This is a genomic window from Ancylobacter sonchi (genome assembly GCF_018390695.1).
Classification (GTDB): domain Bacteria; phylum Pseudomonadota; class Alphaproteobacteria; order Rhizobiales; family Xanthobacteraceae; genus Ancylobacter; species Ancylobacter sonchi.
In genome coordinates this window covers 613,251-670,715 of sequence record NZ_JAHBGF010000036.1, presented here as the reverse complement: position 1 = coordinate 670,715, position 57,465 = coordinate 613,251, and the positions used below count along the sequence as shown (strand labels likewise).

The window sequence follows — 57,465 nt, the reverse complement described above, 5'->3', positions numbered from 1 at the left end:
TGTGGAGGCGCATGGCACAGCCACACCCCTCGGCGACCCGATCGAATTTTCGGGCCTCACAAAGGCGTTCCGCGCCACCACGGATCGCCGCGGTTACTGCGCCCTTGGCTCGGCCAAGGCGAATGTCGGCCATCTCGATGCCGCCGCCGGCGTTACGGGACTGATTAAGACAGCATTGGTGCTGCGGAAGGAGGAAATTCCACCCTTGCTGCATTTCGAGCGGCCCAATCCCGAAATCGATCTGGGCTCCAGCCCGTTTGTCGTCGATCGGGAGCCGAGGAGCTGGCCAGCGGGAAAGACGCCGCGCCGCACCGGCACCAGCGCCTTCGGTGTGGGCGGCACCAATGTGCATATTGTGATGGAAGAGGCGCCACGGCTTCGAGCCCGTTCTGACGCCATCGAGGGCAAAACCTTCGTCTTTCCGCTCTCGGCGCGTAGTGATCTGGCGGTGACACAGGCGGGGGCGGCGCTGGCCGATCACATCGAGCGCATGCCGGCATTGCGGCTCGATGATGTCGCCTACACCCTGCAGGCGGGGCGCCGCGCCTTCGGGCGTCGCTGGGCCGTCGTGGCCAGCTCTCGCGACGAACTGGTCAAGAAGCTGCGTGGCGACGCCACCATTGGCACGGCTGCCGAGAAGCGGCCGATCGTCTTCATGTTTCCGGGGCAAGGCTCGCAGGCCTGGAACATGGGACGGGGCCTGTATGAGACCGAGCCGCTGTTCCGTGAGTTGGTCGATCGCGGAGCCGCCTGCGTACAGGAGATCACCGGTACCGATATCCGCGACCTGCTGTTCGCGGAAGTTGAACCGGGCGATCCGAACCCGCTCAATGCCACGATCAACACCCAGCCAGCGCTGTTCCTCATCCAGTATGCGACCGCACGGCTGCTGATGAGTTGGGGCATCAAGCCCGACGCGATGGTCGGCCATAGCCTCGGCGAACTGGTGAGTGCTGTGCTTGCCGGCGTCTATGAGTTCGAGGATGCAGCGCGCGCCATCGCGGAACGCGGACGCCTCACCTACGCTCAGCCGCCCGGCGCCATGCTGTCGGTCCGACTGCCAGTTGAGGAGCTCGAGCCGCTGCTTCCCGTGGGCGCATCGATCGCGGCTGCGAATGGGCCGCGGCAGAGCGTAGCCTCCGGTCGCTCCGAGGCAATGGATGCATTGCAAGCGACGCTGGAGGGACGCGGTATCGCCTTCCAGCGGCTGAGGACGACCCACGCCTTCCATTCGCCGATGATGGAGCCAGTGATGGAGGCGCTGGTGCGACGGTTCAGCGCCATGTCGGCTCGCACTCCCGAGATCCCCTACGTTTCCTGCGTCACGGGTACATGGGTCGACACAGACCGTCCGGTCGCCGCCGAATATTGGGGGCGCCAGTGCCGTGCGCCGGTGATGTTCGCCCGCGCGTTGGAGACGGTCGCCGAGCTCGACCGACCTGTCCTGATCGAAATCGGTCCCGGGCGTACGCTGACGACTTTCGCGCGTCAGACGCTCGATAAGGAGCGCTATGGCGCCCTGCTCACCACCTTCGGTGCCGCCGGTGAAGAGGCGGTCTCGCTTCGCGACGTCGTCGCAATTCTGTGGAGCCGTGGCGTGGAGCCGAACTGGGAGGCTGTGACGGGGCCGGATTGCCGCCGGGTCTCCCTGCCGACCTATCGTTTCCAGCGCGAAAGGTACTGGGTCGATCCTCCCATGTCTGCCGCCTCCACGACGCAGCCGACGCCACACGGATCGCACCAGAGCGATGCCGTGTCATCCCAACATGTCGATGATCCTCACAATGGAAACCTCCCCATGGCCGATGCAGCCGAGCCGCTCCGTTCCGCTATGAGCCGAGCAACCGAGGTGGAGAGCGAGCTTGTCGCCGTTCTTGAGGATCTGTCCGGGGAAAAGATCCCTGCTTCGGAGCGCCATGCCTCCTTCCTGGAGTTGGGCTTCGATTCGCTGTTTCTCGCCCAGGTGGCAACTCGGGTGCAGCAAACCTTCAAGGTACCGATAACGTTCCGGCAGCTGCTTGCCGATATTCCGACCGTCGCTGATCTGGCGCGTCATCTTGCGTCCAGCATGCCGGCTGCGCCCCCGGCATGTGCGCCAGCAAAGGCGATGGCGGTACCCGCCGCCGCACCGCAACCGTCGCCCATCGTGGCCGCCTCCCCGCCGGCCACGATGGCGTCGCCGGCGCCTCAGGCGCCGGGTGTTGGTGTGGCGGCGGGAGTGGGCGGCATGACCGATCTTTTCCGCCAGCAACTCGATGCCATGCAGCAGGTCATCAACCAGCAGATCACCGCGCTGCAAGGGGCTCCCATGAGCGTCGCGGGAGCTGCGACCGCTTCCGCGGCCGCAATCGCTGCTCCTACTGCTCTCGTGGAGCCGGTGCCTGCCGCTCTCGCGCCGGCATCCACGGCGCCGGAGACTTTGGAGGAGCAGCCCATGCGCTTCCAGGTGTATCGCGCGGCGAAGCCGGCACCGGCGGCACTTACCGCCAAGCAGAAGGACTTCATTGCGGAACTTTCGGATCGCTTCAGCAAGCGTGCTGCAGGCTCCAAGGCCTATACCCAACAGCATCGCGAGGGGCTCGCGGATCCGCGAGCGGCGGCCGGCTTTCGGGCCGAATGGAAGGAGACGGTTTTCCCCATCGTCTGCGCCCGTTCGAAGGGCCCGCGTATCTGGGATGTCGACGGCAACGGCTATGTCGACCTCGTCAACGGCTATGGGCAGACGGCTTTTGGTCATGCCCCGGATTTCGTGCTGGAGGCGGTCGCCAGGCAGATGGCGGATGGCTTCGCCATTGGGCCGCAATCACCGCTTGCCGGCGAGGTGGCCGACCTCGTGCGTGAGCTCACCAACAACGAGCGCGTGACCTTCTGCAACACCGGTTCGGAGGCCGTGATGGCCGCGATGCGCGTCGCGCGCACCGTCACCAGACGCAACCGGGTCGTGCTCTTCAGCGGCGGCTATCACGGGCAATTCGACGAGGTCCTCATCAAGGGCGGCAGCCTCACTGCCCCGCCGCGCGCGCTGCCCGTCGCACCGGGCATCCCGACCGGCTCGGTCGGCAATATGGTGGTGCTGCCCTATGCTTCACCTGATAGCGTGTCCTGGATCAGGGCGAATGCCGACCAGATAGCGGCAGTGATCACGGAGCCGGTGCAGAGCCGGCATCCCGGGCTGGTGCCGGTCGACTTCCTGCGCGAGTTGCGCGAGATCACCGAAAAATCGGGTGCGGCCTTCGTGCTCGACGAGGTGGTGACCGGCTTTCGTACCCATCCCGGCGGCATGCAGGCGGTGCTCGGCATCCGCGCCGACATGGTGACCTATGGCAAAGTGATCGGCGGCGGCCTGCCTATCGGTGTGCTGGCGGGATCGGCGCGGTTCATGGACGCGCTCGACGGAGGCCAATGGCGCTATGGCGACGAGTCTGTTCCCGAGACGGCCCCGACGTTCTTCGCCGGCACCTTCGTGCGCCATCCCCTGGCGTTGGCTGCGGCTCGAGCGGTGCTGTTGCATCTACGCGAGGCTGGGCCGGCCCTGCAGGAAGGGCTTACACAGCGAACCGCGGCGCTGGCGGGGCGCATCAACGCCGATCTCGAGCGGCGCGGGATCGCGACGCGGGCGGAAACCTACAGCAGTTGGTTCTATCTGAACTTCCATGAGGAGGACCGGTTCGGCGCGCTCTTCTTCCCCTATGCCCGCTCGATCGGCCTGCACATCCAGGACGGTTTCCCGAAGTTCCTCACCACCACTCACGGCCAAGCAGAGATCGAGGAAATCGAGCGCATCTTCTCGACCAGCCTTGATGCGCTGCAATCAGTTGGCATTCTCGCCGGCAAGGGTAGGCCGGACGATGCGGTTCGTCCGGCTGCCACCGCGCCGGTCGCTCCTGCCGCACCGGCGCCCGAGCCGATGCCCGACCAGATCACGCCGACCGAGCCGCAGCGCGAGATCTGGCTCGCCGCGCAGGCCGGCGATGCCGCGTCCTGCGCCTTCAATGAATCGGTGAGCCTGCGCTTCGACGGCGTGCTCGACGCCGACCGCCTCGAGCGCGCCTTGCAGGCAGTCATGGCGCGCCATGACGCCCTGCGGGGGCGTTTCGAGGCGAGCGGCGAGCATTTCATCGTCGACGACGTACTGACAGTGCAACTCCAGCGGATTGATGTGAGCACGGCTGCTAACCCGGAGGCCGAGCTGGCTTCCGTCCTCGCCGACGATGCTGCGACGCCGTTCGATCTTGTCGCCGGTCCATTGCTGCGGGGCAGGGTGCTTACGCTCGCACCGGAGACGCATGTTCTGGTGCTGACCGCGCATCACATCGTCTGCGATGGCTGGTCGATGAACATCATTCTCGACGAACTCGCCCGCCACTACACACATGACGGTCGTCCAGGTGTGATCGACCTGCCAGCACCGATGGCGTTCCGGCACTATGCCGCGCGGCAGGCCAAGCCCAGCCGCCGCCGCGAGGACAACGAAGCATACTGGCTTCGCCGGTTCGACACGTTGCCGCCGGACGCGGAGCTGCCGTCCGACCGCCCGCGCGCCGCAATGAAGAGCTTCAAAGGCAGCACGCATCGTACGGCCATTGATGCGGATCTCTACCGCGCGGTGAAGAAGGCCGGCGCTCGGCAGGGAGCAACATTGTTCACCACCCTTGCCAGCGCTTTTCAGATCGTCATGTGGCGTCTGACCGGGGAGGCGGATCAGGTGGTTGCCATCCCCACCGCAGGCCAGAGCCTGGTGGAAGGTGGCTCACTCGTGGGGCACTGTGTGAACTTTCTCCCGCTGCGCACGGCGGTCGATGGCAAGACGGTCGCAGGCGACCTCTTGAAGTCGGTGCAGAAGGAGATGTTGGAGCTGAACGAGCACCAAGACTTCACCTTCGGCACGCTGGTGCGAGAATTGCGCCTGCCGCGGAACCCCTCACGGCTTCCATTGACCCAGGTGCAGTTCAACCTGGAGCGGTTAGGAGACGCACTGGACTTCGGAGGGCTGGCCGCCCGCGTTGTTCCCAATGCCAAGGCCTTCACCAATTTCGACATCTTCCTGAACGTCATCGAGGGGCCGGAAGGTCTGCGTCTCGATTGTGACTACAATACCGATCTGTTCGATGAGGCGACCATCGCCCGTTGGCTGTCGCATTTCGAGCAGATGTTGCGCTCGCTGGCGGAGGATGCTGCGCGGCCGGTAAGCGAGCTGCCGATCCTCGACCCGGCCAGCCTGCATTGGCTCACCGCAACGCTAAATGCCACTCGGCGGGACGATATCGATCTGCGCCCGCTGCCTGATCTGTTCCGGGCGCAGGTGGCACGCACACCCGACATCACCGCGGTGCGCTGGCACGAGCGTGCTTTGTCCTATGCGGAGCTCGATCGCGCCTCCGACGTCCTGGCGGAGCGGCTGCAACGGCTCGTGCCGCAGGCCGGCGGTCGAATTGGTTTGCTGGTGAAGCGCTCGCCCGATCTCATTGCCGGCCTGCTCGCCATCATGAAGGCTGGCCATGCGTTTGTGCCACTCGATCCAGAGCACCCGGAAGCACGGCTCCGGCTCGTCGCCGACAAGGCCGAACTCGATGCACTACTCAGCGATGATGCACGGGCGGCCGAGTTGGTCTCCGGTTTGCCGCTGATCGACCTGTCGGTCGCTGTCCCGGTCGAAGAGGCGGAGGTCGGCCTGTTCCCGGTGATCTGGCCGCAGGACAGCGCCTACGTGATTTTCACCTCCGGCTCGACCGGAACACCCAAGGGGGTGGAGGTCAGTCACGAAGCGCTGGCCAACGTGCTGTGGTCCTTTGTCCAGCGTCCCGGCTTTTCCGCTGGGCAGACGCTGCTGGCAGTGACCACCGTATCTTTCGACATCGCTATTCTCGAACTGTTCCTGCCCTTGATTGCGGGGGGAACTGTACTGATCGCCGACCGGGAACAGGTGCGGGGCGGCTTTGGCTTGAAGGAACTGATCGATATTGAGCGGCCTTCCCACATCCAGGCGACGCCATCGCTCTGGCGCATGTTGCTGGAGGCGGGTTTCCGTCCCTATGACGGTCTGACCATGCTCTGCGGTGGCGAGCCGCTGCCGCGCGACCTCGCCGAACAGCTGGGGGGTGGTGCCGGCGCATTGTGGAACGTCTACGGGCCCACCGAAACCACGATCTGGTCCAGCGCCGGTAAAGTGGCGCCGGGCGAGGGGCCTATCACCATCGGCGAACCTCTGCTCAACACGCAGTTGCATGTCGTCGATGTCAGTGGCCGTATCGCGCCGATCGGTGTCGCGGGTGAACTGATAATCGGCGGCAAAGGGCTGGCGAAGGGATATTTCGGCCAGTCCGAACTGACCGCCGGGGCTTTCCGTTCGGAGCACTCGGCGGGTGGTGTACCGGCGACCTTCTATCACACCGGCGATTTGGCCCGCAGGCTCCCGGATGGGCGCATCCAGCATCTCGGTCGGCGCGACCTGCAGATCAAGCTGAGGGGCTTCCGCATCGAGCTCGAGGATATCGAGAGTGCGGCTCGCTGCTGCCAGGGCGTCGCGGCAGCGGCGGTCGCCCTTGTCGGAGAAGGCGTGAGCGCGCGGCTGGTCGGCTACTATGTCGAGCAGCCCGGCGAGACCCTGCAGTCCACCGACCTGCAGTCGCAGGTAAGCCAGCTGCTGCCGGACTATATGCGGCCCGCCTCCTGGATGCGGCTCGATGCCCTGCCGCTCACGCCAAATGGCAAGCTCGACCGCAAGGCGCTGCCGAAGCCAGATGTGGGTGGGCCGGCGAAAGAGCGTTTCGTACTGCGGCCCCGTAACGCGACCGAGCAGATGTTGGCCGAGATCTGGGCTGAGGTGCTGCAAATGCAGGACATCGGTGTAGAGGACAATGTCTTCACTTTGGGTGCGGACTCCATCCAGGTGTTCCGCATCGCCGCCCGCATGCTGGGGCGCGGCCTCGGTCTGGAAGCTCGGCATCTCATGCTGCATCCCACCATCGCGGAGCTCGCGCAGGTCGCCGAAGATCTCGCGCACCGCGGCCCGGTATCGGCTGCCCCTCCGAAGTTGAGCAGCTTCCGTCGTACCGCCGCGCATGCGGCACCCGAGATCGTCTGAGCGGCATCGTGGAGACGAGTATCATGGAGCAGGTTGCAATGATTATGGAGAGCGGGTCGGAGCCGCTCCGCTTTCCATGTTCCTCGTCGCAGCAACGCTGTTGGTTCATCGACTCGCTGGACCCTGGAAGCGCGGCGCTGAACGTGGCTCTTCGCTGGGAGTTGACCGGAATTGTTACCGACGAGACGGTCGAAAGAGCATTCAATACGATCGTCGAGCGTCACGAGGTCCTGAGAACCCGTTTCGTCGAGATAGACGGCGAGCCTATCCAGGAGGTGGCACCGGAATTGCGCCTGAAGCTGTCCGTCATCGATCTACGGCATCTGCCGGAAGAGCGGAGGGAGGGCGAGGCCCGCAGATTAGCCGAGGGCGAGGCCCAGAAGCCTTTCGACATTCACGACCTTCCGTTGATCCGCATTACCTTGCTGCGACTGGCCGATGAGCGGGCAAGCCTCCTGCTGACCGTGCATCAGATCGTATTCGACGGCTGGTCCATCCGGGTAATTGCTAGTGAGTTCGGCGAGATCGCGGCAGCTTATGATGCGGGACGGGCGCATCCGCTCCCGGAACTGCCTCTGCAGTATGGCGACTATGCCCGATGGCAGAAGGAGTATCTCGCGGTCGAAGCGGCGAAGCATGAGCTCTATTGGCACGAACAGCTCGTGCGAGCGCCCTATCTGGAGGTCCCAGGCGATTTCGAGAAGCCGGCCCGCGCGACGCATCACGGCGTCATCCTCGCGGAGATGCTTTCGCGGGAAGCCAGCGACCGGATGGAGGAAGTGGCCCGACAACTCGGTGTCACGCCGTTTGCGCTGGGATGTGCGGTGACCGTCGCGCTGCTCAAGAGGCTAACCGGCCATACCGACATCGTCCTCGGCACTCAGATCGCCGGGCGTGATGAGACCGACCTCGAACCGCTGATCGGCGTCTTCATCAACAATCTGGTGCTGCGGGTCGATACACGCCATGCCCGCAGCTTCTCGGATCTGCTGGCGCGGACCAATGAGACCGTCCGCGAGGCCTTAATGCATCAGGCGATGCCATTTCATCGGCTGGTCGAACTCCTCAATCCACCACGCGATCCAGCCCGTACGCCACTGATCTCCGTCAATTTCACCATGCTGAAGGAGGTTCTTCAGTATCGGCAATACGGCCGGTTCCGATTGCAGGGCGTGCCGTCGCTGTCGGCAGGATCGCTTTACGATCTGAATTTCTTCGTGGTGAAGTGGCGAGATGGCTGGCGAATGGCCATGGAGTACAATCCCGACATTTTCCGCGAGGACACGGCCCGGGCTTTCGTGGCGCTCTGGCGTACCGCCTTCGAGCGGGCCATTGCGGAGCCCGATTTCTCGCTGGACGCGCTGGTCCCGCCGGAACGCAGCACACCGGCACTCGTGGTCTCCAAGATGCAGGCTGTCGAGGGGGGGCCTTCCTCTCCAGCTGCCGATCCCGTGATCGAGGCCGCCTTGGCGGAGATATGGGAGGAGTTGCTGCAGAGTGGTCCACTCTCGTCCGAAGCCGATTTCTTTGCGCTCGGAGGTCATTCATTGCTTGCTGTCCGGATGCTCGCGCGGGTGCGCGAGCGGTTTGGGCAGCGTATCGACCCGCTTGTTCTGTTCGATGCGCCAACCCTCGGCCAGATGGCGCGCCGCCTGAGCACCACCGTCACGCCAAAAGCCGTAGCGCCGTCCGTCGACGGAGGACTCAAGCCGTGGAACATCGTGTCGATCCAACCTCACGGGAGTGAGGTTCCGATCATCGCCATCAACAACACATTGGCCTACTACAATGTTGCGCGCGCGATTGGCACCGATCATCCCTTCATCGGCATTCAGCTGTTCGACCCAAATACGCCCCAAGAGTTGGAAGAGAGATCCTTGGTCGACGTGGCGCGCGACTATGTAAGGGTGATCCGCGCGGCTCGTCCGACAGGACCCTATGTGTTATTCGGGCTCTGCGTTGCGGGTGCGATCGCCTATGAAGCAGCCCGTCAACTCGAAGCGGAGGGAGAGGTTGTTCCTCTCGTGATCCTAGCCGACACTTGGCGGCCGGGCTATCTCAACGAGTTGCCGGCCCGCCAGCGCGCTACCTTCCAGCGCGCCTATCGATGGCATGTGCTGAAGCATCATTACGCCCAATGGTCCGCCGGGCAGGCGGAACTGGCGGATGTGCTCGCCAGCTATCCTAAGATTCGCCGGACTGGAATTCTAAAAGCAGCGGTGCGGTTGGGATTGATCGAAGATCGTTTGTTCAATCAGGAGGATTGGGGAAATCGCTGGTTCCTTCCCGTCCTCGAGCGCGCCAGGGACACTTATAGGCCGGAAGCTTTCGGTGGCCGCATGGTGCTGCTGCGCAGCGAAGAAATGATCAGCGGCGGCCTTGGCGACGACATGGGTTGGAACACGGTGCTCCCGAGGCATCCGGACTTCCATTCCATTCCTGGTTGGCACGCGGAAATGTTCCAGGGAGAGGGGGCGCAGGTCATTGCCCGGTATGTGCGGCCTCGGCTCAGGGAGATCTCGATGACGCTACTGTCGCCTTCGCGGCAGGCGGCCGAGTGACAATCCCGTGCCGGGCCATCCACGAGATCCGGTACGAGGCCAGATACGAGCCTCACATTGGAGATGGTCGGGCGCCGCGCTGGCGTTGTTCGTCACCATGGCTGCAGCGTGGCCTATGGTGGATGAGGAGATGAGTAGATCAGTCGGCGGCCGGATCGCAACTATGGCGTCGTCTCTCACCTCTCAGCTGCGCCGGAGCATGGCGGCGCCGGAGCGCGGCATCGTCCATCAAACGCTGCTTCTTCCGGATGGAGCAGGGGGTAGTGTTGCTGATCGGATCACCATAGACATATGGCGTCCTCTGGCTGTGCACGGCCATTCTTCCGATAGCGGAGAGGGTAAAGTAGCATTGCTGCTCTATACCCCGGGCTCAGGAAAGCTGCGGACGGACAATGCGACGACGGCGGCCGCACTCGCTGGGCTCGGCTATGTGGTCGTCGCGCTTGACGACATTGAGCGGGCGCCAGAGCTGGCCGCGGCCGGCGTGAAGCCGCTGCTTTTCGATTTCACATCCGAGACCGCCTATAACGTCACCCTGGATAGTGGGGACGAGAAAGTTCACCAGCAGGCGCTACGGCTCATCGAGGTTCTCGATCGGCTAGCAAAGCTCCGGCGGCGTCCGGACGGGCCATCGTGGCTCGATACGGTGGTGCTTGATCGTGTCGGGGCATTTGGGTGGTCATTGGGCGGTTCGACCGCGGCCGAGGCGAGCGTGCTGGATTCCCGCATCGTTGCCGTCGCCAACCTTGATGGCTGGCTTTTCGGGCGAGCCGCCCATGGGGCGGTGAGCGCCCCCTATCTCCTCATGCTGAGCGATTTTCCATTTCCAAGCGATGTTGAGTTGGATCACGCTACTCCGGCACTCCGCTACGAGGCTCGCCTTACCCATCGAGATCTAACGGAGGAGTTCCGGCTCGTTCAACGTCCTGGAAGTCTCGGAATCCGTCTGGTGGGAGCGGTTCACGAAAATCTATCCGACTTCGCGTTGGGATTAAGCTTCTGGCGGACCTGGCTGCGCGCGGATCCCGTCCGGACTAAGGCGGTAATTGAAGCCTGTCTGGCGGTGTTCTTTGACCATTATTTACGCGGGAAGATCCCGGCGGGGTGCCTCGAAGAGGGCTATACCGCCGACGGCGTCCAGCGGTTCAGGACCAGTGAGTGGCCACGTCCGTAAGCTGCGAGGGCTCCCATGTAGCCGGCCGCAGGAATGAAATGGAAAAGCTCCCAGATCGCCGAAGTTTCGGACCTGCCGGCCAGCCGTAAGAGGCGAGGCTCGCGACTAAACTCTGGAGTGATGTCATATATGTCAGGTGGTTGGGCCAATCCCAGGCCGAGCACCTTGATCACAGCCTCCTTACGCGTCCAACACCGATAAAAATGCGTTGGCGACTCGTGCTGTCCGCAACTGGCAAGTTCAGCGCACTCGGAGGGGGAGAGGGCCACCTCCGCCAAGGCGAACTCCACCGGCGCGATCTTTTCAACATCGATACCCACGGGAAAGCCATTCGCTACTGCTAGAACGCCGAGGCCATCGGAGTGACTCAGGTTGAACTCCAGGCTCTCGTGCCGCTCAAGCGAGGGTTTGCCATGCGCGTTCCGAACGAAGGCCAACGTTTCCGGACGCTCGCCGGTCATCTTGCCGAGAATGTGGCGCATTATGCCATGTGCGGTGGTAAATCGGTCACGATCCTGCGTGCGTAACAGGCGCGCGCATCTCTGGGCTTCGTCGCCGGAAAGCCAAGAGTTGAATGCCGTAAGATCTCCCGCTGTACGATCCAGTTCGAAGATCCAGACGGTGATCTGACTGTTCATGTCGCTTCCTCATTAGCATGGAAAGCCAAGCACACCGATCGTGCGGAGCGGTGGTTACGGCAGGCTCCGTTTCTCCACCCGCAATCTAACGCTAGGGAATAATCATAAATGTCGAATTGAATTTATCAATTCGGATTGTTCTATATCAAAAATTGGTATGCGCGGATAAGTACACGATGTAATTTTTATAACCATAACAACGCTGTTCGGTATATAATGCGTGCATGAATAAAAATCAAAATAAATATAAATAATTATATCCATTTATTTGGATGTTCTATATATAGGTATTTTTACATATTAACAACATCCAAGGCATCTGATCGAAATGAAATTAAATCGCGATTTTCCGTGTCTTTTCCATATGTTGGAGGAGGTATTTTTTTGTCCTGGTTCTTTGTTCCTAACTTGTCGGCGGGGCGTGCACTGCGGTGATTGTTGGGAGGTGCTATGAGGTGGCACTTGAGGGGCGCGGGAGATTTGCCGTCACGGCTTAGTTCGTTTGTTTGCAATCTAGATCTAATTTCGGATAAGATGCGCATCCGAGGGTTGCTATATATCCTATGAAGGGTTGTGGTGGGTTGCGGGTTTTGATTGTTGCGGGTTGAGTGCGCCGCTTGTTGGGGCATGGAGTCTAATGGGTGTGATGGTACGCATGGAATAGATTTATGCGCAGTCAGGGAAGTGAATCATGGAAAAGGGAAGCTTCGATGCTTCGCTAGCGAAAGTGTCCAGATATTTAGAAGTGCACCCGAGGCCTTTGGTTGGGTGCGATATAGATGATGGGGTGTCGTTCGATGGGGAAGGGGCGCCTGCCTGTCGAGAAAAAAATGTCGTCGCTCTGATCGAATCAAGAAAACTCCTTGGTCAATGCCTGTCTCTTGCTCTTTATTCTGTAGATAGGACGACGGAATTTAAAGTATATGGGAGTATTTCGGATTGGAGGATTTCAGAGGATGCTTCGTCGACTTCTCTGATAATAATATCTGTTCCTGATAAATCAGATGATATTGGAGATGTTCTAGACATAAAGAAAGAGCTCGCGGAATTAAATCTGCATAAGCCTTCGGTGAGATTTGCGATCCTTTCGGATCGGGAGGCGCCTAAGCATGTGTTGAGCGCGATGCAAAGCGGTGCTCAGGGTTATATTCCGACCAGCATTTCAATTGAAGTTATTGCACAAATATTACATCTGCTCAGATTTGGCGGCACGTTTGTTCCTGCAAATAGTTTGATGATCATGGCTGGAACGCCGTCGGCAGTTGAGTCTTCTCAGTCGGGCGATGGTCAGATATTTACCTCGCAGCGACAATTAATGGTTGCCAGGGCCTTGCGTAAGGGGGCCCCGAATAAGGTTATAGCCTATCAATTGAATATGTGCGAAAGTACTGTTAAAGTACATGTAAGGAATATAATGAAGAAATTAAAAGCAAAAAATAGAACTGAAGTTGCTCTACTTGCAAGTCAGATGTTCCCTGATGATTAATTTTGGTAATTATTTAAAATTTTAGAGATTTTTGGTCGGAGATTTTTGTCGTGGCCTCATGGGTGGTGGTGCGGGTCTCGGCACCTTTTCCCGGTGGGCGATCGAAACGGAGATCAGAGAGGGTGGCTTGGGTGCCGTGTCTCTCCGAGAATGAGCCGAGCCCGTCGGGCGGGCATCGGATGAATGAAATGCCGGCTTCTCCGTGGTCGTTGTTTAATCCCGGAGTGTGATGGCTCATCATTCTCGCCATCAGCAATGCCGCACTCTGGGCTAGGTTCTGCGCGGATAGGTGTGGAGGCCTTGGGCGTTGACTGGGCCGTCGAAGGCGCAAGGAGCGCCATTGGCCCTTTCAGGACGAAGCCGCGCAGGCGCTGGCCCTGGCTGCCAGCCGCGCAGAGGGGCACGTCAGTCTTGGTCCAGGCCTCATCGATAAACACCAGGCGGATCGGATCGAGACGGCTTTGCCACGCGCACCGGCGCTGGTGGCGCCGAGCGACGCTGTTCCACGCCGGCTCAGGCGCGTATGGCACTTGTTGAAGCGTAGCCCGTTGTGCCGGAGGAGCAGCCCGCGGCAGGGTGCGAGAGGACGATGCCGCGCGCTGCCGGCTCATCCTGCATCTCGTGCAGCGTCAAGGTTGGGCGCCTGGGTCATTTGTTCGACGGGAAGGCGCGGTGGGGCTCCAGCACGGCTTGCGATGTCCGTCCATCTTGCCGGCTGTTGTCGCTGCCGGCTCAATTCTCCCCAGAAGTGCCGTTTGAATCTTCCCCAGTTGAGGCGTTGAACCGGTCTTCCGGGGCGCACGCAGGAAGACCGGTTGCGCGCTGTCGTTGACCCTCCTCCCATGGGCGAGAGGAGGCATCGGTGATCAAACTCGGGAATTAATGATGATCCTGGATTTGCACCGGCAAGGCCTGTCGGTGTGGTGATCGCGTGGTAGACCGGCGTCGATCGCAAGAGTGTCCGCAAATACATTGAGCGCGGCATCGAGGCGCCGACCCATGGGCCTTGCATACCACGCCAGAGCGTGATCGAGCCATTCGCCGTACATCTGAGCGAGTGCGTGGCTGCCTATCCCGGTCTGACCATGCAGCGCCGGTTCCGGGGGCTGAAGGATCGCGGTTACTAAGGTGGCCATACCGCCGTCACGAACTTCCTGCGGGAGGTTCGGACGGCACCGACGTCCCGGGTACGAAGTTCGGTTCGAGACGAAGCCCGGCGAGCAGGCCTAGGTCCATTTCGCCCGGTTTCACTTGTCTTCGCTCACGAGCCGACGACGCCATCGATCGTCTGGCTGTTCTCCATGGTGCTCGGCTATAGCCGGCTGATCTGGCACGGTTCGTCCTGCACCAAGACCTGCCGACGATGCTGCGTTGCCATTGCGTCGCTTTTGATGCGATTGGCGGCGTGCCACGCAAGATTCTCTACGATCGGATGACGGCTGTCGTCACCGGCGAGGGGCGCGCCGAGGGTATCGTCTACAATCGCAGCCTCATCGACCTCGCTCGCCACTTCGGATTTCATCCGACGGCCTGCCGGCCGTATCGCGCGAAGACGAAGGGCAAGGTAGACAGGCCGTATCTGCGCGCTCTGCCGATGGCGCCGTTCTGTGCCGTGCTACGCTTGGCGCGTCCTATCTCCCGGGAGAGCATGGTCAGCGTCGATGGCAAGGCCTCCAGTGTGCCCGACGCCATCCGGCGACGCGTGGTGAAGATCCACTCCCTCGCTAACGAGATCCAGATCTTTGAGGGCGGCCATCTCATCGCCGTTCATCCGGTGCTCGAAGGACGGAGCCGGCGGCGTATCGAGGCATGTCATCGTCGCCACGCCGAGCACGCGCGGTCGCGACCGACAGCGCCGGGCACGATCCTGCTGCATAGTCGCGGCGACAAGGTCGCTCAGCGCTCGCTCGCCTTTTATGACGCCGTCGGCCGGACCCTCGCCTAGGAAGGACGGTCATGAATGCGCCGTTCGGGTGCAGGTACGGCATCCACCGTCGACCGCATTCGGCACGATTTCGTCGGTCACAGAACGCCGCGCAGCCCTTGAGGCGCTCGACCATTTGGTCTGCGGCCTCGAACAGGGCGAACTCTCCGCCCTCGGGGCGATCGACATCCTCCCGTCCGAGGAACTCACGCTGCCGCTCGTGCCGAGCGCGAAGGGCGCCTGCAGGAACGGATCAGCCTCTGCTGCCGGCCCAGTCTCCTGCTTGTCGACGAGATCGGCTACTGGTCATCGTCGGCGGGGCCATCCGCCCCTCCAGCTCGTCAACACCCGCTACGAGCGTGGCGCCATGATCCCGGCCTTTAGCCGTGGTTTCGTTCAGCGGGGCAACGTCTTGGGGGACCCGGTCGTCGCTACCGCGTTGCTCGATCGCCTACTGCACCATGCTGCCGTTGTTCAGATCGAGGATCTAGCTATTGCCTGCGCCAGCACGCCGAACTCATGCCTGAGCATGTTGGCTCAAAGGTCAACATCGCGCGGCCCGGCATCGCACCGGTTCCCAGGTCGCGTGGCGGGCCACCGAGAATTCCCGACCTCTCCACGGTGCCCTGGGTGACCGAACTGGAGAATTTTACTTCGGCGCTTTTGGGGGAGATTTCGCGCGGCATTGACAGCTGTCACCGATCCGGTCGCGCGATGGCGCTGTCACCCCTTCGCCGCCGATGACACGGGAGCGTTGACCCGCGCGTGGCCAACCAGCTGCTTTCTTCGGCGAGGTCGAGATGAGCGCGACCTCACTCCAGCCGCTTGGATCCCGCTGCCATCTCTTCGCGAGGGAGGCACGAGCATCCGCCTCGGGAGCGGTCGGGCAAGCTCCCCACATTTTGCGAAGGAGGGCTGTAAAACATGGCCATAATCTTTTCCTGACCGCCACCGGACTGGATCGTTACCAGAGGAGCTCCTGGGTCGTTTTTTTTTGATTCTTCATCCACCATGAGCCCTTGATAACGGCCGCTATCGTATCGGTGGGCCGGTCGCAATTCCATCAGCCGAAATTTCAACAATATATTGGCCTGAATAGTAGATAATAATTTGATATGAATATCGTTGTATTTTATTAATCTATTTATTATTCATCTGTATTGGTTATTATTGCGCCAAGAATATTATAATTTAGAGATTTTAGCCAATATATGCTATCTTCAAGATCTTTCTTTGTCGTTGTTTCGAATTCTACATCTATAATTATGCCATCCAATAGTAAATATGAGGAAATATTTCCATGGTATTGAGTAATTGGTGGCAAATCAAATATTACGACATCGTAGTTTTTTAATATATTTCCGATTGTGACTCTTAATTTGGCTGTATCGTCTTGGCGGAAAATGGCAGGAAGCGCTGTTGTGTCTCCTATATTTATGATATCGACCGATGAGTCGTGCTGTGTCACGATAATTTGTTCGAGAGAGGTGAAGCCGAGCGCGGCCTCAATAAGGCCCAGGCGAGGGGGTGTTTCTAGAATATCATTCGCCATGGGGTTCTGCTGATTGGCATCAACAAGTAAGATACGGCGGCCATTAAGTGAAAATATGCCAGACATATTTTTTGCCAGAACTGATTTTCTTTTTCCTGCGCAATGGGATGTGATGCCAAAGCTAAATCGTTCGGCTGGGCGCATGCAGATTTCTATGCGCTCTCTGATCGCAACCATGGCGTTGCGTGCCGGGGGCGCGAATAGGGCGGGCGTCGTGGCGAGGTGCCTGGGGTTTGATTGACGGTGATACCGCACTGTTTCTTGCGAAGATGGTTGTGGCGCCACCTGCGATGAGTGCCCTTTGCGGAGGTGAAGTTTCTTCCGAAATTTTATGACGGGCAGAGCGCCGAGACACTCGATGCCAAGTTCCGTGCGAACTTGGCGCGCGGAGCGGATAGTATGGTCGAGTTGGTGTCGGAGTAGCGCGATGCCTCCCCCAGCGAGGCCACTTACGAGCAATCCCAGCATCAGGGTCATTGCCCCGCGTGGCTGCGTCTTTGAGAAAGGGGCTGTCGCTGATGTCAACACATGGGCGTCGGCGACGGGGAATGACTGGCGTTGCACCGCCTCGGTGAACCCTTGAAGAAAGCTTTCGTAGACGCGCTGATAGATTTGAGCCGTCGTCTCTAGTTCTTCTAGTGTATTGGCGGGTGCTTTGGCGGCGGGCTCGGTCTCGCCTGCTACATCCGAAGTCCCGTTAGGTCGGCCGTCGCCAGTGCGCGCGATCCGATAATCCCTGCGGGCCTTGAACTCTTGGACGGCTCTCGTGGCAGCGCTCATCTGGTTACGCAACTCGAGCGTGCGAGCTTCGAGCCAGTCGCCGCCCACGCGTGCCGTCTCCGAGCGAGCGGCGAGCTGATAGCGGATGTAGGCCTCTGCCGTGGCGTTGGCCACTTGCGCAGCACGATCTGGGCTGGGGGAACTGAAAGTGATATCAATAGCATAGGACATACCGGAGCGGCGGACGTCGAGATTACCGGCGAAGGCTTCCATGATGAATCGGGATCTTGCCGCTGATGACATCTCGACCTCGGGGGGCGACCAGATCGGTGCGAGAAGGCGGCGGATGAGGGATGGCTGCGGTTGAAAGTCTTGCGCATCTGCCAAGTGGAGATCGGCGATGACGCTCTTCGCGATGCGTTCCGATCGCAATACGGCTATTTGGCTTTCGACTTGTGCGGTATCGAGGGCGAGGACGGCGTTTCCCGTCTGTCCGTTCCATTGCTCCTGCACGCGCGGGTCAATGATGATCTGCGCGCGAGCTGCGAATATCGGAGTGGCAATCTTCAGATAAATAACGCAGGAGCCAAATGTAATTACCATTGGTAATGTAATGCTTATCCAATACCTTCTGATGAACGACGTGATGTCTCTCAAACTGAAATAGTCACGCGACGATGGATCGGCTGGCCAGACGCCGCCGGTGGATTGGTTCTTCTTGAATGAAGTGGAGGATGAAATGAACATTTAATGCTACCCGCAATCGCGTCATCGCCCCGCGAAGCGCGGTGGGCGGTTTTTTGACGAATATAAGTGAATGAAATCGGGAAAATTCAAACGAATCTCCAATGCGGAGAGGTATCCATAAGAGGGCTGGTTGAACCTTATGGGTAGCGAGTTGGGTAAAATTGATAGGTTCGCGACAGTCGCGTAATAAATTTTGCCTTTATTGCCTCTCATTGCGACTTGGGAAGTGACGCGGCTCTCCATTAAGTTTCACGGATATCGAGAGAAGTTGGGTAAGTTTTCGTTTTGGAGTGTGCCGATAAATGTCTAAAATTCTCAAATATGCTTTGTGTTTCGTTTTAATATTTGGAATTTCCGTTTTATCGTTGTTGCCGGCCCAAGCTATGTGGCGTATCGGGATAGCAAAGGAAGGAGAACATTTTGCGGCCTATTTCGGAGCAGTATTACTGATAGGCGCCGCGTTCCGCGTTGGATGGCGCCAAGGATTTTTGATGGCTGTGGGGTTTGTCACTCTGGCTGGTTTGCTTGAATTTCTACAAACCTTTTCACCAGGGAGAGCGCCGCATTTCCGCGAGTTCCTGGCAAGCGCGGCCGGCGCTGTTTCTGGCGCTATTGTGATTCAATTTATGTCGATGCGCATGTTTAAGATATTGAGGCGAAATAATATAAGTATTTACAATGATGCATTTAAATAATAAATTTTCATCTTAGTTCCAAATATCTCGCGATGTTATATGGTATTTTCCAGGCGAATAATGAAATTTGGAGAAGAATATGAACTCCATTAATCAGTCAATTTTCGTTGAGAGTTCTCATGTCGACGGCGACCATTTCGGTCGGTCCGATAAAATAGTTCCCGTTGTCATGTGTGGCGGCGCCGGCACGCGATTGTGGCCGGTGTCGCGCGATACGATGCCCAAGCAATTTGTTCCCCTGTTGGGGATAAAGTCGACCTTTCAGAGCGCGATGGAGTTGATTTCGGATCCAGATATTTTTTCTGAAGCAATTGTGATTACCAATGTCGAATATCGATTCATCGTAGCTGAACAACTCGCCGCGATCGGCGTCAAGGCGCAGATCATCCTCGAACCTTGCCGTCGGGATTCGTCTGCCGCCGTTGCAGTTGCTACCCAGTTTGTGCTGTCGCATATCGGCCCCCGTGTTGTCGGTGTCTTCGCTGCGGACCATGTCGTGCAGGATGGAGGCGCGTTCCTAGCGGCATGTCGGCATGGCGCAGCCGTCGCGGCGGAGGGGCGGATTGTCACGATTGGCATTTCGCCAACGCGCCCCGAGACGGGATTCGGGTATATTCGAGCCGGTGAAGAAGTGGGCGCTGAAGCTTATCGAGTAGAGAAGTTTGTCGAGAAGCCCAATGCTGAACGCGCTGCGCAATATGTAGAAGATAATTATTTGTGGAACTCCGGAAATTTCATCTTTGACGCAGCCACTATGCGTTCCGAATTTCGGACGTTCGAGCCGACGGTTTGGGACGTTGCCGCGACGGCGCTGGCACAGGCCACTTCCGATCTTGGTTGTCTGCTGCTGGATCCCCAGAGTTTCGAAAAGGCCAAGAAGATCTCCATCGACTATTCGGTGATGGAGCGCACCCACAAGGCGGCCGTCGTTGTCGGCGCCTTCCGATGGTCGGATGTGGGGGGGTGGCCTGCAGTGTGGGAAATGTCGCCAAAAGATGAAAACGGTAATGCCATCACGGGGCGCGGATATGTCTTGGATGGTGGTCGCAATTTTGTTGCGGCCGGCGAATCTGTCGTTGCTGTGATCGGGTTGGATGATGTCGCCGTCATTGCGACGCGCGATGCTGTCCTTGTAACCGCAAAGTCCAGGGCCGGGCAGGTCAAGGAAATGGTTAGCCTGATTTCGGCGAAGGGGGATACGGAGGCGACCACCCATCAGGAGGTTCATAGGCCGTGGGGCCAGTACCTTTCCATCGATCGCGGCGTCCGTCATCAGGTCAAGCGAATTACGGTGAAACCTGGCGGAGTGCTGTCGTTACAGAAGCATCATCACCGCGCCGAGCATTGGGTCGTGGTGCGCGGAACCGCCGAGGTCACCCGAAACGACGAGATCGTTCTCATCCACGAGAATGAAAGTATCTATTTGCCCATTGGATGTGTGCACCGCATGTCCAATCCCGGAAAGATCCCATTGGAGATCATTGAGGTGCAGGTGGGATCCTATCTCGGAGAGGACGATATCGTGCGTCTCCAGGATGCGTATCGGCGGGTCTGATGTCGAGCAGTCTGAAATTTGGAACATCCGGTTTACGAGGTCTCGTGGTGGATCTGGTCGGCCTGCCGGCCTACAGCTTCACGCGCGCCTTTTGCGCGATGATTGCGGAGGACGGAGCCGAAGGGGGTGGGCGTGAGGTTTTGATCGGGCGAGATCTGCGCGCATCAAGCCCCGAGATCGCCGACCAATGTGCGTGCGCCGTCGCCGATGCGGGCCTTTATCCGATCGATTGCGGGGCGGTGCCGACGCCGGCTCTCGCCATGGCCGCGATGACGAGAAGGGCTGCCGCCGTCATGGTCACCGGCAGTCATATTCCAGAAGACCGAAACGGATTGAAATTCTATCGCCCATCCGGCGAGATCGACAAGGCATCGGAAGAGCGCATTCTCAATTGGCATACCCGGCTTTCCCTTTCCGCGATGCCCGTGGTTTCTACGAGGGTTCGTCGCATCGATGCGCTCGCGGACTACCGCGCGCGCTATGAGGGATTTTTCGCTGCTGGGGTACTGGAGGGGCTCACAGTCGGTGTCTATCAGCATTCAACGGTTGGGCGTGATGTGATTGCTGACCTGCTTGCGGGATTGGGCGCCGAAGTCGTGCGGCTAGGGCGCGCTGAACATTTCATCCCGGTGGATACCGAGGCGCTGCGGCCTGAAGACGAGGAGCTGGTTCGCGGATGGGCGGCCGAACGGCGCTTTGATGCTCTGGTGTCGGCGGATGGCGACGCCGACCGCCCCCTGATTGCCGACGGCGAAGGGCGTTTCCTTCGTGGTGATCTGGTGGGGACCTTGACGGCGGCTTTCCTTAAGGCCGATGCCATCGTCACGCCGGTCACGTCAAACTCGGTACTGGAGCGATGTGGCCTTTTTGAAAGCGTCGTTCGCACCAGGGTGGGCTCTCCCTTTGTCATTGCGGGCATGGCAGACGCTCGGGCCGGGGGCGCGCAGATCGTCGTCGGCTTCGAAGCCAATGGTGGCACCCTGCTTGGTTCGGCAGTTGAGCAACATGAGCGACGGCTGGCGGCACTGCCGACGCGTGACGCGATGCTTCCGATATTGGCCGTCCTTGCGACGATAGCGCGATCGGGAGAGGCACTTGCTGCGCTCGTTGCAAGACAGGGCTTTCAGGCCGCCCTATCGAGCCGGCTGCCGAATGTGGCCCAAGAGCGGAGTGCAATTTTTATCGCTGCACTGGGCGACGGGGCATCGCAGGCCAGCCGGGTCGCCTTCGCTGCGCGAGGGGGGATCGTCGCACGAGATGGATGTGATGGTCTCCGGCTTACGCTCAACGACGGCACGAATGTACATTACCGCGCCTCTGGCAATGCTCCGGAATTGCGCGTCTATGTAGAGGCGGAAAATCCCGAGAGGGCAGAGGCGCTCCTTCAGGAGGGGTTAGGTTTTGCCGAAAGATGGATCGAGACTATTCCGAATGGTGGGGCGGTGTGATAGTGGATTGTCTTCTTGTGTTGTTTTTTAATTCGCGTATTGTGGAAATATATTTCAAATAAAATAGATAATTTATGTTTTAATTTGCGTTTTTTATTTTATGCTCGTGGCGAAAACATTTATTGATCGAGTGGTGCCTTGAAGGGGAAGGGGAAGGGGAACGAGATTTCCCGAGAATATCGATGTGACTCCTGCGCTTGGCTGTGGGTTCATCGGCATGTTGAGGAGGCCTTAAAAGTTTACCGTCTCCGGATTTCAGTTGGTTGGTTCGTGTTGCTTCGGGGTGGGCACGTTCTTTCGTCGACGATACGTTCATCGCCCGCGTCGAGCGCTCGCAGGAACGTTCCGCCTGTTTCTATGTCGACTGGACGTTCACGCTGGTGCGCCCCGAAGGAATGCGGGTCAGATGCCGGGTGAGATGGATAAACAGTTCGGCGGCATTCAATACCGGGCCCTACGTGATGCCGAGATTGTAGAGATTTCAACGACATAGCTGTTCGCTGTTTCGCCTTGGTCGGCGCGCCAATCTCTTGACGTATGAGATTGTGGACACCTGCTTGGCTGCAGCGCTTCTTTTGGCCCATAAGTCCTTTTGATTGCTCTTCTGCGCCGTGGCGAAGACGCCGGCTTCGAGCCGCTTCGACGTCAAACACATTGCCGCGTGCGGATGCGAGCGTATTCCCTTATCCTGCGCGAGCAGACGGGCTTGTGTCTTCGCAAGGCGCTGGGCAGGGTTCCCCTGACCTCGGGTGCCAGATGCGTGTCGGTCAGTAGCGGTGCTTCGCTGAGGCGATCTGCCCTACGAAACGGTTGCCTCACGCTCTCGGCAAAGACCGCTGACATGCTGCCAAGCTCGCCGCACATTGGCGAGGATCAACTCCGCGGAGTTCGAGACTTCCTCGGGCTGGTTTCGGTCGGCCTGCCGCTTTACCGCCTCGGCATGCAGCACGACGGCAGTGAAGGCATTGATGGCCCTTACCATCGTTGACGCGATGCCCTCGTCGGTGTCGTGCGTCGCGGCGAGTGTCCAGGCAGCCGCGGTTTCACCGTCGCGTTCGACGGCGATGTTGACCGCGACGACCCGGTTGTCGGGATCGCGCTCCAGCCGAACCTGAACGCGCCGCCGGACCGGCAGCACGGTGCGCAGCCGGACCATTTGCTCGATTTCGCAATCCTCGCCGGTGTCCAACGCTTCTGCCATGGCCTGGCGAACGAGTTCGAACTCGCGCGAGTCGAGCTGGTCCGGCTCCCTGCCGCCCGAAGGCTGATCCAGGCGCACCTTCGGTCTGATCGCTTCGGCCATGGCCACTCTCCCGCTGCCACCTGACAGCGTCCATGAGTTAGCCGACATGCCGCGGGCACGGTTGCAAAAAACTGCAAAATCTTCGTCAGGCCGGCTGCCGGACGTTTTGCAGGCGGAGCGAGAAGGCAAACAGCGCCGAAGCCACCATCACGGTCGCGATGGCCGTCGTGATCAACGTCTCGGCTCCCAGCGAATAGATGAGACCGCCGATTGCAGGTCCGGTGGATAGGCCGAGTTTGGAGGCGAACCCGGCCAGCACCGCGGAGCGGCCGCTGTCGTCGCCGTCGGAACAGAGCGCGAAGGCGTAGGGCAATGCCATAGCCATCGTCAGGAACACGGCGGCGATGGCGCCGGCGAACATTGCCGGGTCCTGCCCGATACCGATCAGCGCCTTGCTGAGGCCGGCGGCCATCACGATCGGCACCATGGGGCGCCAGCCGAAGGAACGGCTGAGCAGCAGCATGGCAAGCGCACCCGGCACGCCCGCCCACAAGCCGAACCCGACCGCCGCGCCGGAGAAACCCGCCTCGTGGCCGAGATCGGAACCGATGCCGATCAGGAAGGCGCCGAGGCCGAGATTGGCGGCCTGGAACAGAAAGAGCCCGCCGATGCGCATAAGGTTGCGGGCGGGGAGACGACCGATCCCATCGCGCGCCTTGTCGGTGCTGGTCTCCGACCGAAACTCCGGCAGGAGCGGCACCACTACCAGGGCCAGCATGCCGAAGGCCGCGAGCACCAGGAACACGACCCCATGGGTCATGTACGGGGCGAGGAAGGTGGAGGCGAAAACGCCGAGACCGCCAAAGCCGAAATGGAACGTGAAGAGGACGCCGAAGCCCTGGCGGGGGTCGCCGCTGCGGGCGATCAGCGCGTAGCAGAGGCCGACCAGCAAGCCGCCGATGACGCCATGGACGGCGCGGATGCCCACCAGCGCTTCATAGCTGCGCATGAAGGTCGTGGCGATATCGGCGGCGACGAGGGCGATGAGCAGGACGACTGCCAGGGGGCGCCAGGGCAGGCGCGGCACGATGAACAGCGCGAGCAGCGCCCCCAGGGTCGAACCATAGCCGTTGCTGGCGGCGACAAACCCGGCCTGGGCGGCGCTGAGGCCATATTCGGTGCGCAGCGCGGCGATGATGGACGGCATGATGTCGATGTAGAGCGGTCCCGCCATGGCAAGCAGCGCCAGAAGGACGGAGACGCGTAGGCTGCCCGGGCGTGGCTCCACTGGCGCGGCCGTCGGGGAGTGGGACGATTCCATGAAAGCTGCCATTACCTTGCGTCGGTAGAAGCCGTTGCAATTACTGAAAAAAAACGATGAATGGTTCTCTTTTCAGAATATGTCTATACCCATTATGATAGAGGATGCGATGGCCGAATAGACGTCTCCCGGATCGTTCATGAAACCCGCCTCTCGTGCCGCGCTGTTCGGCCCGTTTCGTCTCTCCCTCACGTCGAAGCATCTGCTGAAGGACGGTGCCCCCGTTCCTATGGGCGGGCGGGCGCTGGAGCTTCTGGTCGCGCTGGTGGAGCGAGCTGGAGACGTGCTCACCAAGCAGGAGCTTCTAGCCAGTGCCTGGCCTGATCTGTTCGTCGAGGAAGCCAATCTGCGGGTGCAGATGACGGCGTTGCGGCGCGTGCTCGGCGACGGCCAGGATGGACGGCACTACATCGCCAACATCGCCCGCCGCGGCTACAGTTTCGTGGCCGAGGTGACCTTCACCGACATTGCGGACCGCGACGCGGTGCAGTCTCCGTCGGTAAGGCAGAATCTGCCGCTCAATCTGACACCGGTGCTGGGGCGCGAAGCCGCCGTGGCGGCGATCTGCGCGGAACTCGCGCACCGCCGTTTCGTGAGCGTCGTTGGCCCCGGCGGCGTCGGCAAGACCACGGTGGCGCTCGACGCCGCCCGGGCTGCGCTGGCGCAGGAGGATGCGGCGGGGCCGGATGCTGTGGTCCTTGTGGAGCTCGCGCAGATCAGCGATCCGGCGCTGGTCGAGAACACCGTGGCGTCGGCCATCGGCGTGACCTTGGGACTGGGGCCGGTGGAGCTCTCCGAGCGGCTGCCATTCGAGCGGGGATTGCTCATCCTCGATAATTGCGAACAGGTGGCGGGCGCCGCCGCTGCCGTCGCTGAACGGGTGCTCGGCGCCAATCCGGCCATGCGCCTTCTCGTCAGCAGCCGCGAACCTCTGCGGGCCAAGGGGGAGCACGTCTTCCGGCTGCCCGGACTTGAAGTGCCGCCGCGCGAGGCTGATGGCAGGGGCGTCGATGCGCTGGGCTTTCCGGCGGTGAGGCTGTTCGTCGAGCGGGCCGCGGCCACACTGGGTAGCTATGAGCCCAGTCCGGAAGAGGTGCCGGTCATCGTCGGCATTTGTCGCCGCCTGGACGGGCTTCCACTTGCCATCGAGCTTGCGGCCGGGCGCGTCGACGCCTTTGGCGTCAAGGAGCTGGCGCAGCGGCTCGACGACGTGTTCCGCCTGCTGGTCTCCGGCCGGCGCACCGCCCTGCCGCGCCACCAGACGCTGCAGGCGACGCTGGGTTGGAGCTACGACCATCTGAGCCCCGGCGAGCAGACCACCTTGTGCCGTCTGGCAATCTTTGCCGGACATTTCTCGCTCGATGCCGCCGGCAAGGTCGCGGCCATCGAGGAGCCGAGCTGGGAGATCATTGAGAATCTCACCGGCCTCGTGTCGAAATCGCTGGTCGCCGCCGATTTTTCGCAAGCGCTGCCACGCTATCGCCTGCTGGAGATCACGCGCGCCTATGCGTTGGACAAGCTCAGGCAGGCGGGCGGCTTCGACCGGCTGAGCCGTCGTCATGCGCTGCAGGTGAAGGAATTGGTGGCGGCCGCCGAGCAGGAATGGCCTCGGTCCCGTCCCGCGGACTGGCTCGCCACCTATGCCGGCCAGCTGGACAATGTCCGCGCCGCGCTCGACTGGTGCTTCGGGCCGAAGGGGGACCGCGAGATCGGCGTGGCGATCACCATCTCCTCGGCGGTGCTGTGGTTTCAGCTGTCGCTGGTCGATGAGTGCCGGGCCCGATTTGAGCGGGCGGCGGCAAGTCTCGGCGAGGGGGGCGCGCTCGACCCCTCCCGCGAGGTGGTGTTGCTTTCGACGCTCGGCACCGCGTTGATCTATACGATCGGGCCGGGCGCCGAAGCCTGGGAGATGGTGCAGGCCGGACATCGCGTGGCGCGGCAGACCGGCAGTCTCGACTTGTATCTGCGGGCGACCTGGGCGCTATGGCTGGTCGAGTTCTGTTCCGGCCGCTATGGCGCGTCGCTGGAGATCGCCCGTGACTTTGCCGAGCACGCGGGGAAAGGCGCGCGGGCGGCAGATCTCGTCATCGCCAACCGATTGACCGGCATTTCGCTCCTGTTCCTCGGCCGCGTCGATGAGGCGCGCGAAGCGCTGGAGGAGGCACTGGGAGGCGGCGTCGCCGCCAATTCCATCGTTCGCATGCAGTACGATCAGGAATTGAACGGCCGGGCTTTCTATTCGGCGACGCTCTATTTGCTCGGCCTGCAGGATCAGGCTTCCGCGCTCGCGACCCGCAACACCGCCGATGCCGGCCGACATGGCCATGCCACGACGCTGGCTCTCAATCTGGTCGATTCCGGGTGTCCCGTCGCCTTCTATTGTGGCGAGGCCGATGCGCTCGCCGAGCGGGTTGAATTGCTGGCGGATGTTTCAGGCCGGCAGTCGTTCGGACCGTGGCGCGCCTGGTGCCGATGCTATCGCGGCTCGCTTCATGTGCTGAACGGGGCATTTTCCGAGGCTGCGGAGGATCTGGCTGCCGGCCTCGACGCCTTGGAACGGACACGCTGGCCGATCCGCCGGGCTATGTTCCTCGGCCATCGTGCCGAGGCGCTGGGCAGGCTGGGGCTGAGATCGGCGGCGCTCGCCAGCGTCGATGAGGCCATTGCCTTCTGCCGGATGAATGGTGAAGGGTGGTGCCTGCCGGATCTGCTGCGCATCCGTGCCGGCATCATCGCGCGGGAACGCCCGGACGAGGCCATGGCGGAGCTCGACGAGGGATACACGCAGGCGCTCGGCACCGGGCTTCGCTCCTGGGCGCTGCGCATTGCGACGCAGGCAGCGCGATTGCGGCCTCAGCATCCCCGGATTATCGAGCGATTGGGCGACGCCGTTGCCGGCTTCGCGGAGGGGCATGCGAAGCCGGACTATCGCGCCGCAAGTCAGTTGCTCGCGACGCTCGGCCGCGGTCACTCATGACGACGGCATGTGGCGTCCTCGGGGACGTCACATCATAGGGGGCAGCGAGGCCGCCCGGCGTTCCGGCGCGAGCGACCCGTGGGCGCGATGCTGAGTGGAAGTCTCAGAGGGCGCCGAGGAAATCAGTCTTTCCGACCGGCACGCCCTGCTGGCGCAGAATGTCGTAGCCCGTCGTCACGTGGAAAAAGAAGTTGGGCAGCGCGAAGGTGAGAAGATAGGCGCGCCCATCGAGTGTCACTTCGCCCTGCCGGCGCTTCAGCACGATCTGCCGGCTCTCGCTGCCCTCGAACTGCGCGGCATCGAAGCCCTTCAGATAGGCCACCGTCTTGGCGATCCGCGCGTGCAGGTCGTCAAAGCTGGCCTCGTTGTCGTCAAAGCTCGGGCCGGCGGTCGCGGTGAGGCGGGCGGCGCAGAACTTCGCCGTATCGCTGGCCCTCTGAACCTGCCCGGCCAGGGACAGCATGTCCGGAGCCAGGCGCGCCTCCACCAACGTGGCGGGATCGAGGCCCTTCGCCTGGGCGAATGTTTCGCCCTTGCCGAGGATTGCCGAGAAATTGTCGAAGGCGCGCAGGAAGACAGGGATCGACGTGTCGAAGATCGAAAGAGCCATGTAAATCTCCACCAGATGCCCGGTTCGGCCGGCGGCCTGGGACCGGGTCCGAGGCTCATATGGGCTGACGGCTTGCCTTCGCCAAGCGCACTCCGGCGCTCCGGCGCTTCCGCCGTCCTCGACGGCAGGAGCGCCGGCCGAGGCATTGCCCAGCCCTGCGCGGTGTTGGCGGCGGAGGCGTGGGATCAGGCCGGCCATTGCCAGTTCTGGATCTCGGGCATGTCCTCCCCATGTTCGCGGACATAGTCGTGATGCTCCGCCAGCTTGCCCTCAAGGGCGGCAATGGCGGCGGCGGCGCGTCCGGCCAGCCGGGGGAGCCGCTTTATCGCGGCGATGGCGAGATGGAAGCGGTCGATCTCGTTCATCACCGCCATGTCGAACGGTGTCGTCGTGGTGCCTTCCTCGCGGAAGCCGTGGACATGGATGTTCATGTGGTTACGGCGCCGGTAGGTGAGGCGGTGAATGAGGTAGGGATAGCCGTGATAGGCGAAGATCACCGGTCGGTCGGCGGTGAAAAGCGTGTCGAACGCCTCCTCGGTCAGGCCATGGGGGTGTGTGGTCTGCGACTGCAGGGTCATCAGGTCGACCACGTTGACCACTCGGATGTGCAGGTCGGGAAAGGCCGTGCGCAACAGGTCGACGGCGGCCAGCGTTTCAAGGGTCGGCACGTCGCCGACACAGGCCATCACCACGTCCGGTTCGCTACCCATGTCATTCGAGGCCCACGGCCATATGCCGGCGCCGGCGAGGCAATGCGCCTCCGCAGCCTCGGCTGAGAGCCATTGCGGCTGCGGCTGCTTGCCGGCCGTGATGACGTTGATGCGGTTCCAGGTGCGCAGGCAGTGGTCGGTGACCCACAGGAGGCTGTTGGCGTCCGGCGGGAAATAGAGACGGACGATGTCGGCCTTCTTGTTGGCGACGAAATCCGCGAAGCCCGGATCCTGGTGGCTGAAGCCGTTATGGTCCTGTCGCCAGACATGCGATGTCAGGAGGTAGTTCAGCGACGCGATGGGCTTGCGCCAGGGCAGCTCGGCGGAGGTCTTCAGCCATTTCGCGTGTTGATTGACCATCGAATCCACAATGTGGATGAACGCCTCGTAGCAGGAGAACAGCCCGTGGCGGCCGGTCAGCAGGTAGCCTTCGAGCCAGCCCTGGCAGAGATGCTCCGAAAGCACCTCCATGACGCGTCCCTGTCGGGCGAGGCTGGTGTCGTAAGGCTCGGTAGCCTCCATCCACACGCGATCTGTCACCTCGAACACCGCGTCCAGCCGGTTCGAGGCGGTCTCGTCCGGTCCCATGAGACGGAAATTCCGCGCCTCCTCATTGAGGCGCATCACGTCCCGCAGATAGCAGCCCATGGCCCGGGTCGCCTCGCCGATCGTGGCGCCGGGCCGGTCGATATCCAGCGCGAGACCCTTCCAATCGGGTAGGACGAGGTTTTGCCGCAGCTGGCCGCCATTGGCCTGCGGCAGGGCTCCCATCCGTTTCTCGCCGCTCGGTGCCAGCGCCTGCAATTCGGGGATGAGCATGCCGTTTGGGTCGAACAGCTCCTCGGCACGGTAGCTGCGCATCCAATCCTCCAGGATGCGGCGGTGCGCGGCATCTCCGCGGGCGTTGGAGACCGGCACCTGATGCGAGCGCCAGAAGCCCTCCACCTTCTTGCCGTCGACCTCGCGCGGGCCGGTCCAACCCTTCGGACTGCGCAGAATGATCATCGGCCAGCGCGGGCGCTCGATGTCGCCGGTGGCCGCACGCGCGGCCTCCTGGATGGCGCGGATGTGGTCGAACACGGTGTCGAGCGTCGCCGCCATCGCCGCATGCATGGGCATCGGCTCGGAGCCCTCGACGAAGACCGGCTCGTAGCCATAGCCGGTGAACAGCGCGCGAAGTTCGTCGTCCGACATGCGGGCGAGCAGCGTCGGGTTGGCAATCTTGTAGCCGTTGAGGTGCAGGATCGGCAGCACCGCGCCGTCGAGCGCCGGATTGAGGAACTTGTTGGAGTGCCAGGCGGCGGCTAGCGGCCCGGTTTCCGCCTCGCCGTCGCCGACCACGCAGGCAACCACGAGGTCGGGATTATCGAGCGCGGCGCCATAGGCATGCACCAGCGCATAGCCGAGCTCGCCGCCCTCATGGATCGAGCCCGGCGTCTCCGGAGCCACATGGCTCGGCACGCCGCCGGGGAAGGAGAACTGGCGAAACAGCTTGCGCATCCCGGCTTCGTCCGGCGTGATCGACGGATAGATCTCGCTATAGGTGCCCTCGAGCCAGGTGTTGGCCACCATCGCCGGCCCGCCATGGCCTGGCCCGCAGACATAGAGCACGTCGCAATCGCGTTCGCGGATAATGCGGTTGAGATGCGCATAGATGAAGTTGAGGCCCGGCGTGGTGCCCCAGTGCCCGAGGAGGCGCGGCTTGACGTGCTCCGCCGCCAGCGGCTCGCGCAGCATCGGGTTGTCGAGCAAGTAGATCTGCCCCACGGACACATAATTGGCGGCGCGCCAGTAGCGGTCGATGGCTTCCAGTTCGGCCGGCTGCACGGACATGCGGCACTTCCTTCCAAGCTTTGCACGGCGCGGCGGGTGGCTCCCGACGGCGAGCCGGTGCCGCTCCAAGGGCGACTATCTCATCGCCCGGCTATGGTGGCGTGACGGGTGGTGCGAAACAATACGTGGATCAACGGGATGCGGGCTGCGATCCCTCCAGCGTCGCGCGGTTGCCTCTCATACGGGAGGGGCGAAGAGGCCGACGTGGCACCGAGGTCGACCCTGACGAGAGAGGCCGAGGCTCTTCGCCATATGAAAAGGGGCGGTGCACCAGCCCCGCCCCCGTCATCGATGTTCTGGAATATCGGTTCGGGCCGCTCTCAGGCGGCGAGCGCCGCGATGCCCGTCCAGCCGTGCCAGCCGACATAGAGGCCGACGGCGATGAGCAGGAGGCCGGAGAAATAGGGCGCGCGGCGCGCGGCGGTGGAGAACCAGCTCCAGCGCTTGGTCGCGTGCTGCACGCTGAGCGCGGCGGCCGCGCCGACCGCCACCAGCGTGATGGCGAGGCCGATGGAGAAGCACAGCACGAGGCCGAAGCCGAGCGTGAACTCCTTCAGCTGCAGGCAGAGCAGCAGCACGGTGATCGCCGCCGGGCAGGGGATGAGCCCGCCGGTCAGGCCGAACAGCACGATCTGCCACGTCGTCACGTTGCGGTCGGCGAAGCGCTTGCGGATATCGTTGGCGTGCGCGAGCTCATGGGCGTCCTGGTAGCCGTCGGTGCCGACCTCAAGCCCGCGCAGCTCCTCGTGCAGATGATCGTGGCCCTCGGTGCTCTTGAGGAACGACACGTCGAAATCGTGCGAGTGATTGCCGTGGCCCAGCGCTAGCCGGACCATGAAGTCGAATGGCCGGGGAATGGCCTCGACGCTCTCGATATAGCCGTCGCGTTCGGCGAAGGCGAAGGTCTGGACGCGACCGTCCGGCCGCTCGGTGGTCAGCGTGACCTCGCCGGCCGTCCAAGGCTTGCCGCGCTCGGGGCGGAAGCGCCAATGCGCGTCACCATGGCCGTGGTCGTGCAGCTCCAGCTTGTGCAGGCCGTGGCCGGTATCGATCATCCGGATGTCGGAGACGGGATGGGCATGGTCGTCATGGCTGTGGTCGTGGCCATGGCCGTGGGTGCGGTCATGCGCGTGACCGTGGCCGTGATCATCATCGTGCCCGTGATGGCCATGACCATGGCTGTGCCCGGCGGCGGCCTTGGCCCGCTGCTGGTCTTCATAGGTACGCCACAGCATCCACGCCGCCATGCCGACGATGATGATCGCCGAGACGAATTGCAGATAGGGCTCGAAGGTCTCCGGCGCGATGCCCTGCCAGAGATACATGCCGCCGATGGCGATCGCCCAGACCACCAGCGTGTGCGACACCGTCGCCGCCAGCCCCAGCAGCACCGCCTGGGCGACGGTGCCACGCACCGCCACGATGAACGCCGCCATCATGGTTTTCGAGTGCCCCGGCTCCAGCCCGTGCAGGGCGCCGAGCAGGATGGCACTCGGGATGAACAGCCAGGCGTGGGCGGTACTTTGCTGGATCAGCTCGGCGAAGGCGGGCATGGGTCCTCAGAGATATTTGATGATGTCCTTGAACTCGTCGATCGAGCGCCGCTGATCCCGCTCCAGCGGTGACACCACCTCGTCGAGGCAGTGGTCCAGATGGTCCTGGATCAGGGTCTTCTTCGCCTGGCTGATCGCCTTTTCCACCGCATGCAGCTGCTGGGCGATGTCGAGGCAGGGCCGTCCGGCCTCCAGCATCTCGATCACCGTGCGCAGATGACCGTGCGAGCGCTTCAGGCGCTTCACGATCTCCGGGTGCGTATGATGGATGTGCGGGTGCTCGCTCATGAAATTATCCTATCCCCCTAGAGGGGTTGTGTCTATCCCCCCTAGGAGGATTGGATCATGGGAAGGCGTGGCGCCTTGGCATTCGGCTAGTGAACGATTCTGACTTCAGGCGGTAGGTCTTCGGCAAGGCTCCTGACGTCCGTGAGGGTGCCATTGCAGCGTCATCGGTACGGCGTCGGGGTGAATCGGCAGTCTCCATCCTGTTCTGTCGGACGTATTCTTTCGAGCGGCCGCTGAATTGTCCGCCCGCTGCAAGGGCGGAGAGGTCGCGCGGTCTCCTCGCCGGCGACCGAGGCTTGAGAATGTCGGGCCCTTCCAGCTCTGAAAAGGCTCATGGCGGACCGGCATCGGGTGCCACGCCGGTGCCGCCGTGACTCACGTCCCTGGCGGCACATGTCCTGTCGGAGCCCTGTCGGCGAACGCTCGTTCCCTGCCGGCCGTGGCGCTTACGTTACGGCGTCTGCGGTTTTGAAGCGGTGCACGCCGATGCAGCTTGCTTTCCCCAGCGGTTCAGCTTTTCTGCCTGAGGCTGCGGCGTCGGTGCGAGGGGGATGGATCCTTCGCGACGCCGCCGGGCGTGCCGGAATACCTGAGTGAGACGATCGTCTAACTTGCGTGCGTGGCTATAATCGGCGGAAGCAACGGAACAATCAGAAACGCTGCCGATAACGAGGGGAAAACGTTGCAATGAGTGGGCTTCTCGCCTTCAGTCGCGCGATCGACTGGATCAATGAGCGCTTCGGCCGCCTAGCCGACTACTGCGTGCTCCTTTCCTGTCTGATCAGCGCCGGGAATGCCACCGTGCGCTATCTCTTCAGCTACAGCACCAACGGCCTGCTGGAGATCCAGTGGTACCTGTTCGGGGCGGTGGTGCTGCTCGGCGCGTCCTACACGCTGAACCGGAACGAGCATGTCCGCGTCGACCTCGTCTACATGATGCTCTCCGACCGGGGGCGGCTGTGGGTCGACACCATCGGCTTCGTCGTCATCCTGATCCCGGCCAGCCTCTTTCTCGCCTGGCTGAGCTTTCCCTTCTTCTGGCAGGCCTATGTCTCCGACGAGGTCTCGCAGAATGCCGGCGGCCTGATCCTCTGGCCGGCCAAGCTGTTGCTGCCGCTGGGCTTCTTTCTCCTGACGCTTCAGGGGGTGTCGGAGCTGATCAAGCGCCTAGCGGCGCTGCATGGCGACGTCACCATCGACACCCACTACGAGAAGCCGCTGCAGTGAACGAGCGCGCCGCGCCCGACCGCCGCCTCTCCTTTCTCCGTCACGAGTGAGCCCGACATGTTCTCCCATGGCGTGATGCCCCCGCTGATGTTCGGCGGCATGATCTGCTTCATGATCATCGGCTTTCCGGTCGCCTTTTCGCTGATCGCCGTTGGCCTGTTCTTCGGTACGCTCGGCATCCTGACCGACCATTTCCACCCGAGCTTCCTGCAGGCGCTGCCGCTGCGCTTTTACGGCATCATCTCCAACGACCTCCTGCTGGCGATCCCGTTCTTCACCTTCATGGGCGCCATCCTCGAGCGCTGCGGCCTTGCCGAGGACCTGCTCGAAGGCACGGGCAAGCTGTTCGGCAAGGTGCCGGGCGGTCTTGCTTATGCGGTGATCATCGTCGGCGCCATCCTCGGCGCCATCACCGGCACGGTGGCGGCCTCGGTGATCGCCATGGGCGTGATCTCGCTGCCGGTGATGATGCGCTATGGCTACGACCAGAAGCTCGCCACCGGCGTCATCGCGGCGTCGGGCACCATCACCCAGCTGATCCCGCCCTCGCTGGTGCTGATCGTGCTGGCCGAGCAGCTCGGCAAGCCGGTCGGCGACATGTATCTCGGCGCCATCGGGCCCTCGATCCTGCAGGTGCTGCTGTTTCTCGGCTATGTGCTGATCCTGTCGTTCTTCAAGCCGCAGACCATGCCGCCGCTTCCGCCGGAGGCGATCGGGGAGGGCGGCTGGCCGCTGATCAAGCAGGTGCTGTGGGGCATGATCCCCTCCATCGTGCTGATCGCGCTGGTGCTCGGCACGCTGGCGCTTGGCCTTGCCACGCCGACCGAGGCCGGCGCCATGGGCGCGGTGGGTGCCATCGTGCTCGCCGCGATGCACCGGCGGCTCAGCTGGGGCCTCATCCGTCAGGCGATGGCCTCGACGATGCGGCTGACCGCCATGGTGGTGTTCATCCTCATCGGCGCCACCGTGTTCAGCCTGGTGTTTCAGGGCATGGACGGCTCGCGCTGGATCGAACACCTGCTGTCGCAGCTTCCGGGCGGCCGGGTCGGCTTCCTGATCTTCGTCAACATCTTCGTGTTCTTCATCGCCTTCTTCCTCGACTTCTTCGAGATCGCCTTCATCATCATACCGCTGCTGGTGCCGGTGGCGGTGAAGCTCGACATCAACCTGATCTGGTTCGGCGTGCTGCTGTGTGTGAACATGCAGACCGCGTTCATGCACCCGCCCTTCGGCTTCGCGCTGTTCTACCTGCGCGGCATCGCGCCGCCCTCGATCCGCACCTCGCAGATCTACTGGGGCGCGATTCCGTGGCTGGTGATGCAGCTGATCCTGGTGGTGATCGTGATCATGTGGCCGGAATCGGTGACCTACTGGATCGACGCCGGGACGGGTGTCGATCCGTCGACCATCGAGCTCAACATCCAGCCCCTCGATGCGCCGGCGCTGGACATGTCGCCACCGAAGTTCTGACCGACGACGCCGGCCGCCATGGCGGCCGGCGTTCGATTTTCTCGACCCACTGAACGTCAGACGGCGGGCTTCGTCCGGCCCGCCGTTCCCCTGACTGCCGCCAGTCCGAGCAGCACGAAGATCAGCAGCACCACGCCCTCGGCGATGGCGAAGGGCGGCTCGGACTGGGTCGGCGCCGCCGCGCGCAGGACAGGGATCTTGGCGAAGGCCTGCGCCACGGCGACGAACACCAGAAGATAAAGGCTGGCCACCGATCCGGCGGCATAGATCCAGCGTGCGCGGCCGGTCCGGTTGAAAGCGTAGCGGGCTGGAATCGTCACCGCCAGGATCAGCAGGGCGACGACGCCGACGACATGGGATGGCAGGACCCCCGAGAACGGAAAGCCGAAGCCGGTGGCGCTGGTGGCGAAGGCGGTCGTCAGAAAGACCGCGGCGAGTATGGGCCGGTCGCGGCCGGCAATAAGATCGGCAAGCACGAAAAGGCCGGTGGCGATGCCGATCAGGCTCAGCCAGGTATGAAAACCGACCCAGGTCGTCGGATCGAACATGATGGTGCTCCCCTCTGGATCGTCGGCGGAAGGTACTCCGCCGACGATTGCACAATCATGTTATCGGTCATAAATACGCCCTGCCAGCCGTTCGATTCACTCTATCTTGCGCGCGCCGCAGACCCTCCGGCGCGCTAGGCAGGGTTTTCGCGTGGCAGCCTCCTAGCCCTTCCGCTCAATTGTGCCGCCGGCGCGATTGCGCGATAAGGCGGGGCCTTCCGGCCCGCCGCATCCTGGATACTCCGAGCATGAATTCTACGCTTCCCACGCCGGATAACCCCCATCCCGGCATGGGGTTCAAGCAATTCGTCGGCCTCATCGCCATGATGATGGCGACCAATGCCATCGCCATCGATTCGATGCTGCCGTCGCTGCCCGAGATTGGGCAGGCCCTGAACATCGATACCGCCAACCACACGCAGCTGATCATCACCAGCTATCTGCTGGGCTTCGGCGGAGCGCAGATCGTCTATGGTCCGCTGGCTGACCGCTTCGGCCGCCGCAGCGTGCTGCTGGTGGGCATGGTCATCTACACGCTGGCCTCGCTGGGCGCGGCTTTCGCGACCAGCTTCGAGGTGATGATGATGGCGCGGGCGTTGCAGGGCGTGGGCGCCGCCGCGACCCGGATCCTGGCTGTCGCCATCGTGCGCGACTGCTATTCCGGGCGACAGATGGCGCGGGTGATGTCGCTCGCCTTCATCGTGTTCCTCGCCGTGCCGGTGATCGCGCCCTCGATCGGCCAGCTGATCGTGCTGATCGCGCCGTGGCGGGCGATCTTCGGCATGCTGCTGATTTTCGGCACGATCCTGATCGTCTGGATATTGGTACGCCTGCCGGAAACCCTGCATCCCGACGACCGCATTCCGATTTCCTTCCGCGGTATCACCTACGCCTTCGGCGTGGTGCTGCGCAGCCGGATCAGCGTCGGCTACATGTTCGCCATGACGATGATCATGAGCGGTCTGTTCGCGTTCATCACCAGCGCCCAGCAGGTGTTTTCCGTCGTCTTCGACGCCGCCGGCCTGTTCACGCTGATCTTTGCCTGCATTGCCCTCTTCATGGCGATGTCCTCGTTCCTGAACGCCCGCATCGTCGAGCGGCTCGGCATGCGCCGGGTGTCGCATGCGGCGCTGCTCGGCTATCTGGCGGTCACCTGCATCCATGCGCTGCTGGTGGTGACGGGACATGAAACGCTGCTGCTGTTCTCGGTGCTGCAGGCGGTCACCATGTTCTTTTTTGGCCTCGTCGTGTCGAACTTCAACGCCATGGCGATGGAGCCCGCCGGGCATGTGGCGGGTACGGCCTCCTCGCTGTTGGGATTCACCACGACCATTGGCGGCGCCGTGATGGGTTCGAGCCTCGGGCAGATGTTCGACGGCACGACGCTTCCACTGACGGTCGGTTTCGCGGTGTTTGGTATTGGTGCACTTGGGTTCGTGCTTTACGCTGAGCGCGGCCGGTTGTTCGGCTCACAGTCTCACGGTGCGGCGCTTGGGCCGAAGAAATAATATTAGGATTGAAGGATAAGTCCGATTGCTTCTGGCGGTATTTTCGTCGCTGAACCAATTTTGGAACGGCGAGTGATTTTCCGCGTTGTCCCCGCGTTCGCAACGGGCGCTGGGTAACAGGAGTATATCATGATACGTCACGCAATCATTGCGACTGCACTGCTGGTGTCCGCTCCTCTCGTCGCGAATGCGCAACAGGGAGCGGGCGTTGCCGCCGGCGCAACATCGGGTGCCGTAGGCGGCGCCATTGTGGGCGGTCCGGTCGGTGCCGTGGTCGGCGGCGTAGCCGGTGCCGTCGTCGGCGGCATCGCCGAGGACCGTCGTACCCGCTTCCATCATTACGTCGTCGAGGAACGGGTTCCGTCCTACGCCTATGAGCGGGAGGTCATCGTGGGCGCGGAGTTGCCGACGAGCGGCGTGCGCTACTACGAAGTGCCAGCGGAATATGGGGTTACCGAATATCGGTACACCGTCGTGAATGATCAGACGGTTCTGGTCGATCCGCGCACGCATCGGGTGGTGCAGATCGTGGAATAGCCCGGCGGGCGGAGTTCAGAGCGGAGCCGAGGCCGGCTTCCCCGCTTGGGAGGGGAGGCCGGCCTTCCGCTCCTCCCGACGCCGCAGGTCGCGGGCGCATTCCAGGATGAGGGTTCCCAGATCGGTTTCGTCGATCAGCAGTGCTGCATCCTCGGGGGCAAGCCAGATCAATGTCCGCTCGGTCCGTTCCGGCCAGTCGTCGAGCTGGCGCGTCACCTCCAGCGGGTAGACCGCGACCTGGACCAGGGCGAACTCCCGGTTGAAGCGTTTCCAGTAGCGATAGTGGCCGGCATCCTTGCGGGCGATGCGGCCTACGAGACCGGCTTCCTGCCGCGCCTCGATCTCCGCCGATTTCCAATCCGTACGTCCCTTGATTGGCCAGCCCTTGGGGATCACGGGCCGGTGCGTCTCGCGCGAGGACAGCACGAGCACCTCCAGCCGTCCTTCATCGCCCCAGCGATAGGGGAGCGCCGCGACCTGCCGCAGAGAACGTCCGTGCGCCACCTGCTTCTTGCGCTTTTTGACCTTGTCCATAGTACATATGTAATCAAATTCTTCGAATATTCGACCATCAAATTCCGGCCTCCCGACGAGGTTCCATGACGACCGAATTGACGCTGCTCGGCTGGACGCTGGTCGTCGCGCTCGTGCAGATATTCCTGGTGGCGATGCTGCGCAGCCGGGAGACCGGCCTCGACTACAATGCCGGGCCCCGCGACGGAGCCGGGCCATCGGAAGGCGTGCTGACGGGCCGCCTACGGCGCGCGCAGAACAATCTTCTGGAGACCCTGCCGCTGTTCGCCGCGGCGGTCATCATCGCCCATATCGCCGGTCGCAACGGCACGGCGACCTTGTGGGGAGCGTGGCTGTATTTTCTCTCCCGCGTCGCCTATGTGCCGCTCTATGGGCTGGGCATACCGTATCTGCGGTCGTGCGTCTGGCTCGCCGGCATTGCCGGGCTGGGGTTGATCCTGGTCGCCATCCTCCTCCTGCACTGAGCGGTGGTGCCAGCAGGACGAGACTCCGGCCGTCGCCGGCCGGGCTCCGTCAGGTCGCGGGTGGGATCACGGTCAATGCTGGTGCAGCAGGGCGGCCAGCGCCTGCGCGACGCTGCGCGTCACCCGGCGCTTGTACTTGCGGTGAACGAGCTGGCCGTTGTGGTAGATGTCCTGCTCGACATAGAGTTCTTCCCCATCCCAGCGCAGGATGTTGTCGGACTGGGTGGTCTCGACGACACCCATCTCGTGGATCAGGTTGCCGGCGGGGCTGCTGGACGGCATGGGCTTCTCCTCCATTGGCGTTCCTCGCAGGGCTCTTGCGGCCCGGTCGGACAGAATAGGCGCTGGATCGAGCCGCCGCCAAGGGCCTTGCGTCCGAAACGGTTGTGGTCCGAAGTCGGCATGCGTCAGCTCGCGTCTTCCGGCTCGATTTTCCCGCGACGCTGCAGCCAGTTCGCGGCCAGCCAGCACAGGAGGGCCCAGGCGCTGCCGGCGCACCATCCCGCCAGCACATCCGTCGGCCAGTGGACGCCGAGATAGATGCGGCTGAGGCCGACCAGCAGCGTCAGCGTCACGGCCACCCCGAGCACGTAGATCTTGATGCGGCGTTGGCTCTCCGTGCGGACGATCAGCACGCCGAGCGTGAGATAGGTCACTGCGGCGCCCATGGCATGGCCGCTCGGAAAGCTCAGTGTGTGGACGTCGACCAGATGGCCCACGACGTCCGGACGGGCGCGATCGAAGCCGATCTTCAGCGCGAGGCTCAAAAGCGCGCCGCCGCCGGTGGCGACCAGCATGAACAGCGCGGCGCCACGCTTGCCGTCCACCGCGAGATAGCCGGCGGTCAGCAGGGTGACGACGCCGAGCACGGTGGTGCTGCCGAGGCTGGTGAAGTCGCGCACCACGATTTCCAACCAGAGCGGGCCGATCGGCAAAGCGGGATTGCCGGCCTGGCGGAGCGACAGGAGAATCGCTTCGTCGAAGGCATGGGTTTCGCCCTCGCGCACGCCGTCGGCGATGAAGGCGAACAGCAGCAGGCCGGCGGCCGCGATGGCGAGGACGAGAAGGCCGCTGATCTCGGCAGGATTGGCGGACGGGCGTTTGCCCGGCTTGGGGCGGGTCATGGACATGTCGGGCTCAGGATGATGGATTTTCGTCGCGGTGGGAACAGAACCACAGGCTGAATGTTTCTTCGTCACATTCACGACGGGAGATATTCATGTTCAAAGGTGGTCTTCTGTGGCTCTTGGGCATTCCACTGCCGATCATTCTGGTTCTTTGGCTGCTTGGCTATCTGCACTGAACGTCGTCTAGCGTCGTCTCAACCTTCCGTGCGGCCCGGCCGGAGGGTTGTTCGGGCCGGAAGCGTATGCGGGCATTGGTCGACGAAACAAGGTTGCCGGCAGCGGCTGCCGGGGAGTTGGTGGGAGTTCGGCGAAAGTGGAGATGCATGGCGTCCTGGGGCATGACGTCGCGCTGATGGGCCTGTCGGTCTTCATTGCGATGGCGGCCTCCTATACCGCGCTGGATCTGGCTACCCGCATTCCGCCGGCGATCAGCGCGGCGCGAAGGTGGTGGCTGTGCGCGGCTGCTGCCGTTCTGGGCGGCGGCATCTGGTCCATGCATTTCATCGGCATGTTGGCGCTGCGTCTGCCGATGCCGGTCGCCTACGACACCCTGCAGACCCTGGGATCCTTTCTCGTCGCGCTGGTGGCCACTGGCACGGCGTTCTACGCCGTCAGCCTGCGGGCCCATCGATGGGCGGTGCTGCTGAGCGGCGTCGTGATGGGGTTCGGCATCGTCGGCATGCACTACACCGGCATGGCCGCCATGCGCATGCAGGCGCAGACGAGCTATCAGCCGCTTTACGTCGTCGCGGCGGTGTTCGTGGCCATCGTCGCCTCCACCGCCGCACTCTGGATCGCCTTCCGCCTTCACTCCACCGCGCAAAGGCTGGTGGCGGCGATCGCACTCGGCTTCGGCATTTCCGGCATGCATTACGTGGCGATGGCCGGGTTTTCCGTGATGCCGGATGCCTCGGTGCCGGCCCCGGCGGCGGGTACGGCGGTCGAGGCCGGCCAGTTGGTAACCGCCGTGACCGCCTCGACCGTGGTGATCCTGTTCACGGCGATCCTGGCCGTCATGTATGACCGCCGCTCCGGCGTGCTGGCGGATCGCGCGGCGGCCATGGTGCGCGACAGCGAGGAGCGGTTCCGCCACCTCTACCGTCATACGCCGCTGCCCTTGCACTCGCTGGGGGCCGACGGTCGTATCCAGCAGGTGAGCCATAGCTGGCTCGAACTTCTCGGCTATCGCGAGGAGGAGGTCATGGGGCGGCCGCTGACCGATTTCATGACGGCGGAATCCGCCCGTCATCGCAACGAGGAGCACTGGCCGCGCCTCTTGTCCGCCGGCGAATTGCACGAGGCGGAATACACGATGATCGCCAAGGATGGCCGCCAGATCGACTGCGTCCTGTCGGCGGTGGCCGAGCGGGACGCCGAAGGCCATCTCACCAAGACCCTGTGCGGTCTCGTCGACGTCACCGAGCGCCGGCGCGCCGAATCGGCCTTGCGACAGGCGCAGAAGCTGGAGGCGGTGGGGCAGCTGACCGGCGGAATCGCCCACGACTTCAACAATCTGCTGGCGGTGATCGTCGGCAACCTCGAGCTCGCCCGCCGCCGCGCCCATGACGACGAGCGCCTGAGGACGCTGCTGGAGAACACCATGCAGGCGGCGCAGCGCGGTGCGGCCTTGACCCAGCGCATGCTCGCGTTCGCCCGGCGGCAGGATCTCAAGCCGGAACCGGTCGACGTGCCGGAACTGGTGCTCAGCATGGCCGACCTGCTGCGCCGCTCGATCGGTCCCACCATCAATGTGGAGACCCGTTTCCCGCTGGGCCTGCCGAAGGCGATGGTCGATGCCAACCAGCTGGAACTCGCGCTGCTTAACCTGGTGGTGAATGCTCGCGACGCGATGCCGTCCGGTGGCACCATCGTGATCAGCGCCGGCGAGACCCAGGTGGAGAGTGCCGGGGAAGCGGGCGAGACGAGCTTCTTCTGCCTGAGCGTCGCCGATACCGGCGTCGGCATGGACGAGGCGACGCTGGTGCGGGCCACGGAACCCTTCTTCACCACCAAGGGCGTGGGCAAGGGGACGGGCCTCGGCCTCGCCATGGTGCATGGATTGGCGGCGCAATCCGGCGGCCGGCTGACATTGACCAGCCGGCCGGGGCAGGGGACCACCGCCTCCATCCTGCTGCCGATCGCCCCCGGTTCGCGCGTTGCCGCCGGAGAGGCGCTCGCCGCGCCGCCGTCTTCGCCGCGGCGCGAGGACGGTTCGCGGCGTGTGCTGGTGGTCGACGACGATCCCCTCGTGCTCTCCACCACCGCAGCGATGATCGAGGATCTCGGCTACCGGGTGGTCGAGGCGAGCTCGGGCGGCGAGGCGCTGGCCCTGCTTGCCGAGGGCGAGAGCTTCGATGTCGTGCTGACCGACCAGGCGATGCCGGGCATGACCGGCCTGCAGCTGGCCGCGGCAATAAGCGAGCGATTCCCGTCATTTCCGGTCATTCTCGGCACCGGCTACGCCGAATTGCCGGAAGGGGCGGAGTCGCAGCTGCGGCGCCTCGCCAAGCCGTTCGGCCAGGACGCGCTCGACCGGGTGCTCAGCGAGGTTCTGCACCGGCCGGCCGACAATGTGGTGGCACTGTCATCCCGCCAGGGTTGAACGGAATATTGTCGACCGCCGCGTGACAGCGCGCCGGCGAATGATTATATCAACCGCATCCGGGGGAGCCTCGTCAGGAGGCTGAGAGGCCATCGGTGCGGAACGCGGTATTCGAGTGTTCTTGCAGCATGGCGACCCTTTGAACCTGATCCAGTTTGGACTGGCGGAGGGAGGCTGCATGAGCGATCCGATCATCCTCGATCATGACGAAACGGCGACGGCGCGAGCCGCCAATGCGATGCGCGTCACCATTGTCGGCGCCGGCGTGGCGGGCCTGACCTGTGCGCACGCCTTTGCGCAGCGAGGGGCGCAAGTCACTGTTCTGGAACGGAAATCCGGATCGGGGCAAGGCTGCTCCTGGTTCGCCGGCGGCATGCTGGCGCCGTGGTGCGAGCGCGAGAGCGCCGAGCCGCTGGTCGCGGAGCTGGGCTTCGAGTCGCTCGACTATTGGCGCCGCGAGGTGCCGGACGTGCCGGCCGAGGGCAGCCTCGTCCTCGCGCAGGCGCGCGATCTACCTGATCTCAAACGGTTTTCCCGCCGTACCGAAGGCTATGAGTGGATCGACGGCGCTCGTCTCGGCGCGCTGGAACCCGATCTCGCGGGGCGTTTCGAGCAGGGCCTGTTCTTCCCCACCGAGGCGCATCTCGAGCCGCGCAAGGCGCTGGCCGCGCTCACCGGGCGGCTGGTCAACGAGTATGGTGTTACCTTCCGCTACCAGTCTGACGTGACCAGTGAGGTGTACGATGCGGCCGATGCCTCCGCCGCATTGGACGATGAGGCCGACGTGGTGCTGGACTGCCGCGGTCTCGCCGCCCGCGACGTGCTCCCCGACCTCCGGGGGGTGAAGGGCGAGATGCTGGTGCTGTACTCCACCGAGATCTCACTGAAGCGGCCGGTGCGCATGCTGCACCCGCGCATCCCCGTCTACATCGTGCCGCGCGGCGACGGGCATTTCATGATCGGCGCCACCTCGATCGAGAATGACGAGCGCGGGCGCGTGACCGGGCGTTCGCTGCTGGAGCTGCTCTCGGCGGTCTATGCGCTGCACCCCGCCTTCGGCGAGGCGGAGGTGGTGGAGATCGGTGCCGATGTGCGCCCGGCCTTCCCCGACAACCTGCCGCGCATCCGCCGGCACGGGCGGACCATCCGCGTGAACGGCTTTTACCGCCATGGCTTCCTGCTGGCGCCGGCGCTCGCGCGCCGCGCGGCGGAGCTGGCTTTCGACGGGACCTATTTCCCGGAGGTGATGGATGAAGATCGTCGTGAATGGTGAGGCGGCCGAGATCCGCGCCGCCACGCTCGCCGGGCTCATCGCCGAGCTCGGCTATGCCGATGCCGTCGTCGCCACCGCCCTGAACGGGGCGATGGTGCGCAAGGCGAAGCGTGACGCAACCCCGATCGCCGACGGCGACCGGGTGGAAATCCTCGCACCCATGCAGGGAGGCTGAGATGGACGCCATGACATCGACCACGGCCACCGCCGACCCGGTGGAGTTCTACGGCACCAAGGTGAATTCGCGGCTGCTGCTCGGCACCGCGCAATATCCCTCGCCGGCGATCCTCGCGGAGGCGATCCGCGCCTCGGCGGCGGAGATCGTCACCGTGTCGCTGCGCCGCGAATCCGGCGTCGCCAAATCCGGCCAGAGCTTCTGGCAGCTGATCCGCGACCTCGGGGTGAAGGTGCTGCCCAACACCGCCGGCTGCAAGACGGTGAAGGAGGCGGTGACCACCGCCGAGATGGCACGCGAACTGTTCGACACTCCCTGGATCAAGCTGGAGGTGATCGGCGAGGACGACACGCTGCAACCCGACGTGTTCGGCCTCGTCGAGGCGGCGAAGATCCTCGTCCGCGACGGCTTCCAGGTGTTCCCCTACACCACCGAGGACCTCATCGTCGCCGACAAGCTGATCGCCGCCGGCTGCGAGGTGCTGATGCCCTGGGGGGCGCCGATCGGCTCCGGCCGCGGGCTGAACAACCCCTACGGCCTGCGCTCGATGCGCGCGCACTTCCCGCGCATCCCGCTGGTGGTCGATGCCGGCGTCGGCGTGCCCTCGCATGCGGCGGCGGCGATGGAACTGGGCTATGACGCGGTGCTGCTCAACACCGCCGTCGCCAAGGCCGGCGACCCGGTGAAGATGGCCCGCGCCTTCGCGCTCGCCATCGAGGCCGGCCGCGAGGGTTTCCGTGCCGACCCGATGGAGGCGCGCGACATGGCGGCTCCCTCGACCCCGGTGATGGGACAGGCGCATTTCGGCTAGAACGACGGGATCGGCGATGGCGCCACGACCCGGCGCCGCCACCGGCGCCAGCCGTCGGAGCGACCAAGGCCCGAGGGACGGCACCGCCGCCCCCGGCGCATGGAAAACCAAGAAAGACGCCAAATGAAGCTCGACCCGTTCTACCTCATCGTCGACCGCGCCAGCTGGCTGCCCCGGCTGCTGCCGCAGGGCGTGAAGCTGGTGCAGCTGCGCGCCAAGGACATGGAGGCGGACGAGCTCCGGCGCGAGATCGCCGAGGCCAAGGCGGTGTGCACGCGCTACGGCGCGCAGCTGATCGTCAACGACTACTGGCAGCTGGCCATCGATCTCGGCTGCGATTTCATCCATCTCGGCCAGGAGGACCTTGCCGAGGCGGACCTGCCGGCGATCCGCCGCGCCGGGCTGCGGCTCGGGGTCAGCACGCATGACGAGAGCGAGCTCGACACCGCGCTGGCGGTGAAGCCGGACTATGTGGCGCTGGGGCCGGTCTACCCGACCATCCTCAAGAAGATGAAGTGGGAGCCGCAGGGGCTGGAGCGCGTGCGCGGCTGGAAGAAGCTGGTGGGCGATCTGCCGCTGGTGGGGATCGGCGGCATCAATCTCGACCGCGCCCGCGGCGTGCTCGATGCCGGCGCCGACGCCATCTCGGTGGTGACCGACGTGCTGCTCAACGAACACCCGGAAGCCCGGGCGCGGGCCTATGTGGAGCTGACGCGCGAATTCGTGTGAGGGGCGGGTCGTTCCGGTAGACTGATCCGGCAGGCGGGGCGGCAGCTGAGCGGTGCGGGGGCGCCGTATCCGGCGATCCGTCGCGTCGTCGCTCATCCTCCGGTTGATGCGTAGCGCCGGTTCACCTTCTTTCGTTGCGGTATTACAGTGCCCCAAAGATGGGGGCGCTCATGTTCAGATTGTTTTTGACGGCATTCCTCGTTGTGGCATCGCTGAATGCCGCGAGGGCGCAGTGGATCGCTCAAAGTCAGGGCGGCGCGTTCGATGACGAGCCCATGCACGTCGCTCTGACGCTGTCGGGGCGCTATGGCCTTGGCCTGCGCTGCAAGGGGGATACGACCGAGATCGTCTTCACGACCCCGGAGAAGGTTCTGGATGAGGACACTCTGAGGGGCATGAACGTCGTCGGCCCTAAATTGCGTGCGCGGATCGACAAGGGGGAGATCATCGAACTGGATGGAACCGTCGATGCGGTCGATGACAAGCTCCTCGTTATCGCGGATGCCGAGATCGGTCTCTTCGAGAAGATCAGGGATGCCAGGTCATCCGTCGCGGTGGTCGTGACCTTGCTTGGCAAGAACTACCACGAGACCACGTTCAACGTGCGCGGATCGAAGGCCGCGATTGCAAAGATCATCAAGGGTTGCAAGCTGGGTTGAGCGACGCTCCCAGCCTGTGTCCGGCGTCGTGTCATGAGGCGCGAGCGCCGGCGTCGGACGGCTGCCGGCCGTGCGCGGCGACGAACAAGCGAAAATCGGCGGGCAGACCCCGGCAGCGGCCATGACGATTTCGCATGGCTCGTCCACGGCGTTCGGTGCGAGAGTGCCGCTAGCGTTGCCGTTCGCCGTCTCAGGAGCCTGCCATGCCGATTCCGCTTCTCGTCGTCATCGAAATTGCCGAGGAGGGGAGGTCTCGCCTGGAGGCGGCGGGTTTTGAGGTCGATGTCGAGCCGGACCTGCGCGCGCGGGCCCGCCATATCCGGGAGATGGCCCCGCACGCGCGGGCGGTGCTCACCAATGGTTCCACCGGCCTCAGCGCGGGGGACATCGCCGCGCTGCCGAACCTTGAAATCATCTGCGCGCTTGGCGCCGGCTATGAGCGGATCGACCTCGCGGCGGCCCGTGAACGCGGCATCGTCGTCACCCATGGCCCGGGGACCAACGCGGCCTGCGTCGCGGATCACGCGATGGCGCTGCTGATGGCGGCGGCGCGGGGACTGGTGAGCGCCGACGCGGCGGTGCGACGCGGCGGCTGGACGGGGGCGCGCCAGCTCCGCCCGACGATCTCCGGCAAGAAGCTGGGCATTCTCGGCCTCGGCACGATCGGCGAGCAGATCGCCCGGCGCGGCTCTGCCGGCTTCGGCATGCCGGTCGCCTATCACAGCCGAACGGCGCGGGAAGGTTCGGACTGGCTCTACCTGCCTTCCGTTCGGGAGCTGGCCGCGTGGTCGGATTTCCTGGTCGTGGCGACGCCGGGCGGAGCCACGACGCGGCATCTCGTGGACGAGGGCGTGCTCGATGCGCTCGGGCCGGACGGCTTCCTCATCAACATCGCCCGCGGCAGCGTGGTCGATACTGAGGCGCTGATCGCGGCGCTCCGGCAGGGTCGCGTTGCCGGGGCGGCCCTCGACGTCGTGGAAGGCGAGCCGGATATTCCGCCGGAGCTGATCGGGCTCGACAACATCATCCTGACGCCGCATATCGCCGGCCGCGCGCCGGAGGCGGCAAAGGCGACCCTCGGTCTCGTCATCGACAATCTGCAGGCGCATTTCGGCGGCCGCGCGGTGCTGACGCCGGTCGCCTGAGGCCGCTGTCCGGGTATCCCTATTCCGCTACCGCGCGGTCCGGCGGCACCAGGGTGACCGGGGAGAGCGCCGCCCCCGGCTGCCGCGGCTGCTGCTGCCGGGCCTGCTGCTGCAATTCGCGGATGCGGTCGGCGAGCAGCGGTGCGCCGCTGGTGGGCGGGTTGGCGGCGAGAATGGCCTCGATCGGCGAGCCGGGTCCTTCCAGCGCCGCCACCATGGCGGCCACTTCGGCGCCGATCTCGCCGATGCGGGCGCGCAGCGCGGCAGCGTCGTGCTCCTGCGTCGTGTCGCCTTCCGGACCCGTGGCACCGACGCGGGTATCCAGCCGCGCCTGCAACTCGCCGCGCTCGGCGCGCGCCTTGGCGAGCGCGCCCTCCAGCATGTCCATCTCCGCTCGCAGCATGCGCGCCATATCGCCGGACTGCCGGGCCTCCGCCTCGGCCTGCTCCTGCGCGGCGCGGGCGCTCGCGGTGGCGCGGTCGGCCTCGCGGATCGCCTCGTCGCGGCGCGCCTCGGCCTTGCGGGTGCGGTCCGACAGGCTGTCGGCCTCGATGCGCAGCGCGGCGAAGTCGGTGGACTGCACCTCGGCTCGCGCGGAGGCAGCCTCGAACTCGCCTTGCAGCGCCGCGAGGCGGATGGCGAGGTCGGCCGCGCGCGCGCGCTCGGCGGCGAGCGCCTCCTCGCTGTCGCGCAGCCGCATGCGGTCCTCGGCGAGATGGGTGGAGGTGGTGGCGAGATGGCGGTCGAGATCGGCGACCCGGCCCTTCAGCGTCTCGCGCAGTTCGGTGAGCGCGGTGTTGTCGACTTCGAGGCCGCCGGCGCGGGAGGCGGTGTCGTCGAGCGTCCGGCGGGTGGCGGCGAGCGCGGTCTGCGTGGTGTCGAGCACCGCGCGGGTCTCGTCCAGCTGCGCCGCGCGCTCGGACAGATCGGCGGCGAGCCGGCTGTCATGGGCGGCGAGCTCGCTCTCGCGGGCCTGCAGCGCCTCGAGGCGGGCGGTGACATCGGCGAGCGCGCCGGCGCGGGCCAGCAACTCGCCATCCTGCGCGACGAGCTGCTCCCACTGGCCGGCGGTGCGGGCATAGAGCCGGTCGACCTCGCGCTCGAGGCGGCGGATCTCGACGGCGTGCACGGCGCGCAGCTGGTCCTTGTCGGCCTGGATCTCGGCGAGGGTGACCGGAATGGCGTTCTCGACGCGACGGCGCGTCAGCCTCACCGCCCGCCGCCACACGGCCGGCAGGATCAGCAGGGCGAGCAGGGTCGCCGTCAGGAAGCCGATGGCGGCATACATGACCGCTTCGATCATGCGGCGACCTCATCCTCTACGCGGTACCAGGGCGCACAAGCCGCGCCGACACTGGAGCATGTTCCGCAAACGTTGAAAGACCCTTGCGTCGGGGCCACGCTCCAGCCCCTTGAAACCAGAACGTTTTCCGACGATCCGGCCACTCTCCGCCCCGGCGGACCGATGCGCCCCGGCGCCCGACGCCGCCGGTCCGGAAACGCCACTCTAGGAGGGAATGCCGCCGTGCGGAACCTCCCGGCCGGGGCTCGGGCCGTCAATTCTTGCGGATGCGCCGGGTCATCGCGCCTGCGCGCCGGACGGCTCAGAAGGGATTCCAGGTCGCGTTGGGGGTGAACTTCAGATAGCCGATATTGGCGCCGAGGCGGACGCCGACGCCGGAGCGGATCGGCACCACCACCATATTGTCGCTGGCCAGCGCGGTCATGCCGAAGCCGGCGACGAAATAGGCCGAGCCGGAAATGCCGCCGAAGCGCCGGAAGATGTCGTTGATGGAATTGAGGTTGTACACCAGGATCATGGTGCGGGCGCCGTCGCCTCCGAAGTCCCATCCGAGCGAGGGCCCCTGCCAGAACACCTTCAGGTCGCCGGCGTTGCGGGTATAGAGCGTGCCCTCGCCGTAGCGCAGGCCGCCGACGAAGGCGCCGCCGCCCTCCTGGCCGAGAATGTAGCCATTGGGCTGGCCCCACTGGCCGACCGCCTTCTCGATCGACAAGGCGAGGCCGCGCGAGACCTCACCGAAGAAGCCGTGGCCGCGTGAGACCAGCTCGTCGGTGGAATAGGTGCCGCCGGACTGTTGCGGCTGCTGCTGGTATTGCGCCGCCGCCGGGGAGGCGAGGGCAGGCAGCACCAGGAGCGACAGGCAGGCGAGAAGGGCGCGCAAGGTCGGCATGGGCGGTCTCACATTGGCGACGGGCTGACGTCTGATGTGTGGATCGTGCGGCTCGCGGGAGACGGTGGACGGGCGAATCCCAACGTATCATTAACACGCGGCGCGGCGACAGGAAGGCAGAGCTGCTTCCGCCCGGCGCTTCGTGATCGCCGCATACCCGTCGCGCACGCCACCGGATGGCGGTTGGAGGCTCCCGGTTGCCGGCTTGCGGTTGGCGCGGCGGCGGGTGCGGTGTATCACCGCCTCCTGATCCGCTCGCGCCGCATGCCCTGCGATTCGCGGGCGGGCCTGTCCTTTCGCCTTGCCGTGACGGAGCCGCGATGACGACCGCCATCGACCTCGACAAGCTCGACCTCGCCGCGCTGCTGTGCTCGCGCGTGTGCCACGACGTGATCAGCCCGGTGGGCGCCATCGTCAACGGGCTGGAGGTGCTGGAGGACGAGGACGATCCCTCGATGAAGCAGTTCGCGCTGGAGCTGATCGCCAAGAGCGCGCGCCAGGCCTCGGCCCGGCTGCAGTTCTGCCGCCTGGCCTTCGGCGCCGCCGGCTCGGCGGGGGCGCAGATCGACACCGGCGACGCCGAGAACGTCGCGCGCGGCTTCATCCAGGACGACCGCACCAGCCTCGACTGGCAGGTGCCTCGCGCGCTGCTGCCGAAGAACCGGGTGAAGCTGCTGCTCAACCTGCTGCTGGTCGCCGGCGCGACCATTCCCCGCGGCGGGCGCATCCATGTCGCCGGCAGCGATGACGGCTTCCGGCTGCGTACCGAGGGAAGCCATGCGCGCATTCCCGCGCACCTGCCCACCCTGCTCGCCGGGCAGGTGCCGGAGGACGGGCAGGTCGACGCCCATGCCATCCAGCCGCATTATACCGGCCTGCTCGCCCGCGAGGTCGGGGTCGCCATCACCTTCGCCATGGATGGCGAGGCGGTGCTGATCGAGGCGGTGGCGGCCTGAACGCGGCCCCTGCGCGGCTGGGCTGACCCTCGGTCCGCGATCTTCAGAAGCCGTTAACGTTGACCGGCGCACACTCGGCGATACCCCCGAAAGGGAGTTTCGCTTCCGCTAAGAGTGGCCGGTTCCGTCATGTCGCCGATCGAATCCCTCGCCCCGCTCGCCTCTCCCGCCCGCGCCATCGCCGGCGCGCAAGGCCCGTTGCCGGCGCGCGAGGAGGCCACGATCGGCGTGCTGGTGTTCCGCCTCGGCGGCATGCGCTTCGCCCTGCCGTCCTCGCGCGTCGTCAATGTGATGCCGCTGGGCCGCGCCCGCTTCGAGCAACTGGCCCGCATGGCCGGCAAGGGTACGCTCGGCACTTCCGGCCTGCCGCTGATCCGCCTGGCCTCCCGGCTCGGCCTTGCCACCGCGACGGCGCCGGAGCGCGGCGCGCTGGTGCTGTTCGGTACCGAAGGCAAGGTGCGGGCGACCGCGCTGATCGACGACGAGCCGATGCAGGCCCGCGCCGAGATCCAGCTGATGTCGGACGACTGGCGCAGCCGCTTCTCTTCCTCCTGCGCCGAGCTGATCGGCGGCGTCGCCCGCCTCGCCGACGGGCGGCAGGCGGCGATCCTCGACATGACCATCGGCGTGTTCGGCCGCAAGGCCGCCCCGGCGGCGCCGGAAGCGCATCTCCTGGTGCGTCGCCCCGGCCATGCGCCGGAAGCGGTGAGCCTTTCCGCCCTGCAGGCGATCCGTTGCCCCGGCGAGATCGCCGGCCGTTCCTACCTGCTGCGTCTCGGCCGCGAGGGCACGCCGGTGCCGGTCGAGGCGGTGCTCGGCCTCGCGCCGGAGGGGCGGGTGGATGTCGCCGGCCTCAAGCAGCGCCTCGTCGCCGACGGCCAGAGCTACCCGGTGCTGGAGCCCGGCCGCAGCGCGGTCGAGCGCCCGGTGGCGCGGGTGCTGCTGGTGATGAACGACACGCCGGCACGCGCCCAGATGCAGGCGCTGGTGCGGGCGCTCGGCCACCATGTCTCGCTCGCCGACCATGCGCGGGCGCTGGAACTGACCGCCGGCCGCTTCGACGTGGCAATCTACGATGTCGGCGCCTATGGCGTGCCGACCGCCCCGCCGCCGCCGGCGACGCTGTGCCTGGCGCTGACGGGGCGGCCGGGCCGGCTGGAAGGCTTCGCCGGCCACCTGCCGCCGGGCGACACGCCCCGGCTGATCGCCGCCGGCCTCGGCTGGGGACCGCGCGCGGCTTCGTGAACGGCGGCAACGTCGAGAGACGACCCGGCGGGTGCATCCGTGCTAGTCTCACCATCGACCGAAGCAGGACGTGGAACCTTCCCTCTTGGCAATGCGCCGGATCGCCCTTGCGAGACTGATCGCCGCGCTGATCGCGCTGGCCTTTACCCTGACGGGGCCGGTGACGGCCGCGCAGGCGATGGGCGCGCAGATCGGCATGATGAGCCAGACCGGTACGGCGGCCGGGGCGATGCCCTGCCACGAAGGCGTCGCCGCGCAGGCCGAGGCGGCGCTTGCCAAGGTTTCGGTCGCCAGCGTTTCGGTCGCCAGCGTTTCGTACACGGCCGCTGTCGCCTCGACCGTCGCGCCGCATGAGGGCGGGGCGGCCCTGTCGCATCTGTGCTGCGTGCTCACCTGCCTGATGGTGCCGCCGCTCGCGGCTTCCCAGCTCGTCGTGCCGCTCGCCGTGGCGGCGCCGCTCGCCGCCGGCCCGGCGCGACCGCTGTCCGGCACCGGCCTCGCCCGGCCGGACCCGCCGCCGCGACACGCCTGAACGCCGATCGAGCTGTGCTCGCGCCGGCCGGCCGCATGCCGGGGCGCGTCCCGATCCCTTTCAGGAACTCTCTCATGAACAAGACGCTCACGGGTGGCCTCGTCGCCGCCAGCCTTCTCGTCCTTGCCGCGCCGGCGCTGGCGCAGTCCTCCACCATGCCCGGCATGAGCCACGGCACCATGAATCAGGGCACGATGCCCGGCATGGACCACATCGCGCACATGGCCGGCGGCGACAGCCCGTCCGCCAAGGCCTTCGAGGCCGCCAACGCCCACATGCACCAGGGCATGTCGATGCCGATGACCGGCGATGCCGATGTCGACTTCGCGCAGGGCATGATCCCGCACCACCAGGGTGCCATCGACATGGCGAAGATCGAGCTGCAGTACGGAAAGGATCCCGAATTGCGCAAGCTCGCCGAGGAGATCATCAAGGCCCAGGAAAGCGAGATCGCCTTCCTCAAGGCCTGGCTGGCCAAGAAGGGCAAGTGACGACCCCCGCGTGATGATCTCACCCTGACCTCGGCGGTTGCGCGGTGCGAGCCGCCCGAGCGTCGGGGACAGCACGACCGGGGGCCACGGTGCCGGCGGTCTCTACCCATGCACCTCCGCCATCCCTGCAACGAATGGCCGGGCACTGCCCGGCCATTCACGTTTGCGGCACGCGGGCGGTCCAGCCGGGCCGCCGGCCCGACAGGCCTGAAGGCGCCTCGGACGGGCTGCGGGTGGCCGTGCTATGATGCCTCCCGCGGGTGGGGAGTGGAGGCTACGGAGGCCGCCATGCCTGGAAATGACAGCGTTTTCGCCGGCGCCATTCCCGACATCTACGAAAGGCTGCTGGTGCCGATCCTGTTCGCGCCGTTCGCCGCCGATCTCGCGGCGCGCGTGGCGGCGCTGGAGCCCTATCGGGTGCTGGAAACCGCCGCCGGCACCGGCGCGGCGACCCGCGCCTTCGCCGAACGCCTGCCGGCGCAGGCGCATATCACCGCCACCGACCTCAACCCGGCGATGCTGGAAGTGGCGGCGCGCGGCATCCACGATCCGCGCATCGACTGGCGGCAGGCCGACGCCATGGCGCTGCCGTTCGGCGACGGCATGTTCGACGCCGTGATCTGCCAGTTCGGCGTGATGTTCCTGCCCGACAAGCTGCAGGGCTTCCGGGAGGTACGCCGGGTGCTGGCGCCGGGCGGGACGCTGATCTTCAACGTGTGGGACCGGCTCGCCGCCAATGATTTCGGCCTGGCGGTGACCGAGGCGCTGACGGCGCTGTTTCCGGAGGATCCGCCGCTGTTCATGGAGCGCACGCCGCACGGCTATTCCAGCCTCGACCGGCTGCATGAGGACGTGTCGGGCGCGGGACTGACCGGCTTCACCGCCGCGGTGGTGAGCCATGTCGGCCGGGCGCACTCGGCCCGCGACCTCGCCGTCGCCTTCTGCCAGGGCACGCCGCTGCGCGGCGAGATCGAGGCGCGCGCGCCGGGCCGGCTCGAGGAAGTGACCAATGCGGTGGTGCCGGCGCTGAAGGCGCGCTTCGGGCCGGGGGCGATCGAGGGGCGGCTGCGGGCTATCGTGGTCAGCGCCATGCGGCATTGACCCGGCACCGCCCCGGCGCGGGTCTGGCGGGGGAGGGTGCCACAAGCAAAACCCCGCCGAGCGGCGGGGCTTCTTGTCGGGACGGGGATGTCGGGGGAGGCAGCGGCCGGATCAGGCCGGGATGCGCTGTTCCTGTTCGCCCATCTCGCGCAGCACGTAGCCGCGACCCCACACCGTCTCGATGAAGTTGTGGCCGCTCGACGCATTGGCGAGCTTCTTGCGCAGCTTGCAGATGAAGACGTCGATGATCTTCAGCTCCGGCTCGTCCATGCCGCCATAGAGATGGTTGAGGAACATTTCCTTGGTCAGCGTCGTGCCCTTGCGCAGCGAGAGGAGCTCCAGCATCTGGTACTCCTTGCCGGTGAGGTGCACGCGGGCACCGCCAACCTCGACGGTCTTGGTGTCGAGGTTCACCACCAGGTCGCCGGTGGTGATCACCGACTGCGCATGCCCCTTGGAGCGGCGCACGATGGCGTGGATGCGCGCCACCAGCTCGTCCTTGTGGAACGGCTTGGTGAGATAGTCGTCGGCGCCGAAGCCGAGACCCTTCACCTTGTCCTCGATGCCGGCGAGGCCGGAGAGGATCAGGATCGGCGTCTTCACCTTGGCGACCCGAAGCCCTTTCAGAACGTCATAGCCGGACATGTCCGGCAGGTTCAGATCGAGCAGAATAATGTCGTAGTCGTAGAGCTTGCCGAGGTCGACGCCCTCTTCGCCGAGATCCGTCGTGTAGACGTTAAAGCTCTCGGACTTGAGCATCAATTCGATGCTCTGCGCGGTCGCGCGGTCGTCCTCGATGAGCAAGACGCGCATGCCAATCCCCTTCCCTCGCCACGGCCCCCGGGGTTTCAGCGCACAATCGGACAACTCCCGTTCCGAGCGTCACCCCAACCCCGCGCCCGGCTCGGCACACCGATTCGTCAACTACGATCCAATGGGTAACAAAACCGGATTCCCCAGCACAAGCGGTAGCCACGAATTTTCTTCGAGTCTTCCCACAAGCGGCTGGCAAGGAACCAGAATTTTTGCGACCGACTGTCTCAAGCCGAATCTTAAGAAATGCGCTTAAGTGAATCTGGCGACTCGGCTTTCGCGCCAAGGCACCGGATCACACCGGACATGAACGATCATTAATGGAGCCGGTAAACAAATCGTTTCCAAACCCCTGGAAAGGCGCCTGAATAACGTGCCGGCGCCGCTTTCCCCCCGAAAATGTAAGGAAGCGGCAACCTCTGCACGCGAAGATGCCCGTGCCGCCGCGTAAAGGGCGGCTCGACCCGGGCGCCCGGTGTCGGCGCCACCGGGCGCCGGCAGGCCGCTCCGGCCCGACAAGCGGAGTAACGCCGGCATGAAGTCGCTCGATACCGTCATTCGCCTGAAGAGGTTCCAGGCCGAGGAGAAGCGCCGTCATTTCGCGCAGATCGACGGCATGATCGCCGATTTCGACCGCATGGCGCGCGACCTCGACCGCGAGATCCTCGCGGAGGAAAACCGCGCCGGCATCAGCGATACCAGCCATTTCGCCTACCCGACCTATGCGCGCGCCGCCGCCACCCGCCGCGACAACCTGCGCCGCTCGGCCGACGAGCTGAAGGGCCAGCTGGACGAGGCCCGCGCGGCGCTCGACGCGGCGCTCGACGAACTGAAGAAGGTCGAGGCGCTCGGCGAGCGCGAGCGCGGGCTGGAGGCCGTCGAGGTCGCGCGCCCGGCCGGCAGCCGCCGCGCCCGCTCCACCGCCGCGCTGGCCTGAGAAGCTTCGCCCGCAAGGTTTTGCGCGACAGCGCCGGCCCGATCGCCGGCGCCGCGCCGCTCGACTAGTCGATCACCGGAAAGTGACGCGCGGCGTCGCGGCGGATGGTGCCGTCGAGCCGCGGATCGTCGGCGATCTCCACCGCCCGCCCGACCGGCACGAACCCCGCCTTCATGTAGAAGCCGACCGCCGCCGGGTGATCCAGCGTGCAGGTGTGCACGAAGAAGCGGTCGAGCGGACGCGCGAAGACCAGATCGGTCGCCCGGTTCATCAGCACGCGGCCGGCCCCGGCGCCGGTCTCTTCCGGAACCAGGCCGAAAAAGCCGAGCTCGGCCTCGCCGGGCACCCGCCAGTCGAGCTCCAGCAGGCCGATCTCCTCCGTGCCGCGCTTTAGCACATGCACCTCCACCGCCAGGTCGTTGAGAATGGCCGCCAGCGTGGCATCCGACAGGCGCAGGCGCGAAAACCACAGCCACTCCTCGCCGATGCGGCGGAACAGCGCGCGATACCAGCCGGGATCCGGCCGCTCCACCCGCAGCACCTGAAGGCCGTGGCCTTCGGGCTCGCGCAGCGGCGCCGGACGGGCGCGCATCTCCAGGAAGGTGACGATGGCGGCGACCTTGCCGGCCGGGACCGGGGTCAGGCCGGCAAGGTCGAGGATGGGGGAGGCGGGCTCGGTCATGGTGCGCGTGCTTATGGCGTGAGTGGTCTTGGTCTGCGTGATCTTGGTCTGCGTCGTCGTGTTCCGCGTGGTCTCGGCGGCCCGGCCGGCAGGGCGGCGGACGGGGCCGTTCCTCGGCTTAGCAGAGCCGGCCGGCGGCGCCTATGGGCCCCGGAGCGGTTGCCGGAGAGGCTTCACATCGCCAATTTTTCATGTAGGTTGCGGATAATTCTACTAATCACGTCGATAACGAGTGAATTGATGACCGTCGCGGTGAGCATCGAGCATGTGGGCAAGGATTTCGGCAGCGGTACGCCGGCTCTGTCGGACATCTCGCTCGACGTGAAGCCGAGCGAACTGGTGGCTCTGCTGGGCCCTTCGGGCTCGGGAAAGACGACGCTGCTGCGCATCGTCGCCGGGCTGGAGCAGCCCAGCCGCGGCCGGGTGATGTTCAACGGCGAGGATGCCTTGCAGGTGCCGGTGCGCCGGCGTGGCATCGGCTTCGTGTTCCAGAACTACGCGCTGTTCCGCCACATGACGGTGGCCGACAATGTCGCCTTCGGCCTGCGCTCGCGCCAGCGCGCCGAGCGGCCCAGCGAGGCGGAGATCAAGAAGCGGGTGGCCGATCTGCTCGCGCTGGTGCAATTGGAGGCCTTTGGCGGGCGCTTTCCGGCACAGCTTTCCGGCGGTCAGAGGCAGCGCGTGGCGCTCGCCCGGGCGCTGGCGATCGAGCCGAAGGTTCTGCTGCTCGACGAACCCTTCGGCGCGCTCGACGCGCTGGTGCGCAAGGAGCTGCGCAAGTGGCTGCGCGAGCTGCACGACCGCACCGGCCATACCACGCTGTTCGTCACCCACGACCAGGAAGAGGCGCTGGAACTTGCCGACCGGGTGGTGGTGATGGGCAAGGGCAAGATCGAGCAGGTGGGCACGCCGGACGATGTCTATGACCGGCCGGCCTCGGCGGCGGTGTTCGGCTTCATGGGCGAATCCAGCCGCATCGAGGTGCAGGTGAAGGACGGGACCGCCTTTGCCGGCCACACGCCGATCGCCGCGCCGAAGTCGCCGGTGCCGGACGGGCCGGCGCTGCTCTATGTGCGCCCGCACGACATCGCCATCGGCCTTGCCGGCACGCCGGGCCTGCCGGGGGTGGTGCGCGGCTTCCGTCGCCACGGCGCCATTCGCCGGCTGGAGCTGGAGGTCGGCAACGCGCTGTTCGAGGCCGATATCGCTCCCTCCGCGCGGGTGCCGGTCGGCGAGAAGGTGGCGGTTCGGCTGGAGCGGGCGCGGCTGTTCGCCGATGGCGCCCCCGGCACCGATTGCCGCGCGCCCTCGGCACACCAGACCGGCGACTACGCGATCTGAGGGAGCCGGTTCCGCTTTCTCGGCTACCGCTTTGGCAGGTATCTGGTTAAATAGGCCAAGCCTCTCCTTCGCAATCCTAGAGCCGGCCATGGCGATCACATCCTGCCGACACTGCGGCCACCAGCCGGTCGCCGACAATGCGCCGCTATGCCCCAAATGCGGTGGCCGCCAGCCGGGCCGTCGCTGGTGGCACGGCCCGCTGGGACTGGTCGTGCTCGCGGCCGTGGCGCTGATCGGCTATTGGCTG

The 57,465-nt window shown here is 64.4% G+C and carries 45 protein-coding genes, 1 pseudogene and 1 riboswitch (2 of these 47 running past the window's edge); of the genes and pseudogenes, 30 read left to right on the top strand and 16 right to left on the bottom strand.

Annotation, left to right across the window (positions count from 1 at the left end):
- The 3 genes from KHC28_RS23895 to KHC28_RS23885 all read left to right on the top strand — a co-directional run.
- Positions 1 to 7,084, top strand: the 3' portion of a protein-coding gene (locus KHC28_RS23895; protein WP_214010843.1) for a non-ribosomal peptide synthetase/type I polyketide synthase. 989 nt of this gene lie to the left of the window's left edge; the window shows 7,084 of its 8,073 coding nt (coding positions 990-8,073); the start codon falls outside the window, past its left edge; the stop codon is at positions 7,082 to 7,084.
- A gap of 23 nt (positions 7,085 to 7,107) precedes the next feature.
- Positions 7,108 to 9,645, top strand: coding sequence for a condensation domain-containing protein (locus KHC28_RS23890; RefSeq protein WP_214010842.1), 2,538 nt, complete (start codon positions 7,108 to 7,110; stop codon positions 9,643 to 9,645).
- Positions 9,646 to 9,775: 130 nt separating this feature from the next.
- Positions 9,776 to 10,819, top strand: a complete 1,044-nt coding sequence (locus KHC28_RS23885; RefSeq protein ID WP_214010841.1) for an alpha/beta hydrolase — start codon at positions 9,776 to 9,778, stop codon at positions 10,817 to 10,819.
- Here KHC28_RS23885 and KHC28_RS23880 read toward each other — a convergent pair.
- Entirely contained in the window at positions 10,765 to 11,457 is a 693-nt protein-coding gene (locus KHC28_RS23880; protein WP_214010840.1) for a 4'-phosphopantetheinyl transferase family protein, read from the bottom strand. The genes KHC28_RS23885 and KHC28_RS23880 overlap by 55 nt on opposite strands.
- A gap of 691 nt (positions 11,458 to 12,148) precedes the next feature.
- On the opposite strand from KHC28_RS23880, the gene KHC28_RS23875 reads away from it, so the two are divergent.
- From KHC28_RS23875 to KHC28_RS27915, 3 genes and pseudogenes are all read left to right on the top strand, one after another.
- Positions 12,149 to 12,943 carry a response regulator transcription factor gene (locus KHC28_RS23875; protein ID WP_214010839.1) on the top strand — a complete coding sequence of 265 codons (795 nt, stop codon included), beginning with the start codon at positions 12,149 to 12,151 and terminating at the stop codon, positions 12,941 to 12,943.
- Between the two features lie 882 nt (positions 12,944 to 13,825).
- Positions 13,826 to 14,888: pseudogene (gene istA / locus KHC28_RS23870) on the top strand (IS21 family transposase).
- The gene (locus KHC28_RS27915; RefSeq protein WP_312893319.1) at positions 14,860 to 15,501 is read left to right on the top strand and encodes an ATP-binding protein; all 642 of its coding nucleotides are present in this window, start codon (positions 14,860 to 14,862) and stop codon (positions 15,499 to 15,501) included. The pseudogene istA and the gene KHC28_RS27915 overlap by 29 nt, the downstream one beginning before the upstream one ends.
- 513 nt (positions 15,502 to 16,014) lie before the next feature.
- Here KHC28_RS27915 and KHC28_RS23860 read toward each other — a convergent pair.
- Entirely contained in the window at positions 16,015 to 17,886 is a 1,872-nt protein-coding gene (locus tag KHC28_RS23860) for a GumC family protein (protein WP_214010838.1), read from the bottom strand.
- Between the two features lie 302 nt (positions 17,887 to 18,188).
- Here KHC28_RS23860 and KHC28_RS23855 point away from each other — a divergent pair, with 302 nt between their 5' ends.
- The 3 genes from KHC28_RS23855 (at position 18,189) to KHC28_RS23845 (ending at position 21,584) form a co-directional block, all read left to right on the top strand.
- The gene (locus tag KHC28_RS23855) at positions 18,189 to 18,581 is read left to right on the top strand and encodes a VanZ family protein (protein WP_214010837.1); all 393 of its coding nucleotides are present in this window, start codon (positions 18,189 to 18,191) and stop codon (positions 18,579 to 18,581) included.
- 79 nt (positions 18,582 to 18,660) lie between these two features.
- Positions 18,661 to 20,136, top strand: coding sequence for a mannose-1-phosphate guanylyltransferase/mannose-6-phosphate isomerase (locus KHC28_RS23850; protein WP_214010836.1), 1,476 nt, complete (start codon positions 18,661 to 18,663; stop codon positions 20,134 to 20,136).
- Positions 20,133 to 21,584, top strand: a complete 1,452-nt coding sequence (locus KHC28_RS23845; protein ID WP_214010913.1) for a phosphohexomutase domain-containing protein — start codon at positions 20,133 to 20,135, stop codon at positions 21,582 to 21,584. The genes KHC28_RS23850 and KHC28_RS23845 overlap by 4 nt, the downstream gene beginning before the upstream one ends.
- 799 nt (positions 21,585 to 22,383) lie before the next feature.
- On the opposite strand, the gene KHC28_RS23840 is transcribed toward KHC28_RS23845, so the two are convergent.
- Both KHC28_RS23840 and KHC28_RS23835 read right to left on the bottom strand, forming a co-directional pair.
- Positions 22,384 to 22,887, bottom strand: coding sequence for a hypothetical protein (locus KHC28_RS23840; RefSeq protein ID WP_214010835.1), 504 nt, complete (start codon positions 22,885 to 22,887; stop codon positions 22,384 to 22,386).
- A gap of 85 nt (positions 22,888 to 22,972) precedes the next feature.
- Positions 22,973 to 24,061, bottom strand: coding sequence for an MFS transporter (locus KHC28_RS23835; RefSeq protein WP_214010834.1), 1,089 nt, complete (start codon positions 24,059 to 24,061; stop codon positions 22,973 to 22,975).
- A 226-nt stretch (positions 24,062 to 24,287) separates the two neighbouring features.
- On the opposite strand from KHC28_RS23835, the gene KHC28_RS23830 reads away from it, so the two are divergent.
- A complete protein-coding gene (locus tag KHC28_RS23830; protein WP_312893317.1) occupies positions 24,288 to 27,125 on the top strand; it encodes an ATP-binding protein in 2,838 nt (945 codons plus the stop codon).
- Between the two features lie 103 nt (positions 27,126 to 27,228).
- Here the strand turns inward: KHC28_RS23830 and KHC28_RS23825 are convergent, their stop codons facing one another.
- The 4 genes from KHC28_RS23825 to KHC28_RS23810 all read right to left on the bottom strand — a co-directional run bounded on the left by KHC28_RS23825 (position 27,229) and on the right by KHC28_RS23810 (position 32,119).
- Entirely contained in the window at positions 27,229 to 27,735 is a 507-nt protein-coding gene (locus KHC28_RS23825) for a DUF1993 domain-containing protein (protein ID WP_214010832.1), read from the bottom strand.
- 185 nt (positions 27,736 to 27,920) lie between these two features.
- Complete coding sequence (locus tag KHC28_RS23820; RefSeq protein ID WP_214010831.1) at positions 27,921 to 30,278, bottom strand: phosphoketolase family protein; 2,358 nt, start codon at positions 30,276 to 30,278, stop codon at positions 27,921 to 27,923.
- A gap of 320 nt (positions 30,279 to 30,598) precedes the next feature.
- On the bottom strand, positions 30,599 to 31,831 hold the full coding sequence (locus KHC28_RS23815; protein WP_214010830.1) for a nickel/cobalt efflux transporter: 1,233 nt from the start codon (positions 31,829 to 31,831) through the stop codon (positions 30,599 to 30,601).
- Positions 31,832 to 31,837: 6 nt separating this feature from the next.
- Positions 31,838 to 32,119, bottom strand: coding sequence for a metal-sensing transcriptional repressor (locus KHC28_RS23810; RefSeq protein ID WP_214010829.1), 282 nt, complete (start codon positions 32,117 to 32,119; stop codon positions 31,838 to 31,840).
- 687 nt (positions 32,120 to 32,806) lie between these two features.
- On the opposite strand from KHC28_RS23810, the gene KHC28_RS23805 reads away from it, so the two are divergent.
- The gene (locus KHC28_RS23805) at positions 32,807 to 33,346 is read left to right on the top strand and encodes a TRAP transporter small permease subunit (protein WP_214010828.1); all 540 of its coding nucleotides are present in this window, start codon (positions 32,807 to 32,809) and stop codon (positions 33,344 to 33,346) included.
- Positions 33,347 to 33,403: 57 nt separating this feature from the next.
- Complete coding sequence (locus KHC28_RS23800; protein ID WP_214010827.1) at positions 33,404 to 34,816, top strand: TRAP transporter large permease; 1,413 nt, start codon at positions 33,404 to 33,406, stop codon at positions 34,814 to 34,816.
- A gap of 56 nt (positions 34,817 to 34,872) precedes the next feature.
- On the opposite strand, the gene KHC28_RS23795 is transcribed toward KHC28_RS23800, so the two are convergent.
- Positions 34,873 to 35,364 (bottom strand): hypothetical protein, encoded by a 492-nt coding sequence (locus tag KHC28_RS23795; RefSeq protein ID WP_214010826.1) that lies wholly within the window; start codon positions 35,362 to 35,364, stop codon positions 34,873 to 34,875.
- 179 nt (positions 35,365 to 35,543) lie between these two features.
- On the opposite strand from KHC28_RS23795, the gene KHC28_RS23790 reads away from it, so the two are divergent.
- On the top strand, positions 35,544 to 36,872 hold the full coding sequence (locus KHC28_RS23790) for a multidrug effflux MFS transporter (protein WP_246565119.1): 1,329 nt from the start codon (positions 35,544 to 35,546) through the stop codon (positions 36,870 to 36,872).
- A gap of 129 nt (positions 36,873 to 37,001) precedes the next feature.
- Positions 37,002 to 37,409: a DUF1236 domain-containing protein gene (locus tag KHC28_RS23785; protein ID WP_214010825.1), complete on the top strand. Its 408-nt coding sequence runs from the start codon at positions 37,002 to 37,004 to the stop codon at positions 37,407 to 37,409.
- A 15-nt stretch (positions 37,410 to 37,424) separates the two neighbouring features.
- Here KHC28_RS23785 and KHC28_RS23780 read toward each other — a convergent pair whose 3' ends face one another.
- Complete coding sequence (locus KHC28_RS23780; RefSeq protein ID WP_214010824.1) at positions 37,425 to 37,943, bottom strand: NUDIX hydrolase; 519 nt, start codon at positions 37,941 to 37,943, stop codon at positions 37,425 to 37,427.
- 65 nt (positions 37,944 to 38,008) lie between these two features.
- Between KHC28_RS23780 and KHC28_RS23775 the strand changes: the two genes are divergently transcribed.
- A complete protein-coding gene (locus tag KHC28_RS23775; protein ID WP_214010823.1) occupies positions 38,009 to 38,407 on the top strand; it encodes an MAPEG family protein in 399 nt (132 codons plus the stop codon).
- A 72-nt stretch (positions 38,408 to 38,479) separates the two neighbouring features.
- On the opposite strand, the gene KHC28_RS23770 is transcribed toward KHC28_RS23775, so the two are convergent.
- Both KHC28_RS23770 and KHC28_RS23765 read right to left on the bottom strand, forming a co-directional pair.
- Positions 38,480 to 38,689: a hypothetical protein gene (locus tag KHC28_RS23770; protein ID WP_214010822.1), complete on the bottom strand. Its 210-nt coding sequence runs from the start codon at positions 38,687 to 38,689 to the stop codon at positions 38,480 to 38,482.
- Positions 38,690 to 38,814: 125 nt separating this feature from the next.
- Positions 38,815 to 39,537 carry a phosphatase PAP2 family protein gene (locus KHC28_RS23765; RefSeq protein ID WP_246565118.1) on the bottom strand — a complete coding sequence of 241 codons (723 nt, stop codon included), beginning with the start codon at positions 39,535 to 39,537 and terminating at the stop codon, positions 38,815 to 38,817.
- Between the two features lie 316 nt (positions 39,538 to 39,853).
- On the opposite strand from KHC28_RS23765, the gene KHC28_RS23760 reads away from it, so the two are divergent.
- The 7 genes from KHC28_RS23760 to KHC28_RS23730 all read left to right on the top strand — a co-directional run bounded on the left by KHC28_RS23760 (position 39,854) and on the right by KHC28_RS23730 (position 46,928).
- Positions 39,854 to 42,136, top strand: a complete 2,283-nt coding sequence (locus KHC28_RS23760) for an MHYT domain-containing protein (RefSeq protein ID WP_214010821.1) — start codon at positions 39,854 to 39,856, stop codon at positions 42,134 to 42,136.
- A gap of 51 nt (positions 42,137 to 42,187) precedes the next feature.
- Positions 42,188 to 42,325, top strand: a riboswitch (TPP riboswitch).
- A 49-nt stretch (positions 42,326 to 42,374) separates the two neighbouring features.
- Complete coding sequence (gene thiO, locus KHC28_RS23755) at positions 42,375 to 43,409, top strand: glycine oxidase ThiO (protein ID WP_214010910.1); 1,035 nt, start codon at positions 42,375 to 42,377, stop codon at positions 43,407 to 43,409.
- Positions 43,387 to 43,584: a sulfur carrier protein ThiS gene (gene thiS / locus KHC28_RS23750; protein ID WP_214010820.1), complete on the top strand. Its 198-nt coding sequence runs from the start codon at positions 43,387 to 43,389 to the stop codon at positions 43,582 to 43,584. Before thiO ends, thiS begins: the two co-directional genes overlap by 23 nt.
- A 1-nt stretch (position 43,585) precedes the next feature.
- Entirely contained in the window at positions 43,586 to 44,395 is an 810-nt protein-coding gene (locus tag KHC28_RS23745; RefSeq protein WP_214010819.1) for a thiazole synthase, read from the top strand.
- A gap of 123 nt (positions 44,396 to 44,518) precedes the next feature.
- A complete protein-coding gene (locus KHC28_RS23740) occupies positions 44,519 to 45,124 on the top strand; it encodes a thiamine phosphate synthase (RefSeq protein ID WP_214010818.1) in 606 nt (201 codons plus the stop codon).
- 170 nt (positions 45,125 to 45,294) lie between these two features.
- Positions 45,295 to 45,783: a hypothetical protein gene (locus KHC28_RS23735; RefSeq protein ID WP_214010817.1), complete on the top strand. Its 489-nt coding sequence runs from the start codon at positions 45,295 to 45,297 to the stop codon at positions 45,781 to 45,783.
- Positions 45,784 to 45,986: 203 nt separating this feature from the next.
- Positions 45,987 to 46,928, top strand: a complete 942-nt coding sequence (locus KHC28_RS23730; RefSeq protein ID WP_214010816.1) for a 2-hydroxyacid dehydrogenase — start codon at positions 45,987 to 45,989, stop codon at positions 46,926 to 46,928.
- 19 nt (positions 46,929 to 46,947) lie between these two features.
- Here the strand turns inward: KHC28_RS23730 and KHC28_RS23725 are convergent, their stop codons facing one another.
- Positions 46,948 to 48,231, bottom strand: coding sequence for a coiled-coil domain-containing protein (locus KHC28_RS23725; RefSeq protein ID WP_214010815.1), 1,284 nt, complete (start codon positions 48,229 to 48,231; stop codon positions 46,948 to 46,950).
- A gap of 301 nt (positions 48,232 to 48,532) precedes the next feature.
- Complete coding sequence (locus tag KHC28_RS23720) at positions 48,533 to 49,120, bottom strand: DUF1134 domain-containing protein (protein ID WP_214010814.1); 588 nt, start codon at positions 49,118 to 49,120, stop codon at positions 48,533 to 48,535.
- Between the two features lie 320 nt (positions 49,121 to 49,440).
- Here KHC28_RS23720 and chpT point away from each other — a divergent pair, with 320 nt between their 5' ends.
- The 5 genes from chpT to KHC28_RS23695 all read left to right on the top strand — a co-directional run bounded on the left by chpT (position 49,441) and on the right by KHC28_RS23695 (position 53,445).
- On the top strand, positions 49,441 to 50,076 hold the full coding sequence (gene chpT / locus KHC28_RS23715; RefSeq protein WP_214010813.1) for a histidine phosphotransferase ChpT: 636 nt from the start codon (positions 49,441 to 49,443) through the stop codon (positions 50,074 to 50,076).
- Positions 50,077 to 50,205: 129 nt separating this feature from the next.
- On the top strand, positions 50,206 to 51,321 hold the full coding sequence (locus KHC28_RS23710; RefSeq protein WP_214010812.1) for a chemotaxis protein CheW: 1,116 nt from the start codon (positions 50,206 to 50,208) through the stop codon (positions 51,319 to 51,321).
- Positions 51,322 to 51,391: 70 nt separating this feature from the next.
- On the top strand, positions 51,392 to 51,853 hold the full coding sequence (locus KHC28_RS23705) for a hypothetical protein (protein ID WP_214010811.1): 462 nt from the start codon (positions 51,392 to 51,394) through the stop codon (positions 51,851 to 51,853).
- 74 nt (positions 51,854 to 51,927) lie between these two features.
- A complete protein-coding gene (copM, locus tag KHC28_RS23700; protein ID WP_214010810.1) occupies positions 51,928 to 52,344 on the top strand; it encodes a CopM family metallochaperone in 417 nt (138 codons plus the stop codon).
- A gap of 288 nt (positions 52,345 to 52,632) precedes the next feature.
- Complete coding sequence (locus KHC28_RS23695; protein WP_214010809.1) at positions 52,633 to 53,445, top strand: class I SAM-dependent methyltransferase; 813 nt, start codon at positions 52,633 to 52,635, stop codon at positions 53,443 to 53,445.
- Positions 53,446 to 53,556: 111 nt separating this feature from the next.
- On the opposite strand, the gene ctrA is transcribed toward KHC28_RS23695, so the two are convergent.
- Positions 53,557 to 54,258: a response regulator transcription factor CtrA gene (gene ctrA / locus KHC28_RS23690; protein ID WP_214010808.1), complete on the bottom strand. Its 702-nt coding sequence runs from the start codon at positions 54,256 to 54,258 to the stop codon at positions 53,557 to 53,559.
- A gap of 535 nt (positions 54,259 to 54,793) precedes the next feature.
- Between ctrA and KHC28_RS23685 the strand changes: the two genes are divergently transcribed.
- Positions 54,794 to 55,195: a flagellar export protein FliJ gene (locus tag KHC28_RS23685; protein ID WP_214010807.1), complete on the top strand. Its 402-nt coding sequence runs from the start codon at positions 54,794 to 54,796 to the stop codon at positions 55,193 to 55,195.
- A 64-nt stretch (positions 55,196 to 55,259) separates the two neighbouring features.
- Here the strand turns inward: KHC28_RS23685 and KHC28_RS23680 are convergent, their stop codons facing one another.
- Positions 55,260 to 55,877: a GNAT family N-acetyltransferase gene (locus tag KHC28_RS23680; RefSeq protein WP_214010806.1), complete on the bottom strand. Its 618-nt coding sequence runs from the start codon at positions 55,875 to 55,877 to the stop codon at positions 55,260 to 55,262.
- A 240-nt stretch (positions 55,878 to 56,117) separates the two neighbouring features.
- Here KHC28_RS23680 and KHC28_RS23675 point away from each other — a divergent pair, with 240 nt between their 5' ends.
- Together KHC28_RS23675 and KHC28_RS23670 are read left to right on the top strand one after the other, a co-directional pair.
- Positions 56,118 to 57,218: a sulfate/molybdate ABC transporter ATP-binding protein gene (locus KHC28_RS23675; RefSeq protein WP_214010805.1), complete on the top strand. Its 1,101-nt coding sequence runs from the start codon at positions 56,118 to 56,120 to the stop codon at positions 57,216 to 57,218.
- 88 nt (positions 57,219 to 57,306) lie between these two features.
- A protein-coding gene (locus KHC28_RS23670; RefSeq protein WP_214010804.1) for a zinc ribbon domain-containing protein crosses the window boundary here: on the top strand, positions 57,307 to 57,465 show its 5' portion. 9 nt of this gene lie beyond the right edge of the window; 159 of the gene's 168 nt are visible here — the first part of the coding sequence; it begins with the start codon at positions 57,307 to 57,309; the stop codon falls past the right edge of the window.

What these genes read in the sequence shown, in the direction of transcription:
- KHC28_RS23890 (WP_214010842.1), top strand. Translation starts at nt 7,108, where the DNA reads ATGGAGCAGGTTGCAATGATTATGGAGAGCGGGTCGGAGCCGCTCCGC.
- KHC28_RS23885 (WP_214010841.1), top strand. Translation starts at nt 9,776, where the DNA reads ATGAGTAGATCAGTCGGCGGCCGGATCGCAACTATGGCGTCGTCTCTC.
- KHC28_RS23880 (WP_214010840.1), bottom strand. Translation starts at nt 11,457, where the DNA reads ATGAACAGTCAGATCACCGTCTGGATCTTCGAACTGGATCGTACAGCG.
- KHC28_RS23875 (WP_214010839.1), top strand. Translation starts at nt 12,149, where the DNA reads ATGGAAAAGGGAAGCTTCGATGCTTCGCTAGCGAAAGTGTCCAGATAT.
- KHC28_RS27915 (WP_312893319.1), top strand. Translation starts at nt 14,860, where the DNA reads ATGACGCCGTCGGCCGGACCCTCGCCTAGGAAGGACGGTCATGAATGC.
- KHC28_RS23860 (WP_214010838.1), bottom strand. Translation starts at nt 17,886, where the DNA reads ATGTTCATTTCATCCTCCACTTCATTCAAGAAGAACCAATCCACCGGC.
- KHC28_RS23855 (WP_214010837.1), top strand. Translation starts at nt 18,189, where the DNA reads ATGTCTAAAATTCTCAAATATGCTTTGTGTTTCGTTTTAATATTTGGA.
- KHC28_RS23850 (WP_214010836.1), top strand. Translation starts at nt 18,661, where the DNA reads ATGAACTCCATTAATCAGTCAATTTTCGTTGAGAGTTCTCATGTCGAC.
- KHC28_RS23840 (WP_214010835.1), bottom strand. Translation starts at nt 22,887, where the DNA reads ATGGCCGAAGCGATCAGACCGAAGGTGCGCCTGGATCAGCCTTCGGGC.
- KHC28_RS23835 (WP_214010834.1), bottom strand. Translation starts at nt 24,061, where the DNA reads ATGGCGGGACCGCTCTACATCGACATCATGCCGTCCATCATCGCCGCG.
- KHC28_RS23830 (WP_312893317.1), top strand. Translation starts at nt 24,288, where the DNA reads ATGAAACCCGCCTCTCGTGCCGCGCTGTTCGGCCCGTTTCGTCTCTCC.
- KHC28_RS23825 (WP_214010832.1), bottom strand. Translation starts at nt 27,735, where the DNA reads ATGGCTCTTTCGATCTTCGACACGTCGATCCCTGTCTTCCTGCGCGCC.
- KHC28_RS23820 (WP_214010831.1), bottom strand. Translation starts at nt 30,278, where the DNA reads ATGTCCGTGCAGCCGGCCGAACTGGAAGCCATCGACCGCTACTGGCGC.
- KHC28_RS23815 (WP_214010830.1), bottom strand. Translation starts at nt 31,831, where the DNA reads ATGCCCGCCTTCGCCGAGCTGATCCAGCAAAGTACCGCCCACGCCTGG.
- KHC28_RS23810 (WP_214010829.1), bottom strand. Translation starts at nt 32,119, where the DNA reads ATGAGCGAGCACCCGCACATCCATCATACGCACCCGGAGATCGTGAAG.
- KHC28_RS23805 (WP_214010828.1), top strand. Translation starts at nt 32,807, where the DNA reads ATGAGTGGGCTTCTCGCCTTCAGTCGCGCGATCGACTGGATCAATGAG.
- KHC28_RS23800 (WP_214010827.1), top strand. Translation starts at nt 33,404, where the DNA reads ATGTTCTCCCATGGCGTGATGCCCCCGCTGATGTTCGGCGGCATGATC.
- KHC28_RS23795 (WP_214010826.1), bottom strand. Translation starts at nt 35,364, where the DNA reads ATGTTCGATCCGACGACCTGGGTCGGTTTTCATACCTGGCTGAGCCTG.
- KHC28_RS23785 (WP_214010825.1), top strand. Translation starts at nt 37,002, where the DNA reads ATGATACGTCACGCAATCATTGCGACTGCACTGCTGGTGTCCGCTCCT.
- KHC28_RS23780 (WP_214010824.1), bottom strand. Translation starts at nt 37,943, where the DNA reads ATGGACAAGGTCAAAAAGCGCAAGAAGCAGGTGGCGCACGGACGTTCT.
- KHC28_RS23775 (WP_214010823.1), top strand. Translation starts at nt 38,009, where the DNA reads ATGACGACCGAATTGACGCTGCTCGGCTGGACGCTGGTCGTCGCGCTC.
- KHC28_RS23770 (WP_214010822.1), bottom strand. Translation starts at nt 38,689, where the DNA reads ATGCCGTCCAGCAGCCCCGCCGGCAACCTGATCCACGAGATGGGTGTC.
- KHC28_RS23765 (WP_246565118.1), bottom strand. Translation starts at nt 39,537, where the DNA reads ATGTCCATGACCCGCCCCAAGCCGGGCAAACGCCCGTCCGCCAATCCT.
- KHC28_RS23760 (WP_214010821.1), top strand. Translation starts at nt 39,854, where the DNA reads ATGCATGGCGTCCTGGGGCATGACGTCGCGCTGATGGGCCTGTCGGTC.
- thiO (WP_214010910.1), top strand. Translation starts at nt 42,375, where the DNA reads ATGCGCGTCACCATTGTCGGCGCCGGCGTGGCGGGCCTGACCTGTGCG.
- thiS (WP_214010820.1), top strand. Translation starts at nt 43,387, where the DNA reads ATGAAGATCGTCGTGAATGGTGAGGCGGCCGAGATCCGCGCCGCCACG.
- KHC28_RS23745 (WP_214010819.1), top strand. Translation starts at nt 43,586, where the DNA reads ATGGACGCCATGACATCGACCACGGCCACCGCCGACCCGGTGGAGTTC.
- KHC28_RS23740 (WP_214010818.1), top strand. Translation starts at nt 44,519, where the DNA reads ATGAAGCTCGACCCGTTCTACCTCATCGTCGACCGCGCCAGCTGGCTG.
- KHC28_RS23735 (WP_214010817.1), top strand. Translation starts at nt 45,295, where the DNA reads ATGTTCAGATTGTTTTTGACGGCATTCCTCGTTGTGGCATCGCTGAAT.
- KHC28_RS23730 (WP_214010816.1), top strand. Translation starts at nt 45,987, where the DNA reads ATGCCGATTCCGCTTCTCGTCGTCATCGAAATTGCCGAGGAGGGGAGG.
- KHC28_RS23725 (WP_214010815.1), bottom strand. Translation starts at nt 48,231, where the DNA reads ATGATCGAAGCGGTCATGTATGCCGCCATCGGCTTCCTGACGGCGACC.
- KHC28_RS23720 (WP_214010814.1), bottom strand. Translation starts at nt 49,120, where the DNA reads ATGCCGACCTTGCGCGCCCTTCTCGCCTGCCTGTCGCTCCTGGTGCTG.
- chpT (WP_214010813.1), top strand. Translation starts at nt 49,441, where the DNA reads ATGACGACCGCCATCGACCTCGACAAGCTCGACCTCGCCGCGCTGCTG.
- KHC28_RS23710 (WP_214010812.1), top strand. Translation starts at nt 50,206, where the DNA reads ATGTCGCCGATCGAATCCCTCGCCCCGCTCGCCTCTCCCGCCCGCGCC.
- copM (WP_214010810.1), top strand. Translation starts at nt 51,928, where the DNA reads ATGAACAAGACGCTCACGGGTGGCCTCGTCGCCGCCAGCCTTCTCGTC.
- KHC28_RS23695 (WP_214010809.1), top strand. Translation starts at nt 52,633, where the DNA reads ATGCCTGGAAATGACAGCGTTTTCGCCGGCGCCATTCCCGACATCTAC.
- ctrA (WP_214010808.1), bottom strand. Translation starts at nt 54,258, where the DNA reads ATGCGCGTCTTGCTCATCGAGGACGACCGCGCGACCGCGCAGAGCATC.
- KHC28_RS23685 (WP_214010807.1), top strand. Translation starts at nt 54,794, where the DNA reads ATGAAGTCGCTCGATACCGTCATTCGCCTGAAGAGGTTCCAGGCCGAG.
- KHC28_RS23680 (WP_214010806.1), bottom strand. Translation starts at nt 55,877, where the DNA reads ATGACCGAGCCCGCCTCCCCCATCCTCGACCTTGCCGGCCTGACCCCG.
- KHC28_RS23675 (WP_214010805.1), top strand. Translation starts at nt 56,118, where the DNA reads ATGACCGTCGCGGTGAGCATCGAGCATGTGGGCAAGGATTTCGGCAGC.